The sequence below is a fragment of the Aquabacter sp. DMC10 genome, from assembly GCF_056314145.1.
On sequence record NZ_JBQUYX010000011.1, the window covers coordinates 114,203 to 171,439 of the forward strand.

The 57,237-nt window shown below is 67.8% G+C and carries 48 protein-coding genes (2 of these 48 only partly in view); 21 read left to right on the forward strand and 27 right to left on the reverse strand.

The window, feature by feature from the left end:
* Together ACT54L_RS24075 and ACT54L_RS24080 are read right to left on the reverse strand one after the other, a co-directional pair.
* Positions 1-371: the 5' portion of an acyl-CoA dehydrogenase family protein gene (locus ACT54L_RS24075; protein ID WP_476088197.1), read on the reverse strand. 832 nt of this gene lie to the left of the window's left edge; the window shows 371 of its 1,203 coding nt (coding positions 1-371); the start codon lies at positions 369-371; its stop codon lies beyond the left edge, outside the window.
* A 31-nt stretch (positions 372-402) separates the two neighbouring features.
* Positions 403-1,230, reverse strand: a complete 828-nt coding sequence (locus ACT54L_RS24080; RefSeq protein WP_476088198.1) for a MetQ/NlpA family ABC transporter substrate-binding protein — start codon at positions 1,228-1,230, stop codon at positions 403-405.
* Positions 1,231-1,448: 218 nt separating this feature from the next.
* On the opposite strand from ACT54L_RS24080, the gene ACT54L_RS24085 reads away from it, so the two are divergent.
* Entirely contained in the window at positions 1,449-1,985 is a 537-nt protein-coding gene (locus ACT54L_RS24085; RefSeq protein WP_476088199.1) for a flavin reductase family protein, read from the forward strand.
* Positions 1,986-2,054: 69 nt separating this feature from the next.
* On the opposite strand, the gene ACT54L_RS24090 is transcribed toward ACT54L_RS24085, so the two are convergent.
* The 8 genes from ACT54L_RS24090 to cysE form a co-directional block, all read right to left on the reverse strand.
* A complete protein-coding gene (locus ACT54L_RS24090; protein ID WP_476088200.1) occupies positions 2,055-2,741 on the reverse strand; it encodes an amino acid ABC transporter permease in 687 nt (228 codons plus the stop codon).
* Positions 2,734-3,531 carry an amino acid ABC transporter permease gene (locus ACT54L_RS24095; RefSeq protein ID WP_476088201.1) on the reverse strand — a complete coding sequence of 266 codons (798 nt, stop codon included), beginning with the start codon at positions 3,529-3,531 and terminating at the stop codon, positions 2,734-2,736. The genes ACT54L_RS24090 and ACT54L_RS24095 overlap by 8 nt, the downstream gene beginning before the upstream one ends.
* Positions 3,528-4,301 (reverse strand): amino acid ABC transporter ATP-binding protein, encoded by a 774-nt coding sequence (locus ACT54L_RS24100; protein ID WP_476088202.1) that lies wholly within the window; start codon positions 4,299-4,301, stop codon positions 3,528-3,530. The genes ACT54L_RS24095 and ACT54L_RS24100 overlap by 4 nt, the downstream gene beginning before the upstream one ends.
* Positions 4,302-4,310: 9 nt before the next feature.
* Complete coding sequence (locus tag ACT54L_RS24105) at positions 4,311-5,138, reverse strand: ABC transporter substrate-binding protein (protein WP_476088203.1); 828 nt, start codon at positions 5,136-5,138, stop codon at positions 4,311-4,313.
* A gap of 86 nt (positions 5,139-5,224) precedes the next feature.
* A complete protein-coding gene (locus ACT54L_RS24110) occupies positions 5,225-5,764 on the reverse strand; it encodes a rhodanese-like domain-containing protein (protein WP_476088204.1) in 540 nt (179 codons plus the stop codon).
* Positions 5,765-5,768: 4 nt separating this feature from the next.
* On the reverse strand, positions 5,769-7,646 hold the full coding sequence (locus tag ACT54L_RS24115; protein ID WP_476088205.1) for a SufS family cysteine desulfurase: 1,878 nt from the start codon (positions 7,644-7,646) through the stop codon (positions 5,769-5,771).
* A complete protein-coding gene (locus ACT54L_RS24120) occupies positions 7,633-9,024 on the reverse strand; it encodes a family 2B encapsulin nanocompartment shell protein (RefSeq protein ID WP_476088206.1) in 1,392 nt (463 codons plus the stop codon). Before ACT54L_RS24120 ends, ACT54L_RS24115 begins: the two co-directional genes overlap by 14 nt.
* 51 nt (positions 9,025-9,075) lie before the next feature.
* On the reverse strand, positions 9,076-9,915 hold the full coding sequence (gene cysE / locus ACT54L_RS24125; protein ID WP_476088285.1) for a serine O-acetyltransferase: 840 nt from the start codon (positions 9,913-9,915) through the stop codon (positions 9,076-9,078).
* Between the two features lie 368 nt (positions 9,916-10,283).
* On the opposite strand from cysE, the gene ACT54L_RS24130 reads away from it, so the two are divergent.
* From ACT54L_RS24130 to ACT54L_RS24160, 7 genes are all read left to right on the forward strand, one after another.
* The gene (locus tag ACT54L_RS24130) at positions 10,284-11,468 is read left to right on the forward strand and encodes an amino acid ABC transporter substrate-binding protein (RefSeq protein WP_476088207.1); all 1,185 of its coding nucleotides are present in this window, start codon (positions 10,284-10,286) and stop codon (positions 11,466-11,468) included.
* Positions 11,469-11,534: 66 nt separating this feature from the next.
* A complete protein-coding gene (locus ACT54L_RS24135) occupies positions 11,535-12,401 on the forward strand; it encodes a branched-chain amino acid ABC transporter permease (RefSeq protein WP_476088208.1) in 867 nt (288 codons plus the stop codon).
* On the forward strand, positions 12,398-13,339 hold the full coding sequence (locus tag ACT54L_RS24140; RefSeq protein WP_476088209.1) for a branched-chain amino acid ABC transporter permease: 942 nt from the start codon (positions 12,398-12,400) through the stop codon (positions 13,337-13,339). The genes ACT54L_RS24135 and ACT54L_RS24140 overlap by 4 nt, the downstream gene beginning before the upstream one ends.
* Positions 13,336-14,088: an ABC transporter ATP-binding protein gene (locus ACT54L_RS24145; RefSeq protein WP_476088286.1), complete on the forward strand. Its 753-nt coding sequence runs from the start codon at positions 13,336-13,338 to the stop codon at positions 14,086-14,088. The genes ACT54L_RS24140 and ACT54L_RS24145 overlap by 4 nt, the downstream gene beginning before the upstream one ends.
* Positions 14,085-14,822, forward strand: coding sequence for an ABC transporter ATP-binding protein (locus ACT54L_RS24150; RefSeq protein ID WP_476088210.1), 738 nt, complete (start codon positions 14,085-14,087; stop codon positions 14,820-14,822). The genes ACT54L_RS24145 and ACT54L_RS24150 overlap by 4 nt, the downstream gene beginning before the upstream one ends.
* 19 nt (positions 14,823-14,841) lie before the next feature.
* On the forward strand, positions 14,842-15,495 hold the full coding sequence (locus ACT54L_RS24155) for a DsbA family protein (protein WP_476088211.1): 654 nt from the start codon (positions 14,842-14,844) through the stop codon (positions 15,493-15,495).
* A 254-nt stretch (positions 15,496-15,749) separates the two neighbouring features.
* Positions 15,750-17,624 carry a DEAD/DEAH box helicase gene (locus ACT54L_RS24160; protein ID WP_476088212.1) on the forward strand — a complete coding sequence of 625 codons (1,875 nt, stop codon included), beginning with the start codon at positions 15,750-15,752 and terminating at the stop codon, positions 17,622-17,624.
* Between the two features lie 384 nt (positions 17,625-18,008).
* Here the strand turns inward: ACT54L_RS24160 and ACT54L_RS24165 are convergent, their stop codons facing one another.
* Complete coding sequence (locus ACT54L_RS24165; RefSeq protein WP_476088213.1) at positions 18,009-20,078, reverse strand: ATP-dependent helicase; 2,070 nt, start codon at positions 20,076-20,078, stop codon at positions 18,009-18,011.
* Between the two features lie 282 nt (positions 20,079-20,360).
* Here ACT54L_RS24165 and ACT54L_RS24170 point away from each other — a divergent pair, with 282 nt between their 5' ends.
* On the forward strand, positions 20,361-20,648 hold the full coding sequence (locus ACT54L_RS24170; protein ID WP_476088214.1) for a hypothetical protein: 288 nt from the start codon (positions 20,361-20,363) through the stop codon (positions 20,646-20,648).
* 190 nt (positions 20,649-20,838) lie between these two features.
* Here the strand turns inward: ACT54L_RS24170 and ACT54L_RS24175 are convergent, their stop codons facing one another.
* From ACT54L_RS24175 to ACT54L_RS24190, 4 genes are all read right to left on the reverse strand, one after another.
* Positions 20,839-21,354, reverse strand: a complete 516-nt coding sequence (locus tag ACT54L_RS24175; RefSeq protein ID WP_476088215.1) for a Dps family protein — start codon at positions 21,352-21,354, stop codon at positions 20,839-20,841.
* A 334-nt stretch (positions 21,355-21,688) separates the two neighbouring features.
* Positions 21,689-22,075, reverse strand: coding sequence for a response regulator transcription factor (locus tag ACT54L_RS24180; protein WP_476088216.1), 387 nt, complete (start codon positions 22,073-22,075; stop codon positions 21,689-21,691).
* A 102-nt stretch (positions 22,076-22,177) separates the two neighbouring features.
* A complete protein-coding gene (locus tag ACT54L_RS24185) occupies positions 22,178-22,834 on the reverse strand; it encodes a response regulator transcription factor (protein WP_476088217.1) in 657 nt (218 codons plus the stop codon).
* Positions 22,831-24,321 carry a two-component system sensor histidine kinase NtrB gene (locus ACT54L_RS24190; protein ID WP_476088218.1) on the reverse strand — a complete coding sequence of 497 codons (1,491 nt, stop codon included), beginning with the start codon at positions 24,319-24,321 and terminating at the stop codon, positions 22,831-22,833. Before ACT54L_RS24190 ends, ACT54L_RS24185 begins: the two co-directional genes overlap by 4 nt.
* A gap of 331 nt (positions 24,322-24,652) precedes the next feature.
* Here ACT54L_RS24190 and ACT54L_RS24195 point away from each other — a divergent pair, with 331 nt between their 5' ends.
* From ACT54L_RS24195 to cydB, 7 genes are all read left to right on the forward strand, one after another.
* Positions 24,653-26,761, forward strand: a complete 2,109-nt coding sequence (locus ACT54L_RS24195; protein ID WP_476088219.1) for an FUSC family protein — start codon at positions 24,653-24,655, stop codon at positions 26,759-26,761.
* 12 nt (positions 26,762-26,773) lie between these two features.
* Complete coding sequence (locus tag ACT54L_RS24200; RefSeq protein WP_476088220.1) at positions 26,774-26,980, forward strand: DUF1656 domain-containing protein; 207 nt, start codon at positions 26,774-26,776, stop codon at positions 26,978-26,980.
* 58 nt (positions 26,981-27,038) lie between these two features.
* Entirely contained in the window at positions 27,039-27,959 is a 921-nt protein-coding gene (locus ACT54L_RS24205) for an efflux RND transporter periplasmic adaptor subunit (protein ID WP_476088221.1), read from the forward strand.
* Positions 27,960-28,249: 290 nt separating this feature from the next.
* Positions 28,250-30,544, forward strand: a complete 2,295-nt coding sequence (locus ACT54L_RS24210; RefSeq protein WP_476088222.1) for an FdhF/YdeP family oxidoreductase — start codon at positions 28,250-28,252, stop codon at positions 30,542-30,544.
* A 224-nt stretch (positions 30,545-30,768) separates the two neighbouring features.
* Positions 30,769-32,505 (forward strand): ubiquinone-dependent pyruvate dehydrogenase, encoded by a 1,737-nt coding sequence (gene poxB, locus ACT54L_RS24215; protein ID WP_476088223.1) that lies wholly within the window; start codon positions 30,769-30,771, stop codon positions 32,503-32,505.
* A gap of 65 nt (positions 32,506-32,570) precedes the next feature.
* Complete coding sequence (locus tag ACT54L_RS24220; RefSeq protein WP_476088224.1) at positions 32,571-33,983, forward strand: cytochrome ubiquinol oxidase subunit I; 1,413 nt, start codon at positions 32,571-32,573, stop codon at positions 33,981-33,983.
* 2 nt (positions 33,984-33,985) lie between these two features.
* Complete coding sequence (gene cydB, locus ACT54L_RS24225; protein ID WP_476088225.1) at positions 33,986-34,969, forward strand: cytochrome d ubiquinol oxidase subunit II; 984 nt, start codon at positions 33,986-33,988, stop codon at positions 34,967-34,969.
* A 590-nt stretch (positions 34,970-35,559) separates the two neighbouring features.
* Here the strand turns inward: cydB and ACT54L_RS24230 are convergent.
* The 4 genes from ACT54L_RS24230 to ACT54L_RS24245 all read right to left on the reverse strand — a co-directional run bounded on the left by ACT54L_RS24230 (position 35,560) and on the right by ACT54L_RS24245 (position 38,699).
* The gene (locus tag ACT54L_RS24230; RefSeq protein ID WP_476088226.1) at positions 35,560-36,765 is read right to left on the reverse strand and encodes an MFS transporter; all 1,206 of its coding nucleotides are present in this window, start codon (positions 36,763-36,765) and stop codon (positions 35,560-35,562) included.
* Between the two features lie 81 nt (positions 36,766-36,846).
* Entirely contained in the window at positions 36,847-37,377 is a 531-nt protein-coding gene (locus ACT54L_RS24235) for a DsbA family protein (protein WP_476088227.1), read from the reverse strand.
* Positions 37,374-37,889, reverse strand: coding sequence for a redoxin domain-containing protein (locus ACT54L_RS24240; RefSeq protein ID WP_476088228.1), 516 nt, complete (start codon positions 37,887-37,889; stop codon positions 37,374-37,376). The genes ACT54L_RS24235 and ACT54L_RS24240 overlap by 4 nt, the downstream gene beginning before the upstream one ends.
* Positions 37,890-38,045: 156 nt before the next feature.
* Positions 38,046-38,699 (reverse strand): YoaK family protein, encoded by a 654-nt coding sequence (locus tag ACT54L_RS24245; RefSeq protein WP_476088229.1) that lies wholly within the window; start codon positions 38,697-38,699, stop codon positions 38,046-38,048.
* A gap of 512 nt (positions 38,700-39,211) precedes the next feature.
* Here ACT54L_RS24245 and ACT54L_RS24250 point away from each other — a divergent pair.
* From ACT54L_RS24250 to ACT54L_RS24260, 3 genes are all read left to right on the forward strand, one after another.
* Entirely contained in the window at positions 39,212-40,345 is a 1,134-nt protein-coding gene (locus ACT54L_RS24250; RefSeq protein ID WP_476088230.1) for a cupin domain-containing protein, read from the forward strand.
* A gap of 96 nt (positions 40,346-40,441) precedes the next feature.
* Positions 40,442-42,103: a Na+/H+ antiporter gene (locus ACT54L_RS24255; RefSeq protein ID WP_476088231.1), complete on the forward strand. Its 1,662-nt coding sequence runs from the start codon at positions 40,442-40,444 to the stop codon at positions 42,101-42,103.
* Positions 42,104-42,508: 405 nt separating this feature from the next.
* On the forward strand, positions 42,509-43,351 hold the full coding sequence (locus ACT54L_RS24260) for an alpha/beta fold hydrolase (protein ID WP_476088232.1): 843 nt from the start codon (positions 42,509-42,511) through the stop codon (positions 43,349-43,351).
* Between the two features lie 74 nt (positions 43,352-43,425).
* Here ACT54L_RS24260 and ACT54L_RS24265 read toward each other — a convergent pair whose 3' ends face one another.
* Entirely contained in the window at positions 43,426-44,232 is an 807-nt protein-coding gene (locus ACT54L_RS24265) for a helix-turn-helix domain-containing protein (protein ID WP_476088233.1), read from the reverse strand.
* A gap of 297 nt (positions 44,233-44,529) precedes the next feature.
* Here ACT54L_RS24265 and ACT54L_RS24270 point away from each other — a divergent pair, with 297 nt between their 5' ends.
* The gene (locus tag ACT54L_RS24270) at positions 44,530-49,677 is read left to right on the forward strand and encodes a trifunctional serine/threonine-protein kinase/ATP-binding protein/sensor histidine kinase (protein WP_476088234.1); all 5,148 of its coding nucleotides are present in this window, start codon (positions 44,530-44,532) and stop codon (positions 49,675-49,677) included.
* Between the two features lie 14 nt (positions 49,678-49,691).
* On the opposite strand, the gene ACT54L_RS24275 is transcribed toward ACT54L_RS24270, so the two are convergent.
* From ACT54L_RS24275 to ACT54L_RS24295, 5 genes are all read right to left on the reverse strand, one after another.
* A complete protein-coding gene (locus ACT54L_RS24275; protein ID WP_476088235.1) occupies positions 49,692-50,819 on the reverse strand; it encodes an FAD binding domain-containing protein in 1,128 nt (375 codons plus the stop codon).
* Positions 50,820-50,838: 19 nt separating this feature from the next.
* Positions 50,839-51,615: an SDR family NAD(P)-dependent oxidoreductase gene (locus ACT54L_RS24280; protein ID WP_476088236.1), complete on the reverse strand. Its 777-nt coding sequence runs from the start codon at positions 51,613-51,615 to the stop codon at positions 50,839-50,841.
* Between the two features lie 66 nt (positions 51,616-51,681).
* The gene (crcB, locus tag ACT54L_RS24285) at positions 51,682-52,089 is read right to left on the reverse strand and encodes a fluoride efflux transporter CrcB (protein ID WP_476088237.1); all 408 of its coding nucleotides are present in this window, start codon (positions 52,087-52,089) and stop codon (positions 51,682-51,684) included.
* Positions 52,090-52,323: 234 nt separating this feature from the next.
* Positions 52,324-53,097, reverse strand: a complete 774-nt coding sequence (locus ACT54L_RS24290; RefSeq protein WP_476088238.1) for a siderophore-interacting protein — start codon at positions 53,095-53,097, stop codon at positions 52,324-52,326.
* 22 nt (positions 53,098-53,119) lie between these two features.
* A complete protein-coding gene (locus ACT54L_RS24295) occupies positions 53,120-54,574 on the reverse strand; it encodes an MFS transporter (protein WP_476088239.1) in 1,455 nt (484 codons plus the stop codon).
* Between the two features lie 132 nt (positions 54,575-54,706).
* On the opposite strand from ACT54L_RS24295, the gene ACT54L_RS24300 reads away from it, so the two are divergent.
* On the forward strand, positions 54,707-55,627 hold the full coding sequence (locus ACT54L_RS24300) for a LysR family transcriptional regulator (protein WP_476088240.1): 921 nt from the start codon (positions 54,707-54,709) through the stop codon (positions 55,625-55,627).
* Between the two features lie 39 nt (positions 55,628-55,666).
* Here ACT54L_RS24300 and ACT54L_RS24305 read toward each other — a convergent pair whose 3' ends face one another.
* Positions 55,667-56,485: an ABC transporter ATP-binding protein gene (locus ACT54L_RS24305; RefSeq protein ID WP_476088287.1), complete on the reverse strand. Its 819-nt coding sequence runs from the start codon at positions 56,483-56,485 to the stop codon at positions 55,667-55,669.
* Positions 56,485-57,237, reverse strand: the final stretch of a protein-coding gene (locus tag ACT54L_RS24310; RefSeq protein WP_476088241.1) for a cyclic peptide export ABC transporter. 885 nt of this gene lie beyond the right edge of the window; only the last 753 of its 1,638 coding nucleotides appear in the window; the start codon falls outside the window, past its right edge — the gene reads right to left on this strand; the stop codon is at positions 56,485-56,487. The genes ACT54L_RS24305 and ACT54L_RS24310 overlap by 1 nt, the downstream gene beginning before the upstream one ends.

Consider the following 57,237-nt stretch of genomic DNA (forward strand, 5'->3'; position numbering starts at 1 on the left):
CGTTCGGCCACCGCCGCCCGCGTGAGCGAGAGGGCCTGCTCCGGTGTGGCGCGCCAGAGCGCGTTGGTCAGGTGCAGATAGTGATAGGCCAGAAGCTGGGCGATGGAGGCATCCGCGCGCGCGATGGTGCGCACGGCCAGCAGCGCGTCGGAAAACCGCCCGCCGCCCCCGCCGAGCTCGACCGGATAGAGCAGTTCCAGCAAGCCGGCGTCCCGCAGCAGGGCGAGCTCGCTTAAGGGGGAGGCGCCGGCCTTGTCGCGTTCGGCGGCATCCACCGCGAGGGCGTCGGCCACCGTCTGGGCGGCAGTCTGCCAGTCCGCGAGACGGGAGGCGCGCGCGGCGGGGAGGGTGAGCAAGGAGGAGGCGGTCATGGGCAGCTCCGAACCTGAGGGTCGACGGCACTCACCACGCGGGCAGGATGCTGCCCTGGAACTTGGCGAGGGTGAAATCCTTCACCGGCTGGGACCGGTAGACCTCGATGAACTTGCGGATGCGCGGATCTTCCTTGCGGTCCTCGCGGACGGCGAAGACCAGCGTGAAATATGGCTTGGCCTCTTCCACCGAGGTTTCCGCCACCAGCGCCGTGTTCAGCTTGAGGCCCGCCAGATAGGCATAATTGGAGGAGACGAAGGCAGCCGCCACATCATCCAGCGAACGGGAGAGCTGGGCCGCATCCAGCTCCGTGATCTGGAGCTTCTTCGGGTTCTCCACCACGTCCACCACGCTGGCATAAAGCCCGGTGCCCGGCTTCAGCTTGATGAGCCCGGCGCGCTGGAACAGCAGGAGGGCACGCCCGCCATTGGTGGGGTCGTTGGGAATGGCGATCTTCGCGCCGACGGGGATGTCGGCCACGGATTTGTAGGTCTTGGAATAGATGCCGGCGGGCACGAGGATGGATTCGTCGAGCGCGACGATCTGGTAGCCGCGCGTCTTCACCTGATTGGCCAGATAGGGGCGGTTCTGGAAATTGTTGAGGTCGATGTCCCCCGCCTGGAGGGCGGCATTGGGCTGGTTCCAGTCGGTGAACTCGATGATCTCCGCCTTCACCCCTTCCTTTTCGGAAAGCCGTGCGGCTTCGCGCAGGATGTCGCCATAGGGGCCGGCGGACACGCCCACTTTCAGCGGCTTGTCGCTGGCGGGCGTCTGGGCGGCGGCGGGCAGCGCAAGGACCGTTGCGGTCAGCCCACCCAACACCACATACAGGAACCGCTTGCGGGAAAATTGGATCATGTCAGTCACCCGATGTGAAAGGAAGCACAGCGCAATGGCGGCGGCGCAACCGGCGTCTGGAGGCCGTGTCGCGCCTGTCTTCCTAAAATCTATAAATATGATCGATTATATTGACAATAGGAGGGGCGCGCTTATTCTCGCCCCATGAACCGCTCCCCAGGCGGCGCTGCCGCGCGCGCCTAAAGCACTGTCACAGTGTGAAGATCTAAAGGCTTTCCATGAACGCGCACGTTTCTGCCCCGCTCGCCGCGCCCATCCCTGAGGCACCGGACCCGGCCTCGCTCGCTTTCCGCGCGGCCATGCGCAAGCTGGCCGGGGCGGTCAGCGTGCTGAGTGTTGGCCAAGGCGATGGTCGGACGGGTCTGACGGCCACGTCCGTCTCCTCCCTTTCCGTGGACCCGCCCACTTTGCTCATCAGCGTGAACCGCTCGGCTTCCGCCCATGGCGTGCTGCTCTCCGAGCGGGCCTTCGCCATCAATGTGCTGCGCCCCCATCACGAAGCCCTCGCCGACCGCTTCGCCGGCCGCGGCGGTGTGAAGGGCGCCGAGCGTTATGAGGGCGCCGAATGGACGCGGCTTTCCACTGGTGCCCCGGTGCTGGCCGATGCCCTGGCGGTGTTCGACTGCGTGCTGGAAGATGCCATCGAGCGGCATTCCCACATCATCGTCATCGGTCGCGTGGTGGCCTCCCGCATCACGGAAAATGCCAGCCCGCTGCTCTATTGGGCGGGCGCCTATCGCGGGCTCGCGCTCTGATCTGCGCCGGCTCGAGGACCGAAACGAAAAGCGCGGCGGAGGCTCCCTCCGCCGCGCTTTTCGTGTGCCTCACGTGGTCCGCAGGCGTGGTCTCTGGGCCAGATAGACCACCAAGGATAATCCCCCGCACAGGACGAAATAAACCGCGCCGGTGAAGATGAAGATCTCGGTGGGATAGATTTGCGTGCGATTGTTCACCTGCCCCGCAATGGTCGTCAATTCCGGCACATTGACGATGAAGGCCAGCGACGTGTCCTTGATGAGCGAGATGAACGCCCCCACCAACGAGGGCAGGATGTTGGGAAGCGCCTGGGGCAGAAGGATATAGACCAGCACCTCCAAGCGGGAGAAGCCGGACGACAGCCCCGCCTCCGCCTGCCCGGCCGCCAGCGCGTTGAGGCCGGAGAGGGTGGAATACATCACCGCCGCCGACGTGAACCAGGCGATGGCGATCACCACGGAGAGCGTATCCGGCAGATTGGTGGAGAACACCGCCGGAATGAGGAAATACAGCCAGAAGATCACGAAGATCAGCGGAATGCCGCGGATGAAGTCGGCCCAGGCGAACAGGATCCGCTGCGTCCAGCCGCCGAAAAGCCAGGCGGTGAGGGCCAGCAGGATGCCCGCCACAAGGGCAAGAAGCCCGGCCTCCAGCGACAGGATGAGGGTCAGCAAAAGCCCGCCCGGCTGCCCTTCCAGGGCCCGGCCCAACAGGAAATAGGGCAGGTTGTTCAGGATGACGGAAAAGTCAGGCATCGCTGCTGGCTCCCACGGTGGCGACGGCCAGGGCCGCCTTGGATTGCGGCTTGTGCCGGGCGGCGGGGGACTTCGGGCCGAGCTTCACCAGCACCTGACCAAGCACCAGGCCCAGCAGGAGATAGAGCGCCGTTCCCACCGCAAAGGCCTCGAAGGCATGGGCGTTGTAGCTCTCCACCTGGCGGACCTGATAGGTCAGTTCGGCGAGGCTGATGGCGCTGGCGAGCGAGGACAGCTTCATTAGGTTGAGATACTGCGTCACCAGCGGCTGCCAGGAATTGGCCAGCGCCTGCGGCAGCAAGACGTAGCGCAGGGTTTCCCAATGACCGAAGCCTTGGGAGAGCGCTGCCTCGCGCTGGCCGCGCGGCATGGCGTTGAGGCCCGCCCGCAATTCCTCCGCCAGGAAGGCGGCGGTGAAGACCCCAAGGCCCCAGGCGGAGGCGATGAATTCCGGCGCCAGCAGGACATTGCCCACGGGGAGCACTGCCCAGGGATGATTGGCGGTGATGAAGTCGCGGAAGGATTGGGGCAGGAGGTTATAGGCCGCGAAATACCAGAACAGGAACTGCACCAGGATCGGCGTGTTGCGAAACAACTCCACCAGGGCAATGGCAAGCGCCCGCGCCGGGGCCAGGGGTGCGATGCGCAACCCCAGCAGGAGGACGGCCAAGCCGGTGGCGATCGCCGCCCCCACCAGGCTCACATAGATGGTCATGAGGAAGCCGGAGAGGAGCCACTGGCCCGGCTGGCCGGTCAGCACGCCGGAAAAGTCGAAGGTGATGCCATTCATGATGCCTCCACGGCGCTCAAGGGGGAGAGCACCTGCTGCAGGAAGCGCCGGGTGCGCGGATGGGTGGGCGCGGAGAAGAAGCGTTCGGGCGTCTCCAGTTCCAGGATGGTGCCGCCGTCGATGAAGGCGACCCGGTCCGCCACCTCACGGGCAAAGGTCATTTCATGGGTGACCACAAGGATGGTGATGCCGGCCTTGGGCAATTCGCGGATGACGGCAAGCACCTCGCCAATCATCTCCGGGTCCAGGGCGGACGTGGGCTCGTCGAACAGGACGATCTTGGGATCGGTGGCGAGCGCCCGGGCGATGGCGACGCGTTGCTGCTGCCCCCCTGACAGCTGCGCGGGAAAGTGGGAGGCCTTGTCGGCCAGCCCCACCCGCTCCAGCAGCGCCCGGGCGCGCGCCTCCGCCGCCGCCCGCTCGACGCCACGCACCTTGCGCAGCGCCAGCGCCACATTGTCCAGCGCGTTCAGGTGGCCATAGAGGTTGAACTGCTGGAACACAAAACCGATCTCGCTGCGAAGCTTGCGCAGGTCCCGGCCGGAAAAGCCGGCGGTGGGGACGCCGTCAATGACGATCTCGCCTTTGCTGATCGCCTCCAGCCGGTTCACCAGCCGGATGAGCGTGGACTTTCCGGACCCCGATGGACCGATGATGGCGAGCGCCTCCCCCCGGGAGACGCTCAGATTGACACCGCGCAGAACGTGCAGATCCCCATGCCATTTATGCAGGTTCTGCAACTCGATAACGGGAGGGCCGGACGAGGTCATGGTCGGCCCTCAGTTGGTGGCGCCGATGGTGAAGGTGCGCGGCGCGGCAAACCTGGAACTGGGGCCGAACCAGGTGTCGTAGATGGTCTTGGCCCGCCCATCCTTCTCAAGGCCCACCAGGATCTGGTTCACCCGCGCCAGCAGGTCCGGCTGGCCCTTGGCCAAGCCGATGCCGATGATCTCGACGCTCAGCTTCTCGGGGAGGATCTTGAACTTGGCCTTGTCGGGAGCTTCCGCGAGCAGGCCGGCGAGGATGGTGCTGTCCTGGGCGATGGCGTCCACCGAGCCGTTGCGCAGGGCGGCGAGGGCGGTCGGGATGTCGTCATAGGAGAGCACGCGGCCTTGCGGGAAGCGTGACTTCAGCACCTGCTCGCCCGTGGTTCCCTTCACCGCGCCGATGCGGGCGGAGGAATAGGCGGCCAGCGCGTCGGAGGAGGAGGCGGGCACCAGCAATTGCAGGCCGGTCTCGAAATAGGGGGTGGTGAACGCGATCACCTGCGACCGCTCGGGCGTAATGGTGATGTCGGCCACGATGAGGTCCACCTTGCCCGATTGGAGCAGGGGAATGCGATTGGCAGGGTTGGTGGGCACCAGTTGCAGCTTCACGCCCAGCGCATCCGCGATGGCCTTGGCGAAGTCCACGTCATAACCCACCAGGTTGTAGGTCTTGGGATCGATGGAGCCGAAGGGCGGGTTGGAATCGAAGGTGGCCACGCGCAACGTGCCCGACGCCTTGATGTCGGCGAGCTGGTCAGCGGCGGCGGGGCCGAGCGTGCCGGCAAGGGTCGCCAGGAGGGCGGCAGCACCGATGAGACGGCGACGGGTCAAGGCGAACATGAGCACTGTTCCTTTCGCTAATGCGGGAGGGGCGGCGCCGGCATCTGGTGCCGGTGCGCTGCGCGGGCAGACCGCGGGGCTGTCCATCAGGCCGGGCGCGTGTTCCAGGGCGCGCGGGCAATCAGCAGGCCGAGGCCGCAGAAGTCGGTGATGCCGGCGAAGATCAGCCCGGCGCCGATGAAACCGGACAGGAAGATGAAGGCCGGCGACACCAACCAGGCGAGCACCACGCCCACAAGAACCAGGGCGCCAGCGGCGATGCGGACCTGACGTTCCAGGCTGATGACCGCCTTGCCGGTGCCACGGGTGACAGGATAGCCGGCGGCCTCCCATTCGGACGTGCCGCCCTCCACCACCACCACGTCGAGGAAGCCCGCTTTCTCCAGGGCCTCGGCGGCGAGCTTCGAGCGGTTCTGGGTGCGGCAGATGACATGCACCTGCCGATCCGGATGGACCTGCCCGGCGGCGACCAGCGCCGCCGGGTCGAATCCTTGCAAGGGATGGCTCACCGCCTGCGGAATGTGGACTTCCGCATATTCGGCCGGCGTGCGCACGTCGATGAGCACGAGGTCCGGGGCGTGGGCCAGGCGGGCCTTCAGCCCGGAAACGGTGAGACGATCCGCCATCGCCTCACCCCCGGGGCAGGGCGTGCAGCGCGCGCACCAGCGCGTCCACGTCCTCGCGGTTGTTGTAGAAGGCCAGCGAGGCACGCACCGTGGTCTCCACCCCGAACCGCCGCAGCGCGGGCTGCGCGCAATGGTGGCCGGAGCGCGTGGCGATGCCCTGCTTGTTCAGGAACTTCGCCACTTCCTCGGTGTCCTTGTCCTTGATGACGAAGGACAGGACGCTGGCCTTGTTGCGCGCCGTGCCGATGATGCGCAGCCCCTTCACCGTGGAGATGGCATCGGTGGCATAGACCAGGAGATCGTGTTCGTAGGCAGCGATGGCTGGCAGGCCGACGCCCTCCAGATAATCCACCGCCGCCCCGAGCCCGACAGCCCCCGCGATGTCGGGCGTTCCGGCCTCGAACTTCTCCGGGATGCCCTGGAAGACGGTCTTGGCGAAGGTCACGTCCTTGATCATGTGCCCGCCCCCCTGCCAGGGCGGCAGGCTCTCCAGAAGGTCCGCCTTGCCGTAGAGGATGCCGATGCCGGTAGGGCCGAACACCTTGTGGCCGGAGAGCACGAGAAAGTCCGCGCCCAGAGCCTGGACGTTCAGCGGGATGTGCGGGGAGGACTGTGCCGCGTCCACCAGCACCGGCACGCCATGGGCGTGGGAGAGCGCGATGATCTCCTCGATGGGATTGATGGTGCCCAGCGCATTGGCCACATGGGTGATGGAGACGAGCTTGGTGCGCCCGGTCAACAGCCCTGCGAACTGCTCCAGGATCAACTCGCCCCGGTCATTCACCGGCGCCACCTTCAGGACCGCGCCCGTCTGCTGCGACAGCAGCTGCCAGGGCACGATATTGGCGTGGTGCTCGATGGTGGAGACGATCACCTCGTCCCCCGGGCCGATATTCTGCCGGCCGAATGTCTGCGCCACGAGGTTGATGGCCTCGGTGGTGCCGCGCACGAAGATGATCTCCTTGGACGAGGCCGCGCCGATGAAGCGCCGCACCTTGTCCCGGCCGCCCTCGAACAGGTCGGTCGCCCGTTCCGCAAGCGAGTGTGCGGCGCGGTGGATGTTGGAATTGTGCTTGGAATAGAACTCGCTGGTGATGTCGATGACGCTTTGCGGCTTGTGGGTGGTGGCCGCATTGTCGAGCCACACCAGCGGCTTGCCGTGCACCTTCTGGTGCAAGGCGGGAAAGTCCCGCCGCACCTTCTCCACGTCGAACCCCGCCAGCCCGCCGTGCGAGCGCCCCGGCGAGGATAGTGTCGAGGCATGGGGCAGCGTACCGCCCGTGGGATTGCGGGACGAGCCGGGCGTCAGGAAGTAGAAGTCGGAGGAGGCGAACGGATCCGCTCCCGCCGGGCTGTCCACCACCTGGATGCGGGACCAGTGGCCCGGTCCCTTCGCCGGTCCTGACGCCTGCCCGAAGGCCGGAGCATCAAGACCGCCGGCGCGCAGCAGGTCCGCCAAGGCCGGCTCTGCCTGAGCCGAGGACGGGGAAGCGCCCACGGACAGAGGCTCGATGACCGGATGGACCGGCGGCGCCACGTGCGCCACCGCGCCGGGATCGGCACTGGCGAGCGGCAGGCGCACGGGGCCGCCGAGGCCGTAGGCCGGGTTCGTGATATCCGGATCAAGCCCCGCCGCGTGGGGAAGGCCAGCCCCGCCGGACAGGGATGTGAAGGCCTGTGACAGCAGGCCCGATTCCGGGTGCGTGGGGACCGACGGGAATGCCGGGGCTGAGAAGCCCCGGTCGGATTCGGCGTAGATCTCGTTGACCAGCCGGGTGATGAGCCCGGTCTGGAACGGATCGCCCGGCAGATGCCCGGCAGAGTGCCCGGCTAGGGCGGAGGCGAGCCCCTCCGCCTGGGCGAGCGGGTCAGGCGTAGTCATGGTAACGGCCGATCAGCACGTTATCGAGACGGGCGATGGCGTCCTCGATCAGCACGGCGGCCGAGAAGTAGCGCGTCACCAGGTGCGAGGCGATGGAGTGCTCGTTGGTGCCGGAATAGCGGACCGACAGGCCCGGCTCCACCTCGCCGGTGACGCCCACCTTCTGGAGGCCGACGACACCCTGCTCGGCCTCGCCCACGCGCAGCAGGAGGATGCTGGTGGAGGCAACCCCCGTCACCGGGTCCACATTCACCGGCACCTTGTCGCTGGGGACCAGCGGGATGCCGCGCCAGGTGAGGAAGGGCGAGCCATAGAGGTGCACCACCACCGGCGGCACGCCGCGACGGGTCGCCTCGCGGCCGAAGGCGGCGATGGCACGGGGATGGGCGACGAAGAAGGCCGGCCGCTTCCACACCAGGGAGATCAGGTCATCCAGGTCGTCGGGCGTCGGCGCGCCGCCGCGGGTGGGAATGCGATACTGCGCGCCCACCTCATGCAGGAGGCCGAAATCCGCATTGTTCAGCAGTTCCCACTCTTCCCGCTCCTTCACCGCCTGGACGGTGACGCGGATCTGCTCGCGCAGCTGGTCGATTTCGTTGCTGTAGAGATCGGTGATGCGGGTGTGGGTGTGAAGGACAGTCTGGATGGTAGACAGATGGTATTCGCGGGGATGCTCGGCATAGTCCACGAAGGTGGTGGGCAGCAGCGGCTCGCCCGAATGGCCGGAGAGAAGCGCGATCTTCGGCTCGCCGAAGGCATTGGTCTGGGCGGCGATTTCGGCACGGCGCTTCACCGCGTCCTCAAGCGCACTGCGCAACCCATTGACCGCATCAAGTTCGCCTGCGTCCAGGGTGAGCAGCGTGGCGCCGGACAGGGCCTTGATGGTCGGGGCGTGGTCGGTGTCACCCGCCAGGGCTTCCTCGCCGAAATAATCCCCCGCCGTGGCCAGGCGCTGGCGCAGCGCGCCGCCGAAGGGGCCCGCGACGAACAGCTCCACCGTGCCCTCCGCCACCACATAGACCTTGCGGGCGGACGCGCCCTGCTCGGCAATGATGGCGCCGGGCGCATGCTGGCTGGACTTGAACTTGCCGGCGATGGCGGCAAGCGCGGCATCATCCAGCTTGGCCAGCAGCGGGATGTGGCGCAGGCTGGCGGGCGCGACCGCCGGGCTCTCGCCACCGCTCACTTCGATGAGGCCGGGCTTGGCCACCACCACGGAGCGCCGGTTCACGCGATAGACGCCGCCCGCCACGTCCACCCAAGGCAGCAGCCGATGGAGCCAGCGCGGGGTGTTTTCCGAGTTCTGGACGACGGTGACGCTCGCCGTGGCAAGGTTTCTTGCGGCGGCAGCGCTGACGCTTGATCTCAACTCACTCATGGACGCCTTACTCCTGGGTTGAACGCGTGGCTCACGCCGCACGGGGTGGGTTCAGATCCCGTCGCCGAACATCTGATCCATGCTCAGGGCGGGTTGCTGATTTCGGGAATGGCCGATGACCTTGGCGGGCACGCCGGCCACCGTGGAAAAGGCCGGTACGTCGTGCAGCACCACGGCGGCGGCGGCGATGCGCGCGCCTTCTCCAACGGTGATATTGCCGAGCACCTTGGCGCCGACGCTCAGCAGCACGCCGCGCCCGATCTTGGGATGACGGTCGCCCCGCTCCTTGCCATTGCCGCCCAGGGTGACGGACTGGAGGATGGACACGTCGTCGGCCACCACCGCCGTCTCGCCGATTACAACAGCGGTGGCATGGTCGATGAACACGCCCGAGCCGATCTTCGCAGCAGGGTGGATGTCGGCCTGGAAGACCTCGGAGACGCGGCTCTGGAAATTCAGCGCCAGCGTCACGCGGCCCTGGTGCCAGAGCCAATGCGCCACCCGGTACGCCTCCAGCGCGGTGAGCCCCTTGTAGTAGAGGAAGGGGTCGAGGAAGCGTCGGCAGGTGGGGTCGCGCTCACGGATGGCGCTGAGGTCGCGCACCAAGGCGGCGCGCAGGCTGGGATCGGCATGGAAGGCGGCAAGGCTGAGGTCCCGCACCGCCATGCGGCTGAGATCGCCCCCGCCCAGCCGCTGCGCCAGCCGGAAGGAAAAGGCGGCGGCGATGCTGTCCTGTTCGAGGACGGTGGTTTGCAGGATGCCGGCCAGCATCGGCTCTTCCAGCACCGCCTCATCCGCTTCCGCCCGCAGCGCGGACCAGACCTGAGTTTCCGCCTGGGCGGTCTCCTGGGCTTCCCGCGTGGCTTCAACGAGCGCCGGAAACGACCTGATCGAGGCCACGGCCACCCCCCTTGTGGTCTCATAAAATACTAAATCGATAGAATTACCTAATTTTAATGCTGTCAAGGGGCGTTTGGCCTCAGGTGCAGGTTCTGCAGGACGTCCCGGCTGTGGCTATGGCTTTATAAAGAAAGAAGTTTTCAACGTCGGGTGCGACGGATGGGGCTTCCCCCAACGCGCCAAAATCACGGCTACGGTCCAGCTGTCAGATGCATCTTCAGGTGGTGAGTTGCAGCGATTCCCGCAGATCGTTGAATAACTTTACAAAATTTATCGATTAAGTATCTAAGTCATATGAACCGCTTCGGCACAGCCCTGGAGCGGCGCGGCCTCACATTGGGCCTTGAGGGAATTCACGCATGAAGATCACGCTCATCGCAGCCATGCTGGCGCTCGGCGCCACCACGGTTGCGGCACAGGAAACGCTGAAGATCGGCGCGCCGCTTCCGGTCACGGGCGCCCTTGCGCCGGAGGGCGCCAAGCTGCGCCAGGGCTATGAGCTCTGGCAGGAAAAGGTGAATGCCGCCGGCGGCGTGAAGGTGGGCGAAAAGCGCCTGAAGGTGGATCTGATCTATTACGACTACCAGTCCGCCACCCCGAAAGCCGTCCAACTGGCCGAGAAGCTCATCACCGACGACAAGGTGGACTTCCTGTTCTCACCCTTCGGCTCCGGCGCCACCAAGGCAGTGAGCGCGGTGGCCGAGAAGTATCAGATCCCGCTGATCGCCTCGTCGGCCTCCTCGGCGGAAGTGTTCGACCAGGGCTATAAGAACCTGTTCGGCGTCTACACGGACAATTCCACCTTCAGCGAGCCGCTGGCCGAGCTGGTCAAGACCAAGGTGCCGGAGGTGAAGCGCGTCGCGATTCTCGCGCGCAACGACCTCTATCCGCTCTCCCTCGCCAACGAGTTCGAAAAGAGCGCCAAGAAGCGCGGCTTCGAGGTGCTCTTCTTCGAGAAATACCCCATCGGTACCCTCGACCATTCCGCCGCCCTGTCCCAGTTGCGCGCGACCAAGCCGGACTGGATCATCGCCACCGGCTACATCAATGACCTCATTCTGGTGCGCAAGCAGGCGGGCGATCTGAAGATCGGTTCCAAGGTGCTCACCCTCATCAATGGCCCGGCCTATAAGGAATGGATCTCGGCCGTTGGTCCGCTGGCCGAGAATGTGACCACCGCCAGCTGGTTTCACCCGGCGGTGAACTATCAAAGCGAGGATCTGTTCGGCTCCACCAAGGCCTATGTGGAGGCCTTCAAGGCCAAGTATGGCAGCGAGCCGGACTTCACCCAGGCCTCCGGCACGGCGGTGGGCGTGGTGCTGCAGCTTGCCATCGAGCGGGCCGGGTCCATCGACCATGCCAAGGTGCGCGAGCAACTGCAGAAGGGCGGTTTCAAGACCTTCTTCGCGCCCATCTCCTTCTCGCCCATCGGCATCGCCGACAGCTATGTGCCTCCCGTGCTCCAAATCCAGGGCGGGGAGGTGAAGGTGGTGCTGCCGACCGATGTGGCCACCAGCGCCTTCCGAACCGGCATTGGCGAATAGGCCACCCACACGGCTTCGGGCCGCCTGCGGGCGGCCCGCTTCCGGCACGCCGGATCGGGAAACATCATGCACTGGTTACAAGTTCTCGCGAACGGCCTCGCGCTCGGCGGGCTTTATGCCTGCATCGCCGCCGGCTTTTCGCTGGTGTGGGGCGTCCTCAACATCATCAACATTCTGCACGGGTCGCTGGTGGTGCTCGGCGCCTATCTCGCCTTCTTCGCTCATGCACTGTTCGGCATCAGTCCGTTCCTGTTCGCGCCGGTGGCGGGCGCGCTGCTGTTCGTGCTCGGCTATGCGCTCCAGACGGCGGCGGTGAACCGGGTCATGGGCCGGCCGGTCCTGGTCAGTCTTCTGCTCACCTTCGGCCTCAACCTCTTCCTCGACAACCTCATGGTCGAAGGCTTCAGCGCCGACTATCGCAAGGTCATTCTCTCTCCGCCCGCCGGCGTGCTGGATCTTGGCGCCGTCATCGTGCCGCTGGATCGCATCTATGCCACCGCCTGGGGGCTGGTGGTGGTGGCGGGCCTGTGGGTGCTGCTGCGCACCACCCAATTGGGACGAGCCATCGTGGCCGTCCGCATGGACCGGGACGCCGCCGAACTCATGGGCATCGACGTGCGCGCCACCTATGCGGTGGCCTTCGGCCTCGGCGCCTTCATGGCAGGGGTGGCGGGGGCGCTGCTGAGCGCCATCTTTCCCATCTCGCCCCTGGCCTCCAGCCTCTATCTGGGCAAGGCCTTCGTCATCTGTGTGCTCGGTGGCCTCGGCAGCGTGCCCGGCGTCATCGTGGGTGGCTTCTCGCTAGGGCTGCTCGAGAGCTTCGGATCGCTCGCCTTCGGCCCCGAGCATGCGCTCACCGTCTCCTTCCTTGCCCTCATCTTGCTCCTGATGGTGCGCCCGCAGGGCCTGCTCGGACGGCGGGGGTTCCAATGAAGACGCGCCTCGCCGGCCTTGCCGCGCTCCTCCTCGCGTTCGGCCTGGTGGCTGTGTTCGCGGACAATTATCTTTTGCGCCTTGCCACCACCTTCGCCATGTATGCGACGCTGGCGCTTTCCTGGAACCTGCTGGGCGGCTATGGCGGCTATCCCTCCTTCGCCACCGCCGCCTTCTTCGGTCTCGGTGCCTATGGCACGGCGGTAGCGCAGACTTCGGGCGTGCCGCTGCCTCTGGCCTGGGCGACGGGCAGCCTGACCTGCGCGCTGTTCGCGGCGGTGCTGGGCCTCGCTATCCTGCACCTGCGCGGCCACTACTTCGCCATTGCCAGCCTCGTGGTGGCCGATGTGCTGCGCGAGATCATCAATTCCTGGACGGCGCTCACCGGTGGCGGCATGGGCATCAACCTGCCGTTGGTGGGCGGCAGCGTGGAAGCCCAGGCGCTATTCTATTTCTGGATCATGGCCGGACTGGCCGTCTTGGCCCTGGCGCTCACCCTCGCCGTGGACCGCTCGCGCCTGGGCGTTGCCCTGGCCTGCATCGCCCAGAACGAGGATGCGGCGCAGATCATCGGCGTGGATACCCGCCGCGCCAAGGTCTGGGCCTTCGCCCTTTCCGGGGCCCTGGCCGGCGCCACCGGCGGCATCTATGCCTCCTGGGTCACCTATATCGACCCCACCGACGTGTTCGACGTGTCGCTGGCGGTGAAGCCCATCCTCATGACGCTGCTCGGCGGGGGCGGCACCGTGTTCGGTCCGGTCATCGGCGCCTTCATCTTTCTCGGCCTGGAGGAACTGCTCTGGCGCAACCTGTTGTCGTTCCATGCGGGCCTGCTGGGCCTGCTGGTGGTGGCCCTGGTGCTGTTCCTGCCCGATGGGGTGCGCCTCACCGGCTGGCGGGGGCTGGCGCGCCTGCGGCTCGCGGGAGGGCGGCGCTGATGGCACTTCTGCAAATCCATGGCGTCAGCAAGCGGTTTCGCGGCCTCCTGGCGCTGGATGACGTCTCCCTTGAGGTCGACGCCGGGGAGGTGATCGGGCTCATCGGTCCCAATGGCGCGGGCAAGACCACGCTGGTGAATGTCATCAGCGGCGTCTACCGGCCCGATGGCGGCCGCCTGACCTTTGCCGGCCAGCGCATCGATGGCCAGCGACCGGACCTCATTGCTCGGCGGGGCATCGCCCGCACCTTCCAGATCGTGCAGCCCTTCCCGCGCATGACGGCGCTGGAGAATGTGGCCGCCGCCGCCCTGTTCGCCGGCGGCGCCGGATCGCTCCAGGAGGCCCGCCAGCGGGCGGAGGAGGCGCTGGCGTTCTGCGGTCTCGCCGGGGAAGCCCACAAGCCCGCCTCCACCCTCACTTTGGCCAGCCGCAAGCGCCTGGAACTGGCGAAAAGCCTCGCCCAGCGGCCCAAGCTCCTGCTTCTGGACGAGGTCAATGCCGGCCTCAACGCCACCGAAGTGGACCATGCCATCGCACTGATCCGCGCCATCGCGGCGCAGGGCATCACCGTGCTCGTCATCGAGCATCTCATGAAGGTGGTGACGCGGGTCTGCGGACGCGTGGTGGTGTTGCATCAGGGCCGGCGCATCGCCGATGGCAGCGTTGGGGATGTGATGGCGGACCCGCAGGTGGTCGAGGCCTATCTGGGGTCGGGCTATGCCCGGCGAATGCGGGAGGCCGGACAATGACCGGAGCGCGCACGCATTCTCCGATCCCGCTCCTGGAGGTGACCGACGTGGCGGTGGCCTATGGGGATGTGCAAGTGGTCTGGCAGGCGGATCTCACCGTGCCCAAGGGGACGATCGTCGCCCTGGTGGGCTCCAACGGGGCGGGAAAGACCACCCTGTTGCGCACCATCGCCGGCACCTTGCGGCCTCTGCGGGGCAGCTTGCGCCTGGAGGGGGTGGACGTGAGCACCGAGGATGCCCGCGCTCGCGTGGCACGCGGCATCGTGCTGGTGCCCGAGGGGCGGCGGCTGTTCGCGGGTCTCTCGGTGGCGGACAACCTGTTGCTCGGGGCTTATCTGCGCCGCGACGCGGCGGCGGTGCGGCGGGACATGGAGCGCATGTACACGCTGTTTCCCCGCCTAGCGGAGCGGCGGCGACAGGACGCGTCCACGCTGTCCGGCGGCGAGCAGCAGATGTGCGCCATCGCCCGCGGGCTTATGGCGGCGCCCCGCCTGCTGCTGGTGGACGAGCTCTCCCTCGGCCTCGCCCCGGCGGTGGTGGAGGAACTGATCGGCGCCCTCAAGCGCATCAATGGCGACGGCACTAGCCTGCTTGTGGTGGAGCAGGACGTGGCGGTGGCGTTCGATTTTGCCGACTTCGCCTATGTGCTCGATCAGGGGCGCTCCGGCGCCGGTGGGCCGGTGGCCCAGGTGGCGGCCGACCCGGCCGTTCGCCACGCCTATCTCGGACTTTGACCTTATTCTGGAGCGTGCCATGTCCCAGCCCAAGCGCAGGATCACCTATTATTTCTCCTACATCTCGCTGTGGTCCTATGTGGGCAGCCTCGCCTTCCAGGATCTGGTGCGGCGGCTCGACCTTGAGGTGGACTACAAGCCCATCGACCTCTTGTCCGTCTTCGCCGCCGGCGGCGGCAAGCCGGTGAAGCAGCGTCCGCTTCAGCGCCAGGCCTATCGGCTGGTGGAGATGCGCCGCTGGCGGGACATTCGCGGCATTACCCTGGTGCTGCACCCCAAATTCTATCCCGCCGATCCGGCGCTGGGGCACCGCATGTTCCTCGCCGCTCAGGCCGGCGCCGGTGGGGCGGGCGATCTCGGAATCCTCGCTCACCTGGGCCTGAAAGCGGTGTGGGCGGACGAACTGAATGTGGAGGACCCACGAACCCTCGTCGCCCTCGCCACGCAGGCCGGCTTCGACGGCGCCGCGCTGCTGGAGGCTTCGCATGAACCCTCCTACGCCCTGGCGGCGGATGCCCTGACCACGGAAGCCATCGACCGCGACCTGTTCGGCGCACCCTTCTACTTCTACCAGGGCGAGCCCTTCTGGGGGCAGGATCGCCTCGACCTCCTGGAAGCCGCCATCACCTCCCTCCGTGCCCCCATCCTGCCGCCCGCCCCATCGGAGCTTTAGGTCCGCATATTCCCTTCGGGCATGGCCCTTGCAGTGGCGTGGACGGGGGAGGGGACACCATAAGTCCTTCTCGGCAGGGACGAACGGCGTGGCAAAGGACCCGCTCTCCCTCCGGCGCCGCGCGAGGCTCTGGTGCGGTGCATCGTGGCGGCGGTGGAATCTGGGCGGCCATCCGATTAAGAAGGCGTTCCACATGCTTTCCGACGGCTCCCCTCCGACGCCCGACGATACTGCGAGATAGGCGGACCCCAGCCGTGCCCTTCATGACCTCCAATCCCGCGCTCGCCCGCGCTCTGGCCGAGCGGGACTATGACAACCCGACGCCCGTCCAGCTGGCGGTTCTGGCGCCCGAGGCATCGGAGCGCGACCTCTTGGTGTCCGCCCAGACCGGCTCCGGCAAGACCGTGGCCTATGGGCTGGCCATGGCCGAGACCCTGCTCGGCCCGTCCGAACGGTTCGGACCCGCCTCCGTGCCGCAGGCGCTGGTGGTGGCGCCGACCCGCGAACTGGCGCTGCAGGTGCAGCGCGAGTTCGCCTGGCTTTATGGCACCACGGGCGCCCGCATCGTCTCGTGCGTCGGCGGCATGGACCCGCGCCAGGAGCAGCGGCTGCTGAACCAGGGCGCCCACATCGTGGTCGGCACTCCCGGGCGCCTGCGCGATCACCTGGAGCGCGGCCGCCTGGATTTGTCGGCGCTGCAGGTGGTTGTGCTCGACGAGGCCGACGAGATGCTGGACCTCGGCTTTCGTGAGGACCTCGAATTCATTCTGGACGCCACCCCGCCGGACCGGCGCAGCCTGCTGTTCTCCGCCACCATGCCGCGCGGCATCACCACACTCGCCAAGCGCTACCAGCGCGATGCGCTGCGGATCGAGGTGGCGAGCGCGGAAGGCGGCCACGCCGATATCGAGTACCGCACCATGCGCGTGGCCCCCACCGAGGTTGGGCATGCGGTGGTCAATGTGCTGCGCTATTACGATACCCCCAGCGCCATTGTCTTCTGCAACACCCGCGAGGCGGTGCGGCGCCTGCACGCCATGCTCCAGGAGCGGCAATTCTCCGCGGTGGCGCTCTCCGGCGAATTGAGCCAGAACGAACGCAACCATGCCTTGCAGGCGCTGCGGGACGGCCGGGCGCGGGTGTGTGTGGCCACCGACGTGGCGGCGCGCGGCATCGACCTGCCCAATCTCGGCCTCGTCATCCACGCGGACCTGCCGAACGATGCGGAAAGCCTGCAGCACCGCAGCGGCCGCACCGGCCGGGCGGGGCGCAAGGGGGTCAGCGTCCTGCTGGTGCCCCCGTTCCGCCGGCGCCGAACCGAGGACCTGATGCGCGGCCTCGGCATCAAGCCCGCCTGGTCGGCGCCGCCGACCTCCGAGGACATCCGTCGCCTCGACCATGAGCGCATGCTGCACGACGCCCTCATCACCGAGGAGCCCGATGAGGAGGATGCCAGCGCCGGGCTCGCGCTCCTGGCGGCCCATTCGCCGGAGCATCTGGCCGGTGCGTTGGTGCGCCTTTACCGGGCCGGCTTGCCGGCGCCGGAGGAGGTGGGGGACCCCGGGGAGCCGCGCGCCGCACGCGACCGCTCAGCGGGCCAGGATTTCGGCGGGGCTTCGGGCGGTGGCGCCTGGTTCCGCCTCAATGTGGGGCGCCGCAACAATGCCGATCCCAAATGGCTGCTGCCCCTCATTTGCCGGCGCGGGAACGTGACGCGCAAGGAGATCGGCGTCATCCGCATCTTCGACGAGGAAACCGCCTTCGAGGTGAGCCTTGCCTCCGCCGAGCGGTTCGCCAAGGTGGCCGGCAAGGGGGATGGCGACGACATCATCATCGAGCCCTTGCCCGGCGAGCCGGCGGCCCCCGCGCGGCGCGGCGCCCGCGGCAAGCCCCCGCGCGGCCTGCCCGCCCACGGCTTGCCGCCATCCGAGGCCCCCTCCCGTGGCAAGCGCGTGCGCGAGGGGCAGGGCAGGCCCGCCGAGGCCAAGGCGGAGCTCGGCAAGCCGGCTTATGAGAAGCCCCGCGAGGTGAAGCCGTGGGGCCAGGGCAAGAGCGAGCGTCCGCAGAAAAGCCGACGCCCGAACGGGCCCGATAAAAAGCCCAAGGGAAAGCCGCCCCGCCGGCCCTGAGGCGTGCCGGCCCCGCCTGGCCTGCCGTGGACGGGGCGTCCGCAGTCTCAGCGGGCGCATGGCGATCCGCCCGGCGCTGGTCTCGGTCGCATCGGCCGGGCCGGGCTGACGTCGGGTGGCGCGGGGAAAAGTGCGTCCAAATGAGGGGACGACGCGCTTCAGCGTCCGCCCGCACAGCTGAAGCGATCCCCTCTTTGTCTTTGCGCACGTCCTTCACGCGAAGCCCGTCGCGCTTCCCCTGGACATGATCTAGAGCCGGATCACCTCACGTTGAATCGCCTGGGCGATTCGACGTGAGGGGTGAATCCGTCTCTATCCAATAAGTTAGAGGGCGATTGACCGACCGGATGAACCGCAAGCGGTTCCATCCGGTCGGATCGCGCTCTAGGTCCACATGGTGCGCAGACGGGCGCCCACGTCGATCCGCACGTTTCGCACGGCGCTGCTCCCCACCGCTTCGGGCTCCGCCTTCGGCCAGGACACGGGCGCGAAGTGGGCGAGAAGGGACTTGGGAATGAAGCGGGTGCGCGCGGCATAGACATGCCGGTCGCCCCTGGCCGGCTGGCCGTGGACGAAGAAGCGCTGCGGCGTCACCAGGTGCAGGCTATCCTTCGCCCGGGTCATGGCCACGTATAGCAGCCGCCGCTCTTCCTCCAGTTCCTCGCTCTGCCCCGCGCCGAGATCGCTTGGAATGCAGCCATCGACCACGTTCAGGACGAAGACGGACTTCCATTCCTGTCCCTTGGCCGAATGGATGGTGGACAGAACCAGATAATCCTCATCCAGCAGCGGCACTCCTGCCTCGTCGCTGGTGGCGTCTGGCGGGTCCAGGGTCAGTTCGGTCAGGAACCGTTCGCGGGAGGCATAGCCGGCGGCGATCTGTTCCAGCTGCGTCAGGTCCGCCGCGCGCATGCTGGCATCCTCGTGGATGCGCTCAAGGTGGGGCTCGTACCACAGCCGCGCCTGTTCCATCTGGGCGGGCCAGGGGGTCTTGGCCATGCCCTGGAGGGTCGCCACCAGCTGGCGCCAGGCCTCGCCGGCCTTGGCGGGGGGCGACACGTGGGAGAGGGCGGCAATGGGGTCCGGCTGGTCGGCAATCCCGTCCAGGATCTTCTGCGCGGACGCCGGGCCGAGGCCGGGCAGGAGCTGCAGGAGGCGAAAGCCCGCGATGCGGTCGCGGCCGTTCTGGGCAAAGCGCAGGACCGCAAGCAAGTCCTTCACATGGGCCGCATCGAGGAATTTCAACCCGCCGAACTTCACGAAGGGAATATTGCGCCGGGTCAGTTCCACTTCCAGCGGGCCGGCATGGCTGGAGGTGCGGAACAGCACCGCCTGCTGCTTCAGGGCCATGCCTGTCTCGCGGTTCTCCAGGATGCGGTCGGCGATGAAGCGCGCCTGCTCCATTTCGTCGCGCACGCTCACCAGCTCCGGCTTCTCGGCGGACGCGCGGTCCGTCCATAGGGTCTTTGTGAAGCGCTCGCTGGCGAGGCCGATGACGGCGTTCGCCGCCTCCAGGATCGGCTGGGTGGAGCGATAGTTCCGCTCCAGCGTGACGACCTCGGCGCGGGGCTGGAACTGGTCCGGGAAGTCCAGGATGTTGCGCACATTGGCGGCGCGGAAGGCATAGATGGACTGGGCGTCGTCGCCCACCACGGTCAGCCCCCGTCCGTCCGGCTTCAGGCCGAGCAGAACGGCGGCTTGCAGGCTGTTGGTGTCCTGATACTCGTCCACCATCACATGGTCGAACCGCCCGGCCATGTCCCGCGCGATCTCCGGCTCGGTGACGAGCTGCGCCCAGTAAAGCAGGAGATCATCGTAATCGAGCACGTTCTGGGCCTGCTTGGCCTCCACATAGGCGCCGAAGAGCTGCTTCAGCTCGTCGTGCCAGCCGACGCACCACGGGAATGCGCGCCCCACCACCTCCGCCAGGGGGCGAGTGGAGTTGACCGTACGGGAATAGATGGCAAGGCAGGTGCCCTTGGCGGGAAAGCGGGCCTGTGTCTTGGAGAAGCCCAGCTCGTGCCGAATGAGGTTCATGAGATCGGCGGCGTCTTCCCGATCATGGATGGTGAAGGCCGGATCGATCCCCATTTGCTCGGCATAGTCCCGCAGCAGACGGGCGCCGATCCCGTGGAACGTGCCCGCCCAGGTCAGGCCGCCCGTCAGCGTGCGGCCTTGCTCGGCCAGCACCCGGGTGCAGATGCGCTCGACGCGCTTCGTCATCTCGGCGGCGGCGCGGCGGGAAAACGTCATGAGCAGGATACGGCCGGGATCGGCGCCCGCCACGATCAGGTGGGCAACACGGTGGGCGAGGGTGTTGGTCTTGCCCGAGCCGGCCCCGGCAATGATGAGCAGCGGGGAGGCGGGGCGCGCCGCGCCTTCACCCACGCCATGCTCGACCGCCCGCCTCTGTTCGCCATTGAGGTTGTCGAGATATGCCGCCGCTGCCGCCACCGATCCTGTCCCATGGAGTCACGCTGGCGGGCAGGCTGGCAGATTCTGGTTTTGTTCGCAATCTTCGCATCTCCGCGTCGGCCGGGTGCCGCAGGGGGCGTCTGGTCGTGCTTGGGCGGGTGATGGGCGCGCATAGCGTCGTCCGAGTGCCCCCGCGTATCGCGTCGGCATACGAAGGTTTTAGGTCGGCGCATTTCTCATATGATCTGAGAAAACCGACGAACAATACTCCGAATGCGTGGGCGGCCTTAAGTTATATCCATCGACAACGGAGTGTTCGATATGACCCTCAAGACGCTGACCATCGCCACCGGCATCGCCCTCACCCTCGTTGCTTCGGGAAGTGCCGCTTTCGCCGACCCCTACATCGCCCTGGAGAACAAGGCGCAGTATCAGGTCTCCGCCGAAGAAACCCTGTTCCCCACGTCCGCCCCGGCGGCCATGCGTGAGCAGCAGCAGCTGAAGCGGCCGAGCGCCTTCAACACCCCCGGCCCCTATTATGTGAACGAGGCCCCGTTCCAGTCCGACGATCCCCATTCCGGCCCGGCGCACGACGCCGACCAGAACTGAGGCGGCGCCTCCCCCGCGACGGGGGCGCTCCGGCGCCCCCTCACCCGACAACAAACCCCGCCGATCCCTCGGCGGGGTTTTTTCGTTGTCCGCAGGCTGCGGCCCTCATGCGCGGAGGCGGCGCCTTCGCCCGCGACAAAAAAAGCCCACCGACACGGGGTCGGCGGGCCAGGCGGGAGGACGGGGAGGATCAGCGGGTGCGGGTCGCCTCATAGAGGAACCAGGTGCGACGCTCGGCTTCATCGATCCAATTTTCGATCAGGCTGGCGGTGGCCACGTCATTGTATTCGTCGCACACGGCATGGACCTGACGCAGCGCGCTGACGATGGCTTTGTTGTCTTCGCACAGCTCGGCAAGCATGTCCTGCGCGTCCACATAGTCGGCATCGTTGTCCGCGATCCGCTGCAGCCGCGCGATATGGCCGATGGAGCGCAGGGTTGTGCCGCCGATCTTGCGGGCGCGCTCGGCAATGTCGTCGGTGGTGGCGAAGATCTGGTCGCCCTGCTCGTCCAGCAAGAGGTGATAGTCGCGGAAATGGGGCCCGCTCATGTGCCAGTGGAAATTCTTGGTCTTCAGGTAAAGGGCGAACATGTCCGCGAGCAGGAGGGTGAGCGCGGGCGCAAGGTCGCGGGTGGCGTCGGTTCCAAGGTCGGTGGGCGTGGCGAGCGGAGCCTTCTGGCGGTCCTTGACGGCTGGGATGGTCATGGTGGGGGTTCCTGGTTCAGCGAAAGGTCGGCCGGCGAGGGTGAGTTCCGCACCTTCGGGGGCAAGCGCATTCACCTTAGGAAACCCTGGGGCAGGCAAGAAGTGTGCGATCGTTTTCCTAGATCATACGATCGTTTACGTGGTTCCGGGCGCGGCCGGCGTTGCCGCGACCAAGCGCGGGGCGCGCGCCGACGCACGTTCCCGCCTTCGCACCTGGAAGCCAACCCTGTGAGCAGGAGGACGGCGGGTGCCTCGGGCCTGAGGGCAACGGGATCATGGTGGCCGGCTCATGCCGGCGACGCCGCCCCGCGGGCGGCGCATGGGCGTGAACGGCTCAGGGCCGGGACTGGCCGCGGGTGCGCAAGGCCTCGTCGATGCAATGGATCATGGCGTCGCCCTCGAAGGGCTTGGCCAGGAAGCCGATGGCGCCGGCGGCGCAGACCTGGCTGCGGATGCGCTCCTCCGGGAATGCGGTGATGAAGATGAGCGGCAGAGGGTCGCCCTCGGTGCGAAGGCGGGCTTGCAGGTCGATGCCGCTCATGCCGGGCATCTGCACATCGGTGATGACGCACGCCGTGCTGTGCCGCTCCGTGGAGCCGAGGAAGGCTTCGGCGGAGGCGAAGACGCAGGCTCCCAGGCCGAGGGACCGAACGAGGCTTTCGGTCGCCAGGCGAACGGATTCGTCATCGTCGATGATCGTGATCATCGGAACATGGGACACGTGCAACACACCTCTATCGTCCTGCGGCGCTGGGAGAGCACCACAGCACCGCCAATATAGGCCCCCACGCCCTCCCCTTGAATTATACACTTGTTTGCTGCGCTAGCCTTTCTCCCCGCGGATCCCGAGGGCCTCCGCCATGCGCACCAGTTCGGCGAGCGAATGCGCCTCCATCTTGCGCATGACGTTGCCGCGATGGATCTTCACGGTGATCTCGCTGAGACCTACCTCGCCGGCCACCTGCTTGTTCATCAGCCCGGCGGTGACGAGGGCCATGATCTGCTTCTCGCGTTCGGTGAGGCTGGCGTAAAGGCTCCGCAGCCGCGACGCGGCCTCCCGCTCGGCGCGCCGCACGCGGTCGATCTCGATGGCCGCGGCCACCGCATCGAGCATGTCCTGGTCGCGGAACGGCTTGGTGAGGAAATCCACCGCGCCGGCCTTCATGGCCCGCACGGTCATGGGAATATCGCCGTGCCCGGTCATGAAGATGATGGGCAGGTCCGTGTCGGACTTGGTGAGCTGGTTCTGAAAATCCAGCCCGCTGACGCCGGGCAGCCGGATGTCCAGGACGAGGCAGCGGGGCGCGTCGGGCAGCTTGGCGGCCAAGAGCTCCGCCGCCGAGGCGAAGGTCGCCACTTCCAGGCCCACCGACCGGAACAGGCTGGACAAGGCATCGCGCAGGTCTGCGTCATCGTCCACGACGATGACCACGGGAGCCGCGGGGGCAGGGGCGGTTCGGCTTTGCTGGCGGCTGGTCACGACACGGAATCCTCAGCGCGGGGCGGCGGGCGATCGCCGGCGACAGGCAGGGTGAAGGTGAAGCTCAGCCCGCCGCCCGGCGCGGGCGTCGCCGCGATCCGGCCGCCATGGGCCTCCACGATGGACCGCGAGATGGACAGGCCGATGCCGATCCCGTCCTTCTTGGTCGAGACGAAAGGCGTGAACAGGGAGGGCAGGGTCTCGAGCGGCGCGCCGGGGCCGGTGTCCTCCACCGCCAAGGCGATGGCGGCCGCCGTGTCCGCTCCGCCCTCCTGAAGCGCCGCGCGGATGGTCAGCGCCCGCGCCTCTTCGGCCACCCCATCCATGGCCTGGATGGCATTGAGCCCGAGATTGATGAGCACTTGCTGCAACTGAATCCGGTCGCCCCGGATGGGCGGCAGGTCGGGGTCGAGCTCAAGCACCAGCTTGACGCGATGATTGGCCAGTTCCCGTTCCAAGAGCAGGACGCTTTCCTCCACCAGTTCGCCCGCCGGTATGGGCAGATGGTCCGGCTCGCCCCGGCGCACCAGGGCGCGCAAGCGCGCCACCACCTCGCTGGCCCGGCGGGCATTGGCGATCATGCGGGTGACGGTGTTCTCCGCCTCGCCGATGTCGGGCGCGGGCCGGCGTAGCCAGCGCAGGCACGCCTCCCCATTGGTGACGACGGCGGCCAGCGGCTGGTTGACCTCGTGGGCGATGGAGGCAGTTAGCTCGCCCAGTGTGCTCACCCGCGTCATGTGCGCCAGATCGGCCTGAGCCTGGTGAAGGTCGTCCTCGGCCTTTTTGCGCTCGGTGATGTCGTGGTTGGTCTCCAGGGTGCCCAAGCTGCGCCCGCGGTCATCGCGCTGCAGGGACCAGCGGCTGAGGCATGTCACCTTGCGGCCGTCGCGGGTGGTGTGGACGACCTCGCCCTCCCAATGGGCGGTGTCCTCCAGGGTGCGCCGGATGTCGTCGCGCGGCGCTGGCAGGGTGGTTCGCAGGAGGGTGGTGGCTGCCTGGCCCATGGCCTCCTCCCGCGACCAGCCGTAAAGCCGCTCGGCGCCCTGGTTCCAGTAAATGATGGCGTCGGACGGCGCGCGCACGAAGATCGCGTCGTGGGAGAGATCGAGCAAGGCCGCCTGGGCCCGCAGCGAAGCGGTGGCCGCCTCGTTCCGCAGGCACAGCAGCGTGGTTACAGCGATGGCGGCGATGCTCACCAGGCAGCGCATGACGGAGGCGAGATTATAGTCCTGCGCATGCATGACCAGGAAGCTGGCCACCGCCAGCCCCATGCAGCCCGCGCCGATGAGGAGGAGCCCCGTGCTGCGAAACCAGCTGGACGAGAGCAGCACCACCACCACGTAGAGCACGGCAATGGCCATATCCAGCGGCGACAGTGTGTCGACGAGGAAGATCGCCAGGCACAGCACGCCCACCAGCGCCGGGCCCAGCCAGCCGGTCTGCTCCGGCGCGGGCTCAGGCCGCAAGACGCTGGACGGGCGGGGCATGGCGTCCTCGATCGGGGTGAGAGGGAAGGGGCGCCCGGCTGGCGGTCTCCTCGAACGGCCGGTACGGAGCCTGGTGGGTTCCAATAGACACTGCGTTACGCCTCACACATGCCAGGCCTCGGCGGCGCCCGGGCGAAAGTCCGGCGGACACTATGCCCCGCATTGCCCGGCGTTGCTCCCATACCAAGGTATGCGCGCCCCCTCCCAGAATATGACGGGCCGCCGCGCTGCGCCTAAACCAAGGTTCTAGGCCGGCCATTCCACGTATAATTTCGCCCCCTGCGCCGGCGCCTATGCTCAGGCTCTCTCCAACCAGCAATGTGGCGAGCCGATGAGCGCGGACGGTGACATTCCCATGCGGGCAGGGCCCCGGGTGCGGCCGGTGGCCGGGGCGGCCCGTGATGTGTCGGGCGCTCTTGGCGCCTTGGCGCCCCGCCTTCTGTTCGGGCTGCGCCTGGCTTCGTCCGTTTCCCTGGCCCTGTTCACCACTTACTATCTGGAACTGCCCAATCCCTTCTGGGCTGCCACCACGGCGGCCATCGTTTGCCAGCCGAACCTTGGCGCCGCGTTGCAGAAGGGCCGTTTTCGCGCCTGGGGGACCACCCTCGGTGCCCTGGCTTTGGTCTCCATGCTGGCGGTCTTCCCCCAGGAGCGGGTCGGCCTGATCGTGTGCCTGGCGCTCTGGTGCGGGCTGTGCGGAGGCGCCGTGGTCCTGCTGCGCAACTCCGCCGCCTATGCGGCGGGCCTGTCCGGCATTACGGCTGCCATTCTGTTCGCCGATACCGTGGCGGACCCCAGCTCCGCATTTTTCCTCAGCCTCACCCGGGTGAGCGAGATCTGCATCGGCATCGGTGCGACCGCCATTGTCATGCTGCTCACGGAGCCGGGAACCGCCAAGCTGGCCCTCGCCAGCCTGATGGAGCGTATCGCGCTGAACCTGCGGGCCGGCTTTCTCGACACGCTCCAGAACCCGCGCGAGACGAAGGCCATGGAGGCGGCGCGGTGCACTGTGGTGAAGACCCTCGCCCCGCTCGGCGCCGCCATCGACGCCGCCACTGGCGAATCCGCGCTTCTTTATTCCCGCCGGGGGAATTTGCACGGGGCGGTGGCGCGCCTGGTGACCGCGCTGGTGGGCTGGCGCGCCGTCAGCCGGCGGAAGGCGCTTGCGGCAGGGGATGCTCCTGGCCAGGCCTCCGGCTTCGAGAGCGCCCTGGCCATGTGCCTGGCCCGGATCAATCCGGCCGCGCCGGAGCGGCGCGCATCGGCGGCCCGGGCCGCGGCGTTGCAGGCCATGGCCGATCTGGAGGCCATGACGGAACCGGAGGCCCTGGCTGACCCAGAGGCCAGGGCTCACCTGGCGCTGAAACCGGAGGGGCAGGGCGCCGTCGATGCCCGCCTCCGCCTCAATGCCACCCGCAGCGTGGCGGCCTGCCTTCTGGACCTCATGGATGCGGTGATCTTCCTGCGCACGGCGGAGGGCGAGCGCAAGCCCATGCCGGCGCAGCCCCTGGTGATCGCCGACGCTCTGCCGGCCCTGGTGGCGGGGCTTCGCGCCGTCCTGTCCGTGCTCGCCGTCAGCGCGTTCTGGATCCTCACCGCCTGGCCGAACGGGGCCCTCGCCGTTGCCTTCGCGGTGATCTCCACGCTGATCTTCGTCGCCTTCGCCGACGAGGCCCGCGCGCGAGCGACGGACTATGCCCTCGGCGTGGCCGTGATGGCGATACTGGGCAGCGGGATTTACTTCCTGGTTCTTCCCGCCCTGTCCACCTTCCCCGCCCTGGTGGGGCTGCTGTTCCTGCTTTATGTGCCGCTGGGCATGATGCAGGTGGGCAGCTGGCACAGCCCATTGTTCCTCGCCATGTCCATCTGCGCCCTGCCGCTGCTGGGGATCGGCAATCCCATCGCCTATGATCCTGCCGGATACTTCAATGTGGCCTTTGCCATCCTGGCCGGCACGGCGGCGGGCACGGTGTTCTTCGTCATCGTGCCGCCGATGGCACCGGCCCAGCGCACCCGCCGGCTCATCCGCCTGTCCGTGCGCGACCTGCGCCGCCTGATCGGGACCCGACGGGAGGCGGACCCGCGCCGCTGGCAGGCCTTGCTCACGCGCCGGCTGGAGAGCCTGCCGGCGGAGGCGAGCCTGGATCAGAGCGGCGCCTTGCTGGCACTCCTGGCCATGGGGCTGGCCGTCCTGCAGCTCCGGGGAGCCCCAGCTGGCCGCGCGCAGGGGGAGGCACTCGAGGCGGCTCTGGCAGCCCTCGCGAACGGCCGTCTGTCCGCCGCGCTGGAGCAGTTGGGTGCGGTCCGCCGCCGGTTTGCCGCGGAAGGGGCGGGGATCGAACGCCAGGCGCACGTGGCCGTGCTCACCGACGCCATCATGACCCATGCCGCGCTGCTGGGCGCGCTCGATCCGGCGCCCGCCCGGTCCGCGCGCCCGTGAGGAGGGATCCGCATGTTCTCCGAAGTCAACATCCTGGGGGTCTATGTGGCCCCGTTCGCGGTGATGATGCTGATGGCCTATGTGGCGATGCTGCCGCTAAACCTGATCTGCGCACGCGCCGGCGTGATGCGTCGCGTCTGGCACCCCGGGCTCTTCACCCTGTGCCTCTACATCATCCTTCTCGCGTTGATCGTCCTCGCCTGGGGCGCCCGGCCATGAGGCGCGCCTTGCCCCATCCTTCGTCCTTGTCCCTCACCCCTGCCATGGGATGCCCTCCATGACCGCCATCGACCTGCCCGCCGAACCCCGGAAATCGACCCTTGTCCCCGTGCTGCGCGTGCTGGCGACCCTTGCTGCCGCAGGCCTCGCCGGTGCGCTCGCGTGGCAGATGTGGCTTGCCTACATGACCACGCCGTGGACCCGTGACGGCACGGTGCGGGCCTATGTGGTCACCGTGGCCCCGCAAGTGGCCGGGCGCATCGTCGACCTCCCGGTGAAGGCCGATCAGTTCGTGCACAAGGGCGACCTGCTCATGGTGGTCGAACCGGACGACTATCAGATTGCGCTCGCCGATGCCGAGGCCAATGTGGCCCGCGCCAAGGCGGACCTCGACAACAAGCAGGCCGAGGCCGAGCGGCGCGCGCACCTGAGCGCGCTTGCGGTGTCCGACGAGGAGAAGCAGGTCTTCGCCGCCGGAGCCAACATGGCACTGGCTGCCTATCAGCAAGCCCTCGCCACCCGCGACAAGGCGCGGCTCGACCTGAAGCGGACCCGCATCGTTTCCCCCGTGAACGGCTATGTCACAAACCTCATCACCCAGGCGGGCGACTTCGCCACGGTGGGCCAGCGCGCGCTCTCGGTCCTGGATGCCGACAGCTTCTGGGTCGACGGCTATTTCGAGGAAACCCTGCTGAATGCGATCCATGTGGGCGACAAGGCCGAGGTGTCTCTGATGGCCTATCCCGAGCGCCTGACGGGCCATGTCACCGGCATCGGGCGGGGAATTGCCGTTCCCAACGCCCAACCCGATGGCTCTGGCCTCGCCAGCGTCAATCCCGTCTTCACCTGGGTGCGCCTTGCCCAGCGCGTCCCGGTGCGCGTGGTGCTGGATCAGGTGCCGCCCAATGTCACCCTTTCGGCCGGCATGACCGCCACGCTCTCAATCCAGGACGGCACGGCGCCAGTGGCCCGCCCGTAGAGCGCTGCATCTGTTTGTTTTAGCGCAATTCCTTCACGCGGACCTGTTCCCGCTTCGCTCGGACATGCTCTCGCCACGGCCCGCCCTTCCGGCGAGGCCGGAGGCTTTTGCCCCCCGCTCATCGCGCCTGCATACCCACGTATATCCGGCGCATATCTCGATCTGATTCTTCGGCGCACCGGCCCGGCCTAATTTTTCTGTGATGCTGGCCGCGGATCTGACGACGCATCGCCTCGCGCCCTCAAACCGCGCCCGGCCACTCCGACATCTTCTATCGGCAGGAGCACAATATGGGCGTTGCCAAGACCATTCGTCCCTATCACCAGCCCGCTGGCGGCTGGGGCGCGCTCAAGGCCATGGGCACGGCGCTGGTGCAGCAGCATGTGGCGGTCGCCGGCATGGAGACCTTGGCGCGCATGAACCAGCCCGGCGGTTTCGACTGCCCCGGCTGCGGCTGGGGCGATCCCAAGCACACCTCGCCCTTTGAATATTGCGAGAATGGCGGCAAGGCGGTGGCCTGGGAGATGACCGCCCGCCGCTGCACGCCGGACTTCTTCGCCGCCCATACTGTCACTGAGCTCGCGGCGCTGAGTGACTATGAGCTGGAGATGGAGGGCCGCCTCACCCATCCCATGCGCTATGACGCGGCCAGCGACCGCTATCTGCCGGTGAGCTGGGAGGAAGCCTTCGCCCTGGTGGGCGCGCATCTCAACGCGCTGCCAGACCCCAACATGGCGGATTTCTACACCTCCGGCCGGGCTTCCAATGAGGCGGCGTTTCTCTACCAGCTGTTTGCCCGCGAATACGGCACCAACAACTTCCCCGACTGCTCCAACATGTGCCACGAGGCCACCAGCGTCGGGCTGCCCCAGTCCATCGGCGTGGGCAAGGGCACGGTGGTTCTGGAGGACTTCGCCCGCGCCGACTGCATCTTCATCTTCGGCCAGAATCCCGGCACCAACTCGCCGCGCATGATGACGGAGCTCCGCAACGCCTCACGGCGCGGCGCCACCATCCTGTCCTTCAACCCGTTCCGGGAGCGGGCGCTGGAGCGCTTCCAGGCGCCGCAGAGCCCGGTGGAGATGGCGACGCTCTCCTCCACGCCCATCTCCTCCCGGCTGTTCCAGGTGCGGGTGGGCGGTGACGTGGCGCTCATCAAGGGCCTCATGAAGCACATGGTGGCGATGGACGCCCGGGCCCGCGCCAGCGAACAGGCCCCCGTGCTGGACTGGGACTTCATCAAGGGCCATACCCAGGGCATCGACGTGCTCATCGCCGACCTCGACGCCACCTCCTGGGAGGCCATCGAACGCAAAAGCGGCGTGTCCCGCGCCGACATCATGTTCGCAGCGGACGCCTACATGAAGGCGGAGCGAGCCATCCTGGTCTATGGCATGGGCATTACCCAGCACCGCCACGGCACGCAGAATGTGCAGCAGATCGCGAACCTGGCGCTGCTGCGGGGCAATGTGGGGCGCGAGGGCACCGGCATCTGCCCGGTGCGCGGCCATTCCAACGTGCAGGGCGACCGGACGGTGGGGATCACCGAGGTTCCGTCTCCGGAGCTGCTCCATGCGCTGGACGCCCGCTACGGCTTCACGCCGCCCAAGGCCCCCGGCCACAATGTGGTGACCGCGCTGGAGGCGATGGTGAAGGGGGAAGCCAAGGTCTTTATCGGCCTGGGCGGCAATTTCGCCGCGGCCATTCCCGACTGGCAGCTGACGCAGGAGGCCATGCGCAAGCTGGACCTCACCGTCCACATCGCCACCAAGCTCAACCGCAGCCATCTCGTCCATGGCCGCGACGCGCTGATCCTGCCGTGCCTCGGCCGCACCGAGGTGGACATGCAGGCGAGCGGCCCGCAATCGGTGACGGTGGAAGACACCATGTCCATGGTGCACGCCTCCACCGGCCACAATGCGCCCGCCTCGGAGCATCTGAAGAGCGAGCCCGCCATCATCGCGGGGCTGGCGCGGGCAACGCTCGGAAAGCGGTCCAAGGTGGAGTGGGAGGCGCTGGTCGCCGACTACGGGCTGATCCGGGAGGAGATCGAGGCCATCTTTCCCATCTTCCAGGGCTACAACGCCCGCATCCGCGTCCCCGGCGGCTTTCACCTCACCTCGCTCGCCCGCGAGCGCATCTGGGCGACCGCGACGGGGAAGGCGAATTTCCTGGTCTGCGAGGGCCTGTGCGAGGACCCGCAAGTGGGGGTGGACGAGGTGCTCTGGCTCACCACCGTGCGCAGCCATGACCAGTACAACACCACACTCTACTCGCTTTCCGACCGTTATCGCGGCGTCTATGGCCAGCGCGACGTGGTCTTCCTCAGTGAAGCCGAGATGGAGCGGCGCGGGCTGGCGGAGGGGGACCGCGTGGACATCGTGACGGTCTCGCAGGACGGCATCGAGCGGGCGGTGCGGGCGTTCCGCGTGGTGCCTTATGCGTTCCCGGAGGGGAGCTGCGCCGCCTATTATCCCGAGACCAACCCGCTGGTGCCGCTCTATGCGCACGATCCGCAGAGCTTCACCCCGGCCTCGAAGGGCGTTCCCGTCCGCCTGGTGAAATCTCCCCCGCGCGCGGCGTGAGACAGGGGCGGCCGCACGCGGCGCCCCGACCGGACCTCGACCTGTCGCCGGCCCTTGGCGGTGGATGGGCCGAGGTCTTTTTTATGGCGAAGCTCGCGTTTCTCACCGCATTCCGTCATCCCAACGTATGAGTACTCCACCGTCACGTCTGAAAGCCTGAAATCGCGCCGCAAATTAAGGTTTCGCCATCCCCATTGCTTGTCATGACTTGAAAGGAGATGGCCATGTTCTCGCGCAACGTTGCGGACCTCATGGTGGACACGCTGGCCGAGGCCGGTGTGGAGCGCATTTATGGTGTGGTGGGCGACAGCCTGAACGGCCTCACGGAGGCCCTGCGCACCACCGGAAAGCTGCGCTGGCTCCATGTGCGGCACGAGGAGGTGGCGGCGTTCGCGGCATCCGGAGAGGCGCAGATCACCGGCAAGCTGGCCGTGTGCGCCGGCTCCTGCGGGCCGGGCAACCTCCACCTCATCAACGGCCTGTTCGATGCCCAGCGCAGCCGCACGCCGGTGCTCGCCATCGCCGCGCAGATCCCCTCCGCCGAGATTGGCGGCGGCTATTTCCAGGAGACCCATCCCCAGACCCTGTTCCAGGAATGCAGCGTCTATTGCGAACTGGTCTCGGACCCCGCCCAGATGCCGTTCGTGCTGGAAAACGCCATCCGCGCGGCGGTGGGCCAGCGGGGCGTCGCGGTGATCGTCATTCCCGGCGATGTGGCGCTGAAGCCCGCCCCCGCGCGCGCGATTTCCGCGCCGCAGGGCCTTCTGCCGCCGGCGCCCGTGGTGGTGCCCGCCGCCCGGGAACTGGACGCGCTGGCGGATCTCTTGAACGGGGCCGAGCGCGTCACCCTGTTCTGCGGCCGAGGCTGCGCCGGGGCGCATGCCGAGCTCATGCAGCTCGCCGAGAGACTGAAAAGCCCCATGGTCCATGCGCTCGGCGGCAAGGAAGTGGTGGAATACGACAATCCCTATGATGTGGGCATGACCGGCTTCATCGGCTTCTCATCCGGCTACGAGGCCATGCATGCCTGCGATGTCCTGCTCATGCTGGGCACGGACTTCCCCTATAAGCAGTTCCTGCCCACCGCCGTGAAGATCGCCCAGGTGGACATCCGTCCCGCCAATCTGGGCCGGCGCTGCAAGCTTGACCTCGGCATCGTCGGCGACGTTGGGGCCACCCTCGCGACGCTGCTGCCGCGCCTGGAGGTGAAGTCCGATCGGCTGCACCTGGATGACGCCGTCACGCGCTATCGCCATGCGCGGGAGGACTTGGACGCCCTGGCGGAAGGAACGCCCGGCCGCAAGCCGATCCACCCCCAATATCTCGCGCGGCGCGTCAGCGCGCAGGCCGAGGACACCACCGCCTTTACCTTCGATGTGGGCACTCCTACCATCTGGGCGGCGCGCTATCTGAAGATGAACGGCAAGCGCCGCATGGTGGGCTCGCTGGTGCATGGCTCCATGGCCAATGCCCTGCCGCAGGCCATCGGCATCCAGGCCGCCGAACCCACCCGCCAGGTGATCTCGCTCTCCGGCGATGGCGGGTTTTCCATGCTGATGGGCGATCTCATCACGCTGAAGCAGGAAAAGCTGCCCGTGAAGGTGGTGATCTTCAACAATGGCGTTCTCGGCTTCGTGGCGCTGGAGATGAAGGCCGCCGGCTTCGTGGAACTGGGCACGGACCTTGAAAATCCGGACTTTGCGGCCATGGCCAATGCCATGGGCATCTTCGCCCTGCGCGTGGAAGATCCAGGCGACCTGCCGGACGCGCTGGACGCGGTGCTCTCACACGAGGGGCCGGCGGTGCTGGACGTGGTCACCGCCACGCAGGAGCTCTCCATGCCTCCCACCATCGGCATCGAGCAGGCCCGCGGCTTCGGCCTGTGGATGCTGCGCGCCGTGCTGAGCGGCCATGGCACCGAGGTCATCGACCTCGCCGGCACCAATCTCCTGCCGCGCTGAACCGGCCGGCCCTTCGGGGCCGGTCCGCCGCCCGACGCCGGTTCCTTTCAACGCGGGACATCGCCATGGACATCACCGCCCTTCTCCTGTCGCGCATCCAATTCGCCTTCACCATTTCCTTCCACATCATCTTCCCGGCCTTCACCATCGGCCTTGCCGCCTGGCTCACCTTTCTTGAGGCCTGCCACCTCATCACGGGGGAGCGCATCTATCGGCGGCTGTCGGATTTCTGGATGAAGATCTTCGCCGTGGCCTTCGGGCTCGGCGTGGTCTCAGGCATCGTGATGGCGTTCCAGTTCGGCACCAATTGGAGCGAATTGTCCCGCCGCACCGGACCCATCCAGGGGCCGCTCCTGGGCTATGAGAGCTTCACCGCCTTCGCGCTGGAGGCCGCCTTCTTTGGCGTGCTGATGTTCGGGCGCGATCGCGTGCCGCGCTGGGCCTATCTGGTGGCCTGCCTGATGGTGTCGCTGGGCACCAGCCTGTCGGCCTTCTGGATCATGGTCAATAACAGCTGGATGCAATATCCGACCGGCTTCAGCCTGACACCGGACGGCGTGTTCGTGCCCACGGACTGGTCGGCCATCATCTTCAATGAAGCCGTCTGGACGCGCTTCCCGCACATGGTGCTGGCGGCCTATGTGACCTCCGCCTTCTGTGTCGCGGCGACGGGCGCCTGGTACATGCTGCGCGGCACGGCGGTGCAGGAGGGCCGGGCCATGGCCGTCATGGGCCTGCGGCTTGCCGCCATCCTGGTGCCGATGCAGCTCGGCTTCGGGCACCTGGTGGGCGATTTCGTCCATGACCGCCAGCCCGCCAAGTTCGCCGCCATCGAGGGGCGGTGGAACGACCAGCAGCCGGCGAGCGAGATCCTCATTGCCTGGCCCGACCCCGCCAATGAGCGCAACCTTTTCGAGGTGGCGGTGCCTTATCTCGGCTCCGTCATCGGCTCCATGAGCCTGACTTCCAAGGAACTGGGCATCAAGAGCTTCCCGCCGCAGGACCGGCCGCCGATGGCCATTCCCTTCTTCGCCTTCCGCATCATGGTGGGCTGCGGCCTCCTGATGCTGGCCTTGGCCTGGACCGGCACCGTCCTGAGCTTCGGCGAGGGCATCCTCAAGGCGCGCCTTTTCCTGGTGGCCACCGCCTTGTCCTTCCCGCTCGGCTTCATCGCCACCCTCACCGGCTGGTTCACGGCCGAGGTGGGGCGCCAGCCCTGGGTGGTCTACGGCCAATTGCGCACGGCGGACGCGGTGACGCCCTTCCTGACCACCCACGAGGTGGCGATCACCTTCGTGATGATCGCGGCGGTCTATGCGCTGATCTTCGGCTTCGGCGTTCTCTACCTTTACCGGCTGCTGCGCGCCGGCCCCATCCCGGCGGGCGAGATTTCCCTCTACGCCACCAATCCCAAGCGTCCCCTGTCCGTGCCCGGCGCCAGCCCTGGCGTGTCGGCCGCCACCCCTCTTGGAGAATGACCATGGTCGAATTCTGGGCCTGTGTCCTCGGGCTTTCCATCCTCCTCTACATCCTGCTCGATGGTTTCGACCTCGGCGTCGGCATGCTGTTTCCCTTCGCTCCGGGCGAGCCGGAGCGCCGGCGCATGCTGGCCTCCATCTCGCCCGTCTGGGACGGGAACGAAACCTGGCTGGTGGTCTCGGCCGCCACCTTGTTCGGCGCCTTTCCGGTCGTCTTTTCCATCATCCTGTCGGCCTTCTATTTGCCGCTCTTCCTCATGCTGGCGGGGCTGATCCTGCGCGGCGTGGCATTCGAGTTCCGCTACAAGGCCACCACCAGCCGGCCCATCTGGGACATCGGCTTCGTCGCCGGCTCCTATGTGGCGGCTTTCGTCCAGGGCACGGCGGTGGGCGCCATCGTCCATGGCTTGCCCATCGCCAACGGCATCTATGCCGGCACCCCGTTCGGCTGGGCGAGCCCCTTCGCGCTCTTTTGCGGCCTGGGGCTGTGCATTGGCTATGCGCTGATGGGGGCCTGCTGGGTTGCCGGAAAATCCGACGGAGCGCTGCGCGACTTCAGCTTTCGCGTCCTTCCTGCCCTCATGGCGGCGCTGGCGGCCTTCCTGGTGGCGGTCTTTGTCTGGTCGGTGGAGATTCGCCTGCCCGTGCTCGGCCGCTGGATGGAGCGCCCCCTCCTGCTCCTGTGCCCGCTGGTGGGCTTTCTGGCCTTTGCCGTCATGGCCCTTGCCGTGTGGCGCCGGAGCGATCGCCTCCTGTTCCTGTGCGGCGCACTCATCTTCATGGCGGCTTTCGCCACGCTCGCCGGGTCCTTCCTGCCCTATATGCTCCCCTTCTCGCTGACCCTCTGGCAGGCGGCCTCGCCACATGCCTCGCTCGCTTTTCTGTTCTGGGGGGCGGGCGTCTTCGTCCTGCCGCTGACGCTCGTCTATACGCTGGTGGTCTATTTCATCTTCCGGGGCAAGCTGGTCACGGACCGCGACTACTGAGCGTCGGCCCTCCCGAGCCGGCTCCAGTCAGAAAGGTGAGAGAGAAGGCGGTCGCTCCCCTGCGGGAGCGGCCGCTTTTTGCTTTCTGGCCCCGCGCCCGTCAGAGTAAGGGCGGATTGGGCGACAACGGCTTTGGGTTCGGCGTGCGGACATCGACATCCCGGTCGCGCGCGAGGGGAGCGATGTCTCCTGTCTCGCCTCCAACGGTCTTGCCTCCAGCTCCGCGCACTTGAACACGCGGCCTTGAACCGGGGGCTTGGCTATCCCGCTGCTGGGCTCCCACCCGTTATAGATGCCTCCGCCGCCCTCCGCATGCCCTCGTCCGTCGGGCAAAGCGGAGAATGTCACCGCGTCCATGTGCACCGTCGGGGCCATTCCCGCTCCGGGCGCGGACGGTGGGTGTGCCGGGACAAGGCACGCGCGCGCCTGGCCGCTGCCCAGCGCCTTGTGCGGGAGCCGCTCGCTTCCATGGACGAAGGGGGGACGCCTTCAAGCAAGACCTTGCGGTCAGGCCACAACAAAAAGCCCCGGCGGGCGGGCACGCCGGCCGGGGCCGATACAGGTGGAGATGGTGCGGAGGCCGCCGAGCGTCAGCCGCGCCGGCGCCAGGCGATGAGCTGCAGGACGGTTGCGAACACCGCAAAGGCAGTTCCCAGCAGGCTCACCAGCGGCCAGCCGCCGGTCTGCCAGGCAAGGGTTGCCAGTGCCGAGCCCAGCGCGCCGCCCAGGAACATGGTGCCCATCAGCACCGTGTTGAGCCGCGCGCGGGCTTCCGGATGCAGGGCGAAGACGATGTGCTGGTTGGACACCAGGGCCGTCTGCATGCCGAAGTCGAGCAGCACCACGCCCACCACAAGCCCGGCCAGCGACGTCCACAGCCCGAACACCAGGAAGGAAGCGAGCGTCACGAGGACACCCAGCCCCACCGCCTGCGCCGACCCGCGCTTGTCGGCAAAGCGCCCGGCGAGGGGGGCAGCAAGAATGCCCACCGCGCCCACGAGGCCGAAGAGGCCCGCGATTTCGGCGCCGTAGCCGTAGCGCGGTTCCGCCAGATGGAAGGCGAGGATGGTCCAGAACACGGTGAAGGCGGCAAACAGCGCCGACTGGGTGAGCGCGGCGAAGCGCAGCGCCGGATAGGCGCGCCACAGGTGCCAGATGGAGTGCAGCAGCTTTGGATAGCTCAGGGCGGAGTCCGGCCGGCTGCGCGGCAGGACGGCAGCCATTAGCCCGGCGGCCGCCAGCGCCAGCGGCACGGAAAGCCAGAACATGTCCCGCCATCCCCCATGGGCTGCCACGAAGCCGGCGAGCGTCCGGCTGAGCAGGATGCCGGTCAGCAGGCCCGCCATCACCGTGCCCACCGTCGCGCCCCGCCGCTCGGGGGCGGCCAGATGCGCGGCGAAGGGGACGATCTGCTGAGCCACCGTCGCCAGAAGCCCCACCGCCAGGGACGCCGCCACCAGGGCGAGCGCGCCGGGGGCGAGGGCGGCGCCGGCGAGTGCGGCTGCAAGCAAGCAGAATTGCAGAATAATCAGCCGCTTGCGCTCTACGAGATCGCCGAGCGGCACCAGCAGGAACAGCCCGGCCGCATAGCCGAGCTGGGTGGCCGTGGGGATGGCTCCCGCCAGCCGGTCGGGCAGGTCCTGCTCGATCAGTTCGAGCATGGGCTGGTTGTAGTAGATGTTCGCGATCGCAAGGCCCGCCGCCGCCGCCATGGCGAAGGTGGTTCCGTGGCCGAGCGCGTGCCGCGCATGCGGCTTGGCCAGGCGTCCTCCGGGGACGCTATCCTGAAGGGTCATGGCAGTCACCATATGTGAAAAGGAAAGAAATGATCGCGCCGGACACCCTCGTTCGCGGCGCGATCTCGTGGATTGGTTGGCTCAGGCCTGCAGGCTGGCGGCTTGGCGCAAGATCACGACGAGATTTGCGGCATCGCGTGGCCCCTCATAGAGGCGGCCATTGATGAAGAGGCACGGCGTGCCGTTCACGCCGCCGCGCACGCCGCCCAGGAAGTCCCGCTGGATCTTGTCGTCGTGCCGCCCCTCGAAGGCGGCAAGCAGCAGGGCACGGTCGAGGCCGAGATGCTCGCCATAGGCCCGAAGGCTCTGGTCGGTGAGCGCCTCCTGGTTCTCATAGAGCAAATCGTGGGCCTCCCAGAACCGGCCGGCCTCGGCGGCCGCCTCGGCGAACTGGGCGGCGCGCAAGGCATGAGCGTGGATCTCCACCAGCGGGAAGTTCCGGAACACGAAGCGCAAATCATGCCCCAAGGCGCGCTGCACGGCCTTCAGCTCCGGGTAGGCCTCGCCGCAGTATGGGCATTGGTAGTCGCCATATTCCACGAGGGTTACGGCGGCGGTCGCAGGGCCGGACACGTGGTCGTCGGCGGCAAGCGGGGGAATGGACCGGGTCATGCTGCGGCTCCGTCTGCAGGGGCCGCGCCGAGCTTGTCGAGCGCGTCCAGGATGCCGTCCGCCCCGGGATTGATGCCGAGGGGGGAGAGATAGGACCAGCGGATGATGCCCTCCCCATCGATCACGAACAGCGCGCGGTCAGCCACACCCTCCCGGGCGCGGAAAGCGCCATAGCGCCGGGCAACCTCACCCTTCGGCTCGAAGTCAGCCAGGAGCGGAAAATGCAGCTTGCGCTCCGAGGCGAAGGCCGCGTGGCACCACACGCCGTCGGTGGAGATGCCCACCAGCTGGGCGCCCAGCCGGTGAAATTCCGGAAGTACCGCGTTGAGAAGGCTCATCTCGTCGCCGCACACCGGGCTCCAGTCTGCGGGATAGAAAGCCAGAATGACCGGATGGCCGCGCATTTCGGCCAGCGAGAGGGTCTGGTCCGGCGTCGCCGGCAGCGTGAAGTCCGGGGCCTTCACGCCGGGCGGCAAGAGCGGGCCGGATGCGGGGAGAGATTGTTCTGCCATTTTGCACTCCATCTTCGGGCCAGGGCAGGGGCCGAAAGCCCGTGCTCTGCTGGCCGTGAGTGTCGGAGTGCGGGGCGCGCGGGTGAATCGACCGTAGGCTTCGCCCGCTCATACTTTGGTTTTCCTGGACGATCCGCAGATCGTGTCCCGCGTGGCTCACGGGGCGGGAATGGTGCGCGCATCGCCCAGGCACCAGCTGGCCAAGATCAGCGCCAGGATGCCGACGCCGCTCATGGCAAGGCACGCGGTGAAGCCGAGCGCGTGCATGCCCAGCGTGCCCGCTGCCGCGCCCGCCACAAAGGAAAGCCAGTTCAGGAGGGAGATGCGGGCCTGACCGAGGCGCGCCTTGCCGTCCCGCGCCCGCGCGACGGACTGGCCCAGATGGAACAGCATGCCGGTGACGAACCCCTTGCCCACATCGACACCGCCCACGGCCTGGTGAAGCACATTCTGGATGCCCATGGTGAGGGCGATCATCATCACGCAGGCGAGCGGGTGGGCGGCGAGCGCGGCGGCGATGGCGACAGCCATCAATGCGGCCTCCAGGATAAGGACCCGCAGGATGAGATGGCGGCAGGCCCGGTCGGCGATGAAGGTGCCTAAGGCTGCCCCCGCCACGAAGGCGGCGACCACGCCGAGGATGGCCAGGAGGGAGGCGCCGTCCCGCTCGGCGAGGGCCATGCCCAGATGGGTGCTGTTGCCGCTCATGAACGAGACATAAAGATGGGCGAACTGCAGGTAGGCGGCGGCATCCAGGAGGCCGGCGAGGCCGGTGAGCACCAGGGCGAAGGCCAGCGGATGGCGCGCCACACGGCCTGGCTCCTGGGCTTGTCCGACCGGTGCGGTGGGTCGGGCGTCTCCCGTGCCGGCAGAGGCCGCCAAGGGCGAAGAGGGATGCAAGGTCATCTGCGAGGCCTCGACAGGGGAGGAGCACGCAAGCGGGCGCCCGCGGCGGGCGCCGTCCACGTCCGGGAAGACGCTGCGTCCATCGGCCCAGCGCGCGGCCCGCGATCAAGGAAAGGGGGCAGCCTGACCATCGCATCGCCCGCCATGGGGCGCCATCATACGCGGGGCCGCGATGCCACTCATGGGCAGGGGCAGCAATATACGAGTGTATAGGCCTCGCATATCGGCGCTCATTTGAAATTGGTGTTCAGATCTTTTCTTTATGAAGCGGTCGACTTGATGTTGTCGCAGTATATGTCCTCTCGTCGAGAGTATCCGGCTCATGCGGCGGACATGGCGCCATAACCAAGCGACATGGGAATCGCCTATCAAGCCACGGTGACCCCGCGCGCACGTTCATAGACAAGGAGTTCGTGATGACCATCCTGAAGCAGCCTATCGTCGGCACGAGGGGGGCGGATATTGTCGGCCCGCGCAATCCCCAGGTGGAAGCGCAGAATCCGGACATCCTGATCCCGCCCCAGACGGACCACGGCGGCATCCCCAACCTCAAGTTTCCCTTCGCCATGGCGCATAACCGCCTGGAGGATGGCGGTTGGGCGCGGGAGGTCACGCAGCGCGAACTGGGCGCGCTGAAGGAACTGGCGGTGGTCAACATGCGCCTGCCGCCGGGCGTGGTGCGCGAGCTGCATTGGCACAAGGAGGCCGAGTGGGCCTATGTTCTGAACGGCCGGGTGCGTTTCTACCTGGTGGACGACCAGCGCCAGACGCTGGTGGAGGATCTCGGGCCCGGCGACCTGTGGCTGGCGCCGGCGGGCTTCCCCCATGCGATCCAGGGCCTTGAGGAGGGGACGGAATTCGTCCTCGTGTTCAATGACGGCAATTTTTCTGAGAACCAGACGCTGCTGGTGACGGAATTGTTCGCCCATATGCCCCGCGAGGTGCTCGCCAAGAATTTCGGCGTGCCGCCGGAGGCCTTCGATGGCATCCCCGCCCATGAGAAGTACATTTTCCGCCAGCCCGTCCCGCCGCCGCTTGACGAGGTGCGCCGGGCTCTGGGGGCCGTCACCTTCACCGATAAATACGTCTTCCGGGCCTCAAATATGGCTGCCACGCCGTTCCCGGGCGGCGCCACCAAGGTGGTGGACGAGAAGAACTTCGCCGTCACCAACCTGGCGGCCCTGTTCATCGACCTGGAGCCGGGCGGCATGCGCGAGATCCATTGGCATCCCGACGCGGACGAAATCCAGTATTATATCACCGGCAAGGCCCGGATGACCGTGTTCGATGCGGTGGACAATGCGCGCACCTTTGACTTCGTGGCCGGCGACGTGGGCTATGTGCCCAAGACGCTCGCCCACTACATCGAGAATACCGGCGACGAGCCAGTGCGGGTGCTCAATGTCTTCCATACCGGCGTGTACAAGGACGTGTCGCTGAACAATTGGCTGGCCCTGACGCCGCGCCACCTGGTGGAGGGGCATCTGGACGTGGGCGATCCGCTCCTGTCCGCGCTGCGGCCGACCCGCCAGCCGCTCGTCAAAGGCTGACGCGCGCGGCCGGGTCTTCAGGCGGGGGAGGGGCGGGCCTGTTCGCCGCGCGACCTCCCCCGAAGCTCTCGCGCCCCTCCGATCCCCGGCAAGGCCATGGCGACGCTCAATCTCGTTCTCATCCTCGTTATCGCGGTGGTGGTGAGCAGCTGGATCAGCCGGCTCTTGCCCCGCGTGGCGCCGCCCCTGGTCCAGATTGCCGTCGGCGCGGTCATGGGCCGGCTGGGTATCGACCCGGTGAGCATCGATCCCGACCTGTTCTTCGTGCTGTTCCTGCCGCCTCTCCTGTTCGTGGATGGCTGGCGCTTTTCCGGCCATGAGCTGATCTTGCGGGCGGGCCCGATCACCTCGCTGGCGGTGGGGTTGGTGCTGGTCACCGTGGCCTGTGTCGGGCCGGCCCTGCATGCGCTCCTTCTCCACCTGCCACTGGTGGCGGTGCTGGCCCTCGTGGCCGTGCTCTCGCCCACCGATGCCGTCGCGGGCACGTCGCTGCTCCGGCGGGCGCCGCTGGCCCGTGGCGCGGGGCGGGTCATCGAAGGCGAGGCGCTGCTCAATGATGCCTCCGCCCTGGTCTGTCTTCACTATGTGCTGCTCCTTGGGGCGCGGCAGGCGCCCTCCGGCACCGCCATGGTGTGGGACCTGCTTTGGATCGGAACCGGCGGGCTCGCCATCGGCGCCGGCGTCGGCCTCGTCATCCTGTCTCTGAAGAGCGCGATCCTGGCGCGGCTCGGGGAAACCACCGCGACGCAGATCCTCATCAGCCTGCTGTTTCCCTATGCGGCCTATCACGCGGCGGTGGCGCTGGGCGCCTCCGGCATTCTCGCCCCCGTGGCGGCCGGCATCGTGATGGGGCGGTGGGAGCTTGGGGGAAAGGCGCTGCCGCTGACCCGGCTGCGCCGCGCCGCCATCTGGGAGACACTGGAATTCACCCTGAACGGCATCATTTTCATCCTGCTGGGCGAACAATTGCCCGGAATCGCCGAAAAGGCCCTGGCGGAGGCCCCCTCGGCGGGCCTCTCCTTGGCCAAGGCACCTCTGGCAGGGGCCTCGGGGGCGCTTTGGCTGGGCGCCGCCATCGGCGCAGCCTTCATTGCCCTCATGGTCGTGCGGTTCGCCTGGGTGGGGGTCTTGGTGGCCCGCAACACGCACGCCGGGCAGGAAGCATGCAGCGGCCGGACGCGGCTCCTCACCGCCATGGCCATGACATTCTCGGGCGTGCGGGGCGCGGTGACGCTGGCCGCCGCACTGGCCTTGCCGAACGCGCTGCAAGGCGGCGCGCCTTTCCCCGCGCGGGACCTTGTCATCGCCATCGCCGCCGGGGTGATCGTCACCTCGCTGGTGGTTGCCAATCTCGCCCTTCCGGTGCTGGCGCGCCGGCTCGCCGCGGCTGCCGCCGAGGAGGCGGCGCCGCAGCAGGTGGCGGCCCGCCTGCGCACGGCGCAGGCCGCCATCGCCGCGGTGGCGCGCATGGCGCAGGAGGGCGGCGCGGGCGACGGGCCGGACCCGCATTCCTGGCAGGAGGCCTCCGCCACGGTGCTGTCCTTCTACCAGCGGCAGGTGGAGCGGCTGAGCCGCCCCGCGCGGGATGGCGGAGCTTTGGACCAGCGGGGCACCGCTGAGCACCTGCTGCGCGTCGGCGGACTGCACGCGCAGCGCGCGGAGATTGCGCGCATGGTGGCCGAGCATGTGATCGACAACGAGACGGCGCGCCTCCTTTTGCTCGAACTGGATGGCCAGGAGGCCTGGCTGGCCAGCTGAGCCGGCGCCCGCACGCCCCATCGGCGGGGTTCGCTGTCGCATCAGCAGGGCCGCGCGGTGGCGTCCATCGCCTGAAAGAAGATCCCCGTTAAACCTACGTATATCCTCTCGATCTGCCCGTACAATTCAGCGCTCCTGCCGCCCCGTCTAGGTTCGACCTCGTGAGCAATGGCAACAGGAGATCATGCCATGGGCAAGGTTCCGAGCGTTCTCGGACGACTGCAGGACTTGGAAAACCCTGCCGATGGACCGGCGGTAGACGCCAGTGAGGGTCTTTTGACGACCCGACGCGGGATGTTCGGCATCGCCGCGGGATTTGCTGCAGCCACGATGCTTCCCGGCGCCGCGCTTGCGGCCAGTGCCAGCGCCACTTCCGGCGCGACGAACCTCAACGGAGTAAATCGGATGAGCAGCGGTTTTGTGAAGACGGCGGACGGCACGGAAATCTTCTTCAAGGACTGGGGTCCCAAGGATGCCCAGCCGATCCACTTCCACCATGGCTGGCCGCTTTCGGCGGATGACTGGGATGCGCAGCTGCTGTTCTTCCTCTCCAAGGGCTATCGCGTTGTCGCCCACGACCGTCGCGGCCATGGCCGTTCCAGCCAGGTGGCCACGGGCAACACCATTGACCAGTATGCGGCCGACGCCTCTGCGGTGGTGGAGCATCTCAACCTCCGCAATGCCGTGCATATCGGCCATTCCACCGGCGGCGGCGAAGTGGCCCGCTACGTGGCCCGCTACGGCCAGCCGCAGGGCCGCGTCGCCAAGGCGGTGCTGGTGGCCGCCATCCCCCCGCTCATGCTGAAGACGCCCAACAACCCGGAAGGCACGCCGCTCACGGTGTTCGACGGCTTCCGCAGCGCGCTTGCCGCCAACCGCTCCCAATTCTATTTGGACGTGGCCGCTGGCCCCTTCTACGGCTTCAACCGGCCCGGCGCGACGGTGTCCCAGGGTATCATCCAGAACTGGTGGCGGCAGGGCATGATGGGCGGCGCGTTCGCCCAGTATGAAGGCATCAAAGCCTTCTCCGAGACCGACCAGACGGACGACCTGAAGGCCATCACTGTGCCCACCCTGGTGCTGCAAGGCGACGACGACCAGGTGGTCCCCTACAAGGACGCGGCGGTGCTTCAGGCCAAACTTCTGAAGAACAGCCAGATGAAAATCTATCCCGGCTTTCCCCATGGCATGCTGACGACCCATGCGGACGTCATCAATCCCGACCTGCTGGCCTTCGTGAAGGGCTGATGCGGTACCCCCCGGCGGATCACTCGGCCAGTGGCCCGCCGGGGCGGCTCAGCCGCCGATGTCCAGCGCCCGCTCTATGTGCTCGTCTTCCGCCGGTAGGCACCGGGAGACAGCCCGACGTGCCGGCGGAAGGCGCGCGTGAAGGTGGCCTGGGAGGAGAAGCGGCAGGCATAGGCGATCTCCGCCAGGCTGCACGGCGTGTGGGCCAGCAAGTCCTGCGCACGCTGCAACCGCAATTCGCTGATGAACCGATGGGGCGGCACCCCCATGGCGGAGCGGAACGCCCGCGCGAAATGGTGCCGGCTGAGGCAGGCGATGCTGGACAGGTCCGCAAGCGAAATGTCCGCATCCAGGTTGTCGTTGATATAGTCCACGACCCTGCGCATCTTGGACGGGTCGGCCGAGTGGCTCTCCCTCTCGTCCGCCCCATGGCCGCTATATTGGCCGATGAGATAAGATGCCAAGGAGCGGGAGAGGCTGTCCACGAGGAAGGCACCGACGGACGATTCCGCCTCAAGCTCAGCGCTGATCCTGTAGCCGACTTGGCGGATGAAATCGTCGTTGAGGTCGGCGCGATAGGCGATGGCCTCGGGCGATACGGCCCGCGAGAGCGAAGCCGAGATGTCCCTGAAGATCTCCTGCCCGATGAACATGTGCAGGATGCCGCTGAGGTCGTCGGTGATGCGGATGGAGTCCTCCACCACCCCGATGGGGCAAAGCCACACAGTCCCCGGGCGCGCGGCGGTGTCTTGAAACTCGCCATTGCCCCGCCGCTGCACGCGCCCGGACGCCGATCCCTTCAGGGCCAGGGTGATTTCCATCTGCTGCGGGACGGGGGGCGGGATTTCTCCGGCGGGATGATTGCGGATCTCCGCAGCCATCCCCGTCCAGCTCCGCCGCGCGGAACTGGCCAGGACCTCGCCTCTGGGAAATTTCCTACGGCCGAAGTCATGCACGCCCGTCATGTTCGACTCCTGGACCCACAGGGACGTGGCTCCGCTGCCTGATCCTGAGGCCTGATGCTTTCTCGATCAAGTATGTCAATTCCGGCAAACACTATGCCGTTCCAGGCAAAGACGCCATACTGGCACATGCGTCACACTTCACCTAAATCGTCGGCAGATTCCTGCGCCCCGGCCCAAGGGCGCGCGGCAGGTGAGGCTCAGTGTGAGGCGGCCATGAACTCCAGAAGTCATGTTCCTGGCGTCTCTCTCCAGGCCAGCGTTCCGGCGCCCAACGCCTCCTATTTGCTGAGCCACGACCTCGCTAATCGCCTTGAGCGCCGTTCGCCCGCCTGGTGGGTCGGTCTGACGGTGACCGTGCAGGGAGGGGAGGATGGGATTGAGTGCCGGGAGGTGATCGGTGCCGACGGCCGGTCCTGGCGCATCCTGCTGGCCGACTGGAACACGCCGGAGGCCGTCCAGCTGCAGGTGGACGCCACCGCGGCCCTCATGCTCGGAGCGGACCTGGCCGAGGTTCCCACCTACCTTGCAGAAGGGGACCGGCTGGCGCTCGTCTATCCCGCCCGCACGGCGCAGCCGCTGGCGGACCGTCCCAGGGAGCAGCCAGAGGTCGGGGCCTTCCTTGATCTCGCGCGGGCGGCCACCGCGACGCTGATGGAGGTGCACGACGCCGGCATCATTCATGGCAGGCTCTCTCCCCGCCGGCTTCTGGTGGATCGCGACGGCGGGGTACGCCTGACCGGCTTTGCCGGCCTTCCCGGCCATGCCTCCGGCATCTCCACCGAACTTCCCCTGTCCGGGCCAGCCATGCCATATGCCGCCCCCGAACTCCTGCGCGCCGATCCGTCGTCGGTGGATGCGCGCACCGACCTCTATGCGCTCGGCGTCATGCTCTACGAGCATCTGGTGGGCGCCCTCCCGATCACAGCGCACGACCTGCCCGGCTGGCTGCATGCCCATGTGGCCATGGAGGCGCCCTCGGCGCGCCTCGCCCGCCCGGACCTCCCCCCCGTGATCGACCAGATCCTTCTGAAGCTCATCAGCAAGGACCCCAAGCAGCGCTATCAGACCGCCCGGGCGCTGCATGCCGACTTCGTGCGTGTGGCGCAATCCATCGCCAGCACCGGCACGGCCGTCAGCTTCGTGCTGGCGCGTGGCGAGTTGGCTGAGCCGTCGCGGCTTTCCGCGCACCTGTTTGGCCGCCACGATGAGATCACGGCGCTTAACGAGGTCTACGCCGCGTTCCGCGGGGATGCGTCACGCCGCATGGTTCTCATTTCCGGCGAGCCGGGAGCGGGAAAGTCGACCCTGGTGGACGCCTTCCTGGCCGGCCTCGAGGGGACGGGCGCCGTCTGCACGTCCGGCAAGGGCGTGCAGTTGCGGCAGGGCACGCCGTTCGCGCCCGTCGCGCAGGCCTTGCGCACCGCGCTGGCCCATTTGATGGCGGGCGGGGAGGAGGCCCTGGAGGGCGCGCGGTCCCGTCTGGCCGCCACCGTGGGGGCGGCGCGTGCGCTCGCGGAGCTGGTTCCCGAAGCCGCAATCCTGCCGTCGGAATCCCATGCCCTGGGAGATGCCCCGGCCCATGTGGCGCAAGCCCGGTCCGCCCGTGTGATCGCTCAGACGCTCGGTGCCCTGGCCTCGGCGGATGCCCCTCTGGTGCTATTCCTGGACGACCTTCAGTGGTTCGACCATGCCAGCCTGAATGTGGTCCGGCAGATGTGCGCGGACGCGCCAGCCCATGTCTTCCTCATCGGCAGCTATCGCACCGAAGCACAGAACCGGAAGAGCGTGCGGGATCTGCTGGAGGCCGCCCGACGTTCGCCCGCGTTCTCCCGGGAGCTGCGCGTGCAGCCATTGCGGGAGGTCGACACCGCCGCCCTGGTGGCCTGCATCCTCAAGAGCGCGCCGGAGGAGGTGGGCGCCATCTCGGCCCGTGTCCAGCGTGAGACCCAAGGCAACCCCTTCTACATCGGCCAACTGCTTCGGCGCATGCAGGAGGAGCACATCCTGCGCTTCGACCCGGAGGCGCAGGAATGGAGGTTAAGCGAGGATGGCGGCGGGACTGCGCATGAAATGGCGGATCTGATGCTGGACCGCATCGCCGCCCTGCCGGTTCTGCAGCGCCGCTTTCTGCAGCGTTGCGCCACCCTGGGCGGGCGTTGTTCGGCCTCCTTTGCGACCCAGCTGGCCGGAGTCGGCTCGGAGGAGATGACCCGGGCCGTGAATGGCCTGGTGGCGGCTGGCCTGCTTCACCGCTCTGGCCCCGATTTCGTCATCGCCCATGACCGCGTGTTGGAAGCTGCATATGCGTCCATGTCGCCAGCGGAACGGGCGCTCAAGCACCTCGGAAATGCCCGTCTCTTGGCCGAGCTGCACCCCGATCCGGAGGCCGGTGCGGCCTTCGACATCGCCTCGCAGATCGAGCATTGCGACCTGGCAGACCTGACGCCCCAGGAGCGCCCGCACTTTGCCCGCATCCTGCTGCTGGCCGCCCGCAGAAGCCGCTCTGCCGGCGAGGCCGAGCGCGCCCTCACCTTTGTCGAGCTGATCCGCCGGATGCTGCCCCCCGTGCAGTCGGACGCCCTCACCGAGCTGGGCTTCGATGCCGAATGGCTGCAGTGCGACTGCCTGCTGGCCCTTGGACGGGTGGACGAGGCTCTCGCCGCCCTCGATACCCTTTCGCAATCGCGCGCCGACCCCTTCAGCATCGCCGATGTCTGCCGCCTGCGGGCGATCGCGCTGACGGTCAAGGGGGCCTATGGGCAGGCCATTGAGGCCGCGCTGGAAGGCCTTGCGGCCCTTGGCATGGAGCTTGTCGCCACAATCGGCCGGGAAGACCTGGAGGCGGCCTATGAGGCCTGCCGGGCCAGGCTCGATGCCCTCGGCCTCGCGCAGGTGATCGCCCTGCCGGAAATGACCGACCGGCGGGCGCGCGCGGCTGTCGCGCTTCTGTCCACGCTCATCTCGTCCTTCTTCGTCAAGAGCGAGCTGCGCCTCCTGCATGTCATCCGCATTCTGGAACTGACGCTGGCCCATGGCGCAGCGCCGGAATCGGCCTATGGGCTGGCCTGGTTCGGCGTCCTCGGCGCGCATTATTTCGGCGCCTATGCCAGCGGGGCCGAGGCGGCGCAGGCGGCGTGCACCCTCGCCCAGCGCGAGGGCTACGAGGCCCAGCGCACCGCCGCCCTTATCGCGCTCGACCAGGTGAGCGCCTGGACATTGCCCATGCGCACGGCGCTGAGCCATGCCCGCGAAGGCGCGCGGGTGGGGCAGGCGGCGGGCGATCTCGGCATGGTCTGCTATGCGCGCAATCACATCGCCTCGGACATGCTTGTCATCGGCACGCGGCTCGATCGGGTTCACGCGGAGCTGGTGGACAGCATCGCTCTGACGCGGGAGATCGGATACGGCGACATCGAGCTCATCCTGGCGGCGCAGATTGGCCTCGTCGACGCGCTCGTCTCGGGAGACGGGGCGCCGCCGCCTCCCGATGCGGAGTTGCTGAAGTCGTCGGTGGCGACCCAATATTGGGTGAAGCACTATGCCGGGCTGCAATCCTTCTTCCTCGGCCAGACGGAGGACGCCATCGCCCGCCTGGAAGCGGCGGAGGCCATGGCTTGGGCGGCGCCTGCCCATATCGACACGGCCAACACCTGCTTCTTTCTCGCCCTGGCCCACGCCTCCCGGCGGGACACGCCGCCCGCCGCGCAGTGCGTACGACTGGCCGACGCACGGGAGCGCTTCCGGGGATGGGCCGCGCTCAACCCGGAGACCTTCACCGCCAAGCATCTCCTGCTGGAGGCGGAGGCCGCCCGCCTCACGGACCAGCGCGCCGAGGCCATGGACCTCTACGAGCGGGCGGCGGACGCCGCGGCGGCAGGCCTGTTCGTCCATGACCAGGCGCTGGCGCAGGAACTTGCGGCGCGCTTTTACGCGGACATTCACCTGAACAGCCCCGCCCAGGGCTGCCTGCAGAGCGCCATCGAGGCCTATCGGGAATGGGGCGCGCAGGGCAAGGCTGCCCATCTCGCGCGACACCTGACGGCCGCTGGCGCTGCCGGGGGGAGGACTGCCGCGCCGAAGAGAATGCAGCACGAGCTGGACCTGACCGTCATGACCGCCGCCTCCCAGACGCTGGCGGAAGAGGTGGGGCTGGAACAGGTCGTCCGCACCTTGATGAAGAGCATGCTCATCCATGCGGGTGCCCAGTTCGGCCTGCTGCTGCTGGTGCGCAACGGGCAGCCGGTGAGCGAGGCGGTGGCGCGGGTCGCCGGGCAGACCATCCACATCGAGCTCCAGCCCGCCGCCGCGCCGGAAGACCTGATGCCGGCCTCGGTGCTGAAGACGGTCCTGCGCACCCGCCGGCCGGTAACGCTGGCGGATGCCGCCATTGAGGCGACCCAACGTGGCCTGTCCATGGACGGGCGCAACATCCGCTCCTTGGCCTGCATTCCGCTCATCAAGCGGGGCGAGCTCATCGGCATGCTCTATCTGGAAAATGCCCTGAGCGCCGATGTCTTCACGCCGCAGCGCATGGCCATGCTGGAAGTCCTCGCGCCCCAGGCAGCCATCTCCCTGGATGCGGCCCGGCTTTATGGCGACCTCATGGACGAGAATCTGCGTCGGGCGCAGGCCGAATTCGACCTGCGGGAAGCGCGGAGTGAACTGGCGCGGGCCAATCAGCTTACCGCCATGGGTAGCTTTGCCACCTCGGTCGCCCACGAGATCAACCAGCCCCTCGCCAGCCTCGTGGCCCAGGCGGAGGCCGGACTGCGCTGGCTGAACCGGCCCCAGCCGGATCTCGGAGAGGTGTCGCGCAGCCTGGAGAGCATCCGCAAGGCCGGCCGCCGCGCCGCGGACATCATCACCGCGCTGCGCTCCCTGGTGAAGCAGGCGCCGTCGCCCTTGAGCCGCGTCGCGGTGGAGGATGTCCTGGACGAGGTCCTCAAGATCCTCGCGCCGGACCTGGAGGCCCATGCCATCGTCCCGATCCTCGGCTCCAGGAGCGTGCGGCACATGATCCTGGCCAACAACATCCAGCTGCAGCAGGTGTTTTACAATCTCATCACCAATGCGCTGCAGGCCATGGCCCACCGTGACGCGCCCGACCGACGGTTGCGCATCCACATTTCAGCGATGCAGGACAGCGTCGAAGTGGCCATTGAGGATACCGGCTGTGGCATGCCGGAGGAGGTGGTGGCGCGGATCTTCCAGCCCTTCTACACCACCAAGACCACGGGGATGGGCGTTGGCCTCGCCATCTGCCGCTCCATCATGGAGCTGCACGGCGGCGCATTGGATGCGCGCTCCGTGGAAGGGCAGGGGAGCACCTTCCTCGTTCGGCTCCCGCTCGCCACCCCCTGAACGGGCCTCGCGCGTCAGCGTGCCGCCAATTGGAGCGACTGCCCCAATTGCTGTCCATAGGCGACGATGGCCTGGCCCACAGGGACCCGCGCTGCCTCATAAGCGGCAAGCGCGGCCTCAAGGTCGCCATGCGCCGTCAGGGCATCGCGCAAGGCAAAGGCATCCCCCGCCGCCTTGGCGACGCCCATGGCCGTGTGCGGCCGAGCCACAAAGGCGGCGTCCCCCAGGAGCGCTACGCGGCCTTTCGCCATGTGCGCGGGGGCATAGTCGAAGATCGCATGGACGAAGGGACGGGGCTCGGCAGCCACCGCCTGCGCGAAGGAGGCGGGCAGCGCCTGGGCGGCATCGGCCTGCAGGCGCGCCACCACCTCCGGCCGCACGTGGCCCGGGGCAAGGGAAAAGGGACGGTTCACCCCGTCGCGGTCCACCAGGATGCGGCTTAGATCCGTCGGCGTATAGCGGCGATACCAGACCCAATTGTATCGGCGACGGCCCGCCTGCGTGGCACCGTCCGGGCCGGGGACGAGGTAGCCCAGAATATGCGATCCGGGCGCTTCGTAGAAGGCGAACCGCTCGAACAGCTGCCGCCGTGCCAGATCCGGCACCTGCGTCTCCGGCACGAGCCCCCGCCAGGTGGCATAGCCCACGTAGGCAGGCTGCGACGCCGGACCCGACACGGCTTCGCGCACCAGCGAGCCGACGCCGTCGGCGCCAATGACCAGGTCCGCCGTCTCCTTGTGGCCGTCGGCATAAAGCACGCGGACCTGCGTCGGCTCCGGTTGCACCCGCACGGCGCGGGCCCGGGTGCGATAGCGCGCATCCGGCACATGTGCGCGGATGGTGCGGAACAGGACATCCCAGGATAATTGCGTCTGGGGCGTGCTCTGGCGATGGATCACATGGTCGTCGCGGTCGAGATAGATCCGCTCCTTCGCCGTGACCCCCACCTGTGCCACATGCTCGATGCCCACCCCCCGCAGCATGGCAAACACCTCCCGCTGAGCCACGAGGCCCGCGCCGCGCCCTTCCAGGCCGTGCTCGGAACGCTCGGTGACGGTGACATCGAAGCCGGCCCGGTCGAGCAGGACGGCCGCGAACAGGCCGCCCATCGACCCGCCGACAATGAGAATGCGAGGGCTCATGGCGATCTGCCTCCAGGGGTCAGGTGATGAAGTCGATGACGCCGCCATCCACGCGCAGCGCCGCGCCGGTGGTGGCGGAAGCGAGGGGCGAAGCCAGATAGATTGCCATGCTGGCGACTTCCCCGACCGTAGACAGGCGCCCGATGAGGGAGGTGGGCCGGTGCGTCCGCACGAAGTCCGCCCCCGCTTGCTCCAGCGACTTGCCGTCGGTTATGTCGGGCTTGAGCATTCCGGCGACGCCTTCCGACAAGGTGGGGCCGGGCAGGATGGAATTCACGGTGACGCCAGTGCCCGCCATCCGCTTGGCAAGCCCGCGGGCGAGGGAGACGTCGGCGGTTTTGCTGACGCCGTAATGGATCATCTCCACCGGAATGTTGAAGGCGGATTCCGAGCCCAGGAACAGCATGCGCCCCCAGCCGCGCGCCGCCATGGCGGGCAGATAGGCCCGCGCGAGCCGCACGCCGGTCATCACATTCACCTGCCAGTGGCGCTCCCAGATGGCCTCGTCGGTGTCGAAGAAATCCTGCGGCTGAAAGATGCCGAGATTGTTCACCACGACGTCGAAGGCAGGCTCCAGGGCCACCAGGTCCTGCGCGCCTTCCACCGTCGCAAGGTCGAGCGCCCGGCCGCGCGCGCTGCCGCCGAGCCGGGCGAGGGCATCGTCCACTGCGGCGGGCGTGCGGCCATTGATAACCACATCCGCCCCCGCTTCCTGGAGGCCCTTGGCGATGGCAAAGCCGATGCCGCTGGTGGAGCCAGTGACGAGGGCGGATTTGCCGGACAGATCGATCTTCATGGAGGGCTCCTAAGATGGCCGTGACGGGACAGGCTGGGCGAGGGAGGCGGGCGCAGGCCGGCCGCCTCAGGCGCCCGCGCTTCGGGACAGGGTGGCGAGGGTCCCCGGCAGCAAGGAGCCGGCCGCCACCGCAAGCAGGCACAAGGACAGCGAGAGCATCACGTTGAGTGCCGCCCCGGCCGGCTGGTCCGAATGAAGGAGGGTGAAGGTCTGGAGGCTGAAGGAGGAGAAGGTGGTGAAGCCGCCGCACACCCCGACCAGCACGAACTGGCGCGCCTCAAGCGGCAGCGAGGCCCCGGCGGCGGTCGCGAAGAGGGTCGAGCACAGGCCGATCACGAAGGAGCCGCCCATATTGATGAGGATGGTTCCCCACGGCAGGCTGTGCCCCAGAATGTGGGTGATCCAGCGGTCCAGCGCGAAACGCAAGGCAGAGCCGAAGGCGCCTCCGAGCGCGACACATCCATAGGCGATCATGGCCCATCTTCCTCTGACGCCGCGCGCCGGCTTGGCGGCGCGTCCTGGAGATGAGAGTTCCATGCGGGCGCGGGCAGGACCATTCTACGTTCCGGTCGACGCCCTGAACCTTGGTATGGCGCCGGCGGGCTGCGGGACAACCGTTCGACGTGCCGGGCGAAGGTCCACCCCCCACAAGGACCCCGTCGGGTCCCTTCGCGGCCCGACGGAGGTGCGCAGCGAGGGACGGCACGCTCATGGCGTGCCGTCGCGGTCCCGGAAATCGCTTTCCCCCTTCTTCCAATAGCCGGACAGGGTGAGGCGATGGCGCGGCAGGCGGCCCTGGATCTGGAAGTGGCGACGCACGGCACGGACCGCAGAGGCTTCCGCCGCGAACCAGACTTCGCTGGTCGCCGCCGGAAGAGCCGCCATCATCATGGCCGTGGCAAGGTCCGTCGCAGTGCCGGCTTCTCGACCGTTGCGTGGCAGCCAGGTGATCTCGACCTCGGCCCTGGAGCGAAGGACCTGGGCGTCGGTGCCGTCCGGGATTTCGATGAACACGTCCGCGGTCAGGCCGGCCGGGAGCGCTTCCAGGATCGCGCCAATGGCGGGGAGCGCGGTCTCGTCGCCGCCGATCAGCAGATGGGCCGTGTCCGGGTCTTGCCGGAAGCCGGCCCGCGGCCCGGCGATCTGGACCACGTCGCCCGGCCGGGCGGCTGCCGCCCAGGAGGAACAGGGCCCGTCGCCGTGGAGAACGAGGTCGATGTCCATCTCGCTCAGCTCCTCGCGGAAATGGCGGATGGTATAGGCCCGCCCGCTCTGTGCTCCGCTCTGCGGCGACGGCACGAAGAGCTTGACCCATTGTGCGGGCCGACGGACCTGAAAATCCATCAAGGCGGTGGAGGCGAGGGTGACGCGCTGCATGTGCGGCGTGATCGTCACCGTCTGGCGCACTTCGGCCACGCGCAGGCGGCGCTCGGGCGGAACCGGGCGCGGCGCGCCCGATAGGGGGGAGGCGGGGTGGCGCATGGGCGTGCTCCTTGCGTGCGGATCAGGCGGGACGCCGGCGCGGGGCCAGCGTTGCGAGGGAGAGGAGGAGGGCGGCCGCTGCCATGGCGGCGGCAACGCGGAAGGCGAAGCGCATGCCCTGCGCCACCATTTCGGGGCCGGCGCTGGTCGCATCGCCGCCCACCGCATGGGCGAACAGCGCGCCCATCATTGAGGCGCCGGTGATGAGGCCGAGATTGCGCGCCAGCGCCAGAAGTCCCGAGACGAGGCCGCGCTGCTCGGGCCGGGCGTCGGCCATGACGGCGGTGTTGTTTGGCGTCTGGAAGAAGGCGAGCCCGACACTGATGAGCAGGATCGCAACCACATAGGTGGCCACGCCGCCGGTCTGCGAGACCCAGGACATCACGACGGCGCCGATGGTGAATACGGCCAGTCCCATGACCATGGCGCGCCTGGCTCCGATCCGGTCGGCCACCGCGCCTGCCGGAACGCCCATGAGCGCTGCGGCCAGCGGGCCGACGGTCATCACGAGCCCCACCATCCGAGTGTCCAGGGCCAGGGCCTTGGACAGGAAGAAGGGGCCGAGCACCAGCGTCGCCATCATCACCGCATAGACCAGGACGCTCATCACCATGCTCAAGGAGAGCAGCGCGTTGTTGAACATGGAGAGCTTCAGCAGCGGGGTGGACGCCTTCACCTGGACGGCGAGGAAGAGCGCGAGGCCGACGAGCGCGCCCAATGCCAGCTGGAGCACCAGCGGCGCGGCAAAGCCCAGCTTCCCCGAGAAGGTCATGGCCAGCGAATAGGCGCCAAGCGTGAGCGCCAGCAGGATCGTCCCGAGCCAATCGAAACGCGCGGCGGGCACAGGGTGTCGGGGCGCATCGACCGCATGGGGCAGATAGCGGGCCACGAGCAGGAAGGCCAAGAGGCCGAAGGGCAGGTTCACCCAGAACACCGCCTGCCAGCCGAAGGCGGCCAGGACCAGCGCGCCCAGTGAGGGGCCCAGTGCAATGCCGAAGGAGACCATGGTGGAGAGCACGCCCATGGCAAAGCCGGTGCGCTCTTTTGGAAAGACCTCCCCGACAAAGGCAAAGGACAGCGCCATCAGGATGGCGCCCCCGAGGCCTTGGCCGGCGCGGCCGGCGATGAGCAGCGGCAGATGGGTGGACAGCGCGCACAGCACCGAGGCCGCCATGAAGATGGCCAGGCCCCAAAGATAGAGCCGCTTCTTGCCGAGCTGATCGCCGAAGCGGCCGACCCCGACGATGAGCGCGGTCACCACCAGCAGGTAGCTCACCACGACCCATTGGACGGCACCGAAATCGACGCCGAGATCCGTCACCAACGTCGGCAGGGCGACATTGATGATGTTGGTGCCCAGCTGGGACAACAGAATGGCGAGTGAAAGCCCGGCCAGGACCAGCCCCGAGCGGAGGGGGCGTTGGCGGGCCGTGGGCGCATGTGGCGCGGAGGCGGGGGCGTGAGGGGCATGGGGCATGGCGGGGCCTATCGAAAGCGTCCCTTCCGGGATCGTGGGGGTGCCGTTCGATAGCGCTGGCCATGTATTGCATACAGTGCAATGCAGCTATTATATAGTTGCGCCAAACGCACGAATGGGAAGTGCCCCGCCATGCCCGCCCGATCGGCTGCCAAACGCCAGGTGCCGGCGCTGGACATGAACCTTCTGGTCGCCCTGGATGCATTGCTAGCGGAGGGCAGCGTGGTGGGGGCCGCGCAGCGCCTCAACCTGTCGGCGCCGGCCATGAGCCGCCAGCTCGCCCGCATCCGGCATCTCATCGGCGATCCCGTGCTCGTGCGGGCGGGGCGGGGTCTCGTGCCGACGCCGCGCGCCGAGAGCCTGCGCGAACGTTTGCGGGGCCTTGTGGCCGAAGCCGAGGCCCTGGTGCGGGGGGAGGATGCGCCGGACCTGTCGCGCCTTGAGCGCACCTTTGTCATTCGCGCCAATGACGGGTTCGTCGGCACTTTCGGCGCGGTCCTGGCTGGTCTTGCCGCCCAGCAGGCCCCGCGGGTGCGCCTGCGCTTTGCCCATCAGGACAAGGAGGATGTGGAGGCGCTGCGCGAGGGGCGGATCGATGCGGATGTGGGCGTGGTCGGGGCAACAGGGCCGGAGATCCGCCTGCAGGCGCTGTTTCATGACCGCTTCATCGGGGTCGTACGGCCGGGCCACCCACTGGCCGAAGCATTGACGCCCGAACGCTTTGCGGCCTTCCCCCACGTGTCCGTCTCGCGGCGGGGACGCTTTGCCGGACCGCTCGACGGGGCATTGGCGGCGCAGGGTCTTTCGCGGGTCGTTGCCATCGCGGTTGCCAATTTCGCCGATGCATTGGCCATCGTGCGCACGTCCGATCATGTGGCGGCGGTGCCGGCCCGCCTCACCGCGCCCGCGCGCGCTGGGCTTCACAGCTTCGATCTGCCGGTGAAGACGGATGCGCTCGCCATCTCGCTCGCCTGGCACCCGCGGTTCGACGCGGACCCGGCGCATCGATGGCTGCGATCGCTCGTCCGTGAGGCCTGCGGGCGAAAGCCATAAGACCGCGCCCCAGGCCCGTCGCTTTCCGCGCCCCGTTCGTCACGGCACGAACGCCATCGGCCGGCGGGGCGGCTCCGCCGGCAGGACGCTCATGGCGATGCCATAGATCTGCGCCAGCACTTCCGGTTGCATCAGCGCCCCTGGCGCGCCGCGCGCCAGCAGGTGGCCGGCGCGAAGCGCAAGGATCTCGTCGCAGAAGCGGGCGGCCAGATTGATGTCGTGAAGCACCAGAACAATGCTCATGCCCCGCCGGTCCGCCAGCGTGCGGACGAGGGTGAGGACCTCCATCTGATGGGCGATGTCGAGGGCGGAGGTGGGCTCATCCAGCAGCAAGGTGGGCGCGTCCTGCGCGAGCAGCATGGCGATGAAGGCGCGCTGGCGCTCGCCGCCGGAGAGCGTATCCACATCGCGCTCCCAGAGATCGGCGACCCCTGTGGCGTGGAGGGCCTCCTCCACCTTGGTGCGGTCCTCATTCCCGAAGCGCCCCAGCGCGCCATGCCAGGGATAGCGGCCCAGCGCCACCAGTTCGCGCACCCGCAGGCCGGGCGCGGCGGGCGGCTGCTGCGGCAGGTGGCCGATGCGGCGGGCCAGAGCGCGGGCGCCCCAGCTGGCCAATGGCCGCCCCTCGAAGCGGATGGCGCCGGATGTGGGCGCCTCCTGCCGGGCCAGCAGCTTCAGGAGGGTCGACTTGCCCGAGCCATTATGGCCGATCAGGCCCGTGACCTGCCCGGCCTTCAGCTCCAGATGAAGGGGCGCCAGCAGCGGTCGGCCGTCTACGGCGAAGCCCGCCCCCTCCAGGGTGAACAGGGGGCGCGCGTCGTCGGGGCTCGGCTCGGGTGGAAAGGGCGCGCTTGGGATCACGGGGCTGTCTCCTCGCAGGAGCGGGCGGCTGCGGAATGCGGTTGAAGGCGCCCGCCCTCCAGCACCAGCAGTCGGTCGGCGGATGGGAAGTAGCGATCGTCGTGGGAGATGACGATGAGGGTGCGCCCCGCCCGTTTCAATTCGGGCAGGATTTCCTCATAGAAGGCCCGGCGAAAGACGGGGTCCTGGTCCGCCGCCCATTCGTCGAAGACCAGGACAGGACGGTCCTGAAGCCAGGCATCCACCAGGGCCAGCCGCTTGCGCTGGCCGGTGGACAGTTCAAGGGTCGACCAGTTGGCGCCCTCTAGCGTCACCTTGTGGGCGAGGCCCAGCCGGTCCAGCAGCGCGATAGCAGCGCCGGTGCCGCCCTCCGCGGGACCATCGAACAGGAAATGGTCGGAAAGCACGGCGGCGAACATCTGCCGGTACGCATCCCGGTCCCCCTCGCTCACCGGATGCCCGTTCCAGCACAGGCGGCCCGAGCTGGGCACGTAGAGCCCCAGCAGGAGCTTGATGAGCGTCGTCTTGCCCGCGCCATTGGCGCCGACGATGAACACGGTCTCACCGGCGGCGATGGAGACGTCGAGGGGACCGAGGTGGAAGGCAGCCCCGGTCTGTGCGTGCTGGAACTCCACCCCTTCAAGGCGAAGCTCCCGCAGCGCCGGGAAGGCTGGGGGCGCGGATGCGCTGGCCGTGGGGTGGCGTGCGCCAAAGCGCCCCGCAAGCCCTCGGATGCGCGTCCAGGCGAT

What these genes read in the sequence shown, in the direction of transcription:
- ACT54L_RS24210 (WP_476088222.1), top strand. Translation starts at nt 28,250, where the DNA reads ATGGGCGTTGCCAAGACCATTCGTCCCTATCACCAGCCCGCTGGCGGC.
- crcB (WP_476088237.1), bottom strand. Translation starts at nt 52,089, where the DNA reads ATGATCGCCTATGGATGTGTCGCGCTCGGAGGCGCCTTCGGCTCTGCC.
- ACT54L_RS24205 (WP_476088221.1), top strand. Translation starts at nt 27,039, where the DNA reads ATGACCGCCATCGACCTGCCCGCCGAACCCCGGAAATCGACCCTTGTC.
- ACT54L_RS24275 (WP_476088235.1), bottom strand. Translation starts at nt 50,819, where the DNA reads ATGAGCCCTCGCATTCTCATTGTCGGCGGGTCGATGGGCGGCCTGTTC.
- ACT54L_RS24095 (WP_476088201.1), bottom strand. Translation starts at nt 3,531, where the DNA reads ATGAATGGCATCACCTTCGACTTTTCCGGCGTGCTGACCGGCCAGCCG.
- ACT54L_RS24135 (WP_476088208.1), top strand. Translation starts at nt 11,535, where the DNA reads ATGCACTGGTTACAAGTTCTCGCGAACGGCCTCGCGCTCGGCGGGCTT.
- ACT54L_RS24280 (WP_476088236.1), bottom strand. Translation starts at nt 51,615, where the DNA reads ATGAAGATCGATCTGTCCGGCAAATCCGCCCTCGTCACTGGCTCCACC.
- ACT54L_RS24140 (WP_476088209.1), top strand. Translation starts at nt 12,398, where the DNA reads ATGAAGACGCGCCTCGCCGGCCTTGCCGCGCTCCTCCTCGCGTTCGGC.
- ACT54L_RS24155 (WP_476088211.1), top strand. Translation starts at nt 14,842, where the DNA reads ATGTCCCAGCCCAAGCGCAGGATCACCTATTATTTCTCCTACATCTCG.
- ACT54L_RS24300 (WP_476088240.1), top strand. Translation starts at nt 54,707, where the DNA reads ATGCCCGCCCGATCGGCTGCCAAACGCCAGGTGCCGGCGCTGGACATG.
- ACT54L_RS24255 (WP_476088231.1), top strand. Translation starts at nt 40,442, where the DNA reads ATGGCGACGCTCAATCTCGTTCTCATCCTCGTTATCGCGGTGGTGGTG.
- ACT54L_RS24085 (WP_476088199.1), top strand. Translation starts at nt 1,449, where the DNA reads ATGAACGCGCACGTTTCTGCCCCGCTCGCCGCGCCCATCCCTGAGGCA.
- ACT54L_RS24295 (WP_476088239.1), bottom strand. Translation starts at nt 54,574, where the DNA reads ATGCCCCATGCCCCTCACGCCCCCGCCTCCGCGCCACATGCGCCCACG.
- ACT54L_RS24240 (WP_476088228.1), bottom strand. Translation starts at nt 37,889, where the DNA reads ATGGCAGAACAATCTCTCCCCGCATCCGGCCCGCTCTTGCCGCCCGGC.
- ACT54L_RS24115 (WP_476088205.1), bottom strand. Translation starts at nt 7,646, where the DNA reads ATGACTACGCCTGACCCGCTCGCCCAGGCGGAGGGGCTCGCCTCCGCC.
- ACT54L_RS24270 (WP_476088234.1), top strand. Translation starts at nt 44,530, where the DNA reads ATGAACTCCAGAAGTCATGTTCCTGGCGTCTCTCTCCAGGCCAGCGTT.
- ACT54L_RS24265 (WP_476088233.1), bottom strand. Translation starts at nt 44,232, where the DNA reads ATGGCTGCGGAGATCCGCAATCATCCCGCCGGAGAAATCCCGCCCCCC.
- ACT54L_RS24080 (WP_476088198.1), bottom strand. Translation starts at nt 1,230, where the DNA reads ATGATCCAATTTTCCCGCAAGCGGTTCCTGTATGTGGTGTTGGGTGGG.
- ACT54L_RS24120 (WP_476088206.1), bottom strand. Translation starts at nt 9,024, where the DNA reads ATGAGTGAGTTGAGATCAAGCGTCAGCGCTGCCGCCGCAAGAAACCTT.
- ACT54L_RS24100 (WP_476088202.1), bottom strand. Translation starts at nt 4,301, where the DNA reads ATGACCTCGTCCGGCCCTCCCGTTATCGAGTTGCAGAACCTGCATAAA.
- ACT54L_RS24170 (WP_476088214.1), top strand. Translation starts at nt 20,361, where the DNA reads ATGACCCTCAAGACGCTGACCATCGCCACCGGCATCGCCCTCACCCTC.
- ACT54L_RS24110 (WP_476088204.1), bottom strand. Translation starts at nt 5,764, where the DNA reads ATGGCGGATCGTCTCACCGTTTCCGGGCTGAAGGCCCGCCTGGCCCAC.
- cydB (WP_476088225.1), top strand. Translation starts at nt 33,986, where the DNA reads ATGGTCGAATTCTGGGCCTGTGTCCTCGGGCTTTCCATCCTCCTCTAC.
- ACT54L_RS24290 (WP_476088238.1), bottom strand. Translation starts at nt 53,097, where the DNA reads ATGCGCCACCCCGCCTCCCCCCTATCGGGCGCGCCGCGCCCGGTTCCG.
- ACT54L_RS24220 (WP_476088224.1), top strand. Translation starts at nt 32,571, where the DNA reads ATGGACATCACCGCCCTTCTCCTGTCGCGCATCCAATTCGCCTTCACC.
- ACT54L_RS24195 (WP_476088219.1), top strand. Translation starts at nt 24,653, where the DNA reads ATGAGCGCGGACGGTGACATTCCCATGCGGGCAGGGCCCCGGGTGCGG.
- poxB (WP_476088223.1), top strand. Translation starts at nt 30,769, where the DNA reads ATGTTCTCGCGCAACGTTGCGGACCTCATGGTGGACACGCTGGCCGAG.
- ACT54L_RS24230 (WP_476088226.1), bottom strand. Translation starts at nt 36,765, where the DNA reads ATGACCCTTCAGGATAGCGTCCCCGGAGGACGCCTGGCCAAGCCGCAT.
- ACT54L_RS24190 (WP_476088218.1), bottom strand. Translation starts at nt 24,321, where the DNA reads ATGCCCCGCCCGTCCAGCGTCTTGCGGCCTGAGCCCGCGCCGGAGCAG.
- ACT54L_RS24260 (WP_476088232.1), top strand. Translation starts at nt 42,509, where the DNA reads ATGAGCAGCGGTTTTGTGAAGACGGCGGACGGCACGGAAATCTTCTTC.
- ACT54L_RS24130 (WP_476088207.1), top strand. Translation starts at nt 10,284, where the DNA reads ATGAAGATCACGCTCATCGCAGCCATGCTGGCGCTCGGCGCCACCACG.
- ACT54L_RS24150 (WP_476088210.1), top strand. Translation starts at nt 14,085, where the DNA reads ATGACCGGAGCGCGCACGCATTCTCCGATCCCGCTCCTGGAGGTGACC.
- ACT54L_RS24105 (WP_476088203.1), bottom strand. Translation starts at nt 5,138, where the DNA reads ATGTTCGCCTTGACCCGTCGCCGTCTCATCGGTGCTGCCGCCCTCCTG.
- ACT54L_RS24200 (WP_476088220.1), top strand. Translation starts at nt 26,774, where the DNA reads ATGTTCTCCGAAGTCAACATCCTGGGGGTCTATGTGGCCCCGTTCGCG.
- ACT54L_RS24090 (WP_476088200.1), bottom strand. Translation starts at nt 2,741, where the DNA reads ATGCCTGACTTTTCCGTCATCCTGAACAACCTGCCCTATTTCCTGTTG.
- ACT54L_RS24250 (WP_476088230.1), top strand. Translation starts at nt 39,212, where the DNA reads ATGACCATCCTGAAGCAGCCTATCGTCGGCACGAGGGGGGCGGATATT.
- ACT54L_RS24175 (WP_476088215.1), bottom strand. Translation starts at nt 21,354, where the DNA reads ATGACCATCCCAGCCGTCAAGGACCGCCAGAAGGCTCCGCTCGCCACG.
- ACT54L_RS24235 (WP_476088227.1), bottom strand. Translation starts at nt 37,377, where the DNA reads ATGACCCGGTCCATTCCCCCGCTTGCCGCCGACGACCACGTGTCCGGC.